We start from the raw sequence: 57671 nt of genomic DNA on the forward strand, positions 1-57671 counted from the left end.
GAGGATGGGTTCCAGGACACCCTTGTCGCGGATCGACTGGATCAACTCGTCCAGCTCCCCCATCGACTTACGCGGCTGGAGGGGATCCGGCTCGATCATCGAAAGCTGGATCATGCGACCGACGGGGGTCTCATGCCGGGTCGCCAGCTCTTCCACGAAATGTTGGGTATGTCGCAGTTTGACGCGTCCTGGCAACCCTCGCTTCGGCTCGGCCATCGTTCCTCCTGAGATTCGTAAGGTCTAAACGCGGCTGACCACTTCTTCCGATAGACGGTAGTACTCGTAGGCGCCGCTGGAGCGTGGCGAGAAGGTGAAGATCGACTGACGGTGAGCTGGACTCTCTTCGAGGCGAACGCTCTTGGTGATGATGGTGTCGAAGACCCGGTCGCCAAAGACCTCCCTCACTTGCTCTTGGATGTCCCGCGAGAGCACCGTGCGCTTGTCGTAGAGGGTGATCAGCGCCCCCAGGATCTGGAGCTCAGGATTCGCCCGCACCTTGATCTTGTCCATCGTGTCGAGCAGATCCTGGGTGCCTTCCAGGGCAAAGTAGCTCGCCTGCACGGGGATCAGAATGTGCGTTGCCGCCACCAGCGCATTGGCGGTGATGATGCCGAGGGTGGGAGGCGTGTCGAAGATGATGAAGTCGAAGCGGTCTCGAAGGGACTGGATCTCGTCCTTCAGCCGGTAGTGACTGTCCAGTTCGCCGATCAGCTTGGCTTCGATCTTTGCCAGCGAGATGCCGGACGGTGCCACCCACAGATTCTCCTGCGATTCCACCGAACGGAGAACGTCCGACAGGTGGATGTCGTCTTCCGTCAGGGCCTCGTAGACGTTGGAGGCATTCATCTTCGGTTCGAGGAACGACATCGTGCTGTTGGCCTGGGGATCGAGGTCCACCAGGAGGGTTTTCAAGCCCTTCTGAGCCAGCGCTGCGGAGAGATTGATGGCGGTGGTGGTCTTGCCCACGCCGCCTTTTTGGTTGGTGATTGCGATGATCATGGGCAGGGCGGGAGTGTAAGCGATGGGCTGCGGAGGGTCAAGGCGAAGAAAACGATTGTCGGCGCGCCGACAATGATCCTAATTGTTTGATTCTGAACGGCTTAGATTGATGTTCGTAAATCTACATCTCGTATTTCCCGAGATCTTCCGGATCCAAGTCTTCGAGCCACTTGCGAAGCTTCTCTTCGTCGGACTCCGGCGTAGCCAGGTCTAGAGCCTTGGCCTTCTCGAGTACCTCGCGGAGCACAAAGATCGGAGCTTCGGCTCGAACCGCCAGGGCAATCGCGTCGCTCGGTCTCGAATCGACTTCGGAGCCCTCAGTGCCCGGTTCCGCGGATCCCCTGAGGTGGATCCGGGCGAAGAACGTGTTGTCCTGGAGATCGGAGATGACGACCTTCTCCACCACCGTTTCGAGGTGGGAGAGTACATTGGCGAGAAGGTCGTGGGTCATCGGTCGAGGCGTCTCGGCCTTTTCGATGCGCTGGGCGATGGCGTTGGCTTCGAAGAGTCCGATGCAAATCGGAAGAAACACCTGACTGTCCTCATCGCGCAAAACTACGATGGGACTGTTGGACGAGGGATCCAGGATGAGCCCGCGGATCTCCATTCGGATCTCCGTGGAGTCGCCGTTCCTTGGCCTCACCATGTCGGGAGAGTCGGTCATCGATCTATTGTGGAGGTACCCTTCTCCACCGTCAAGGGAAAAGGGAGGCGGGAATGTCGGCGCGCCGACAGGATAGGTCGATTTCTGGGATTGACGACCGTTGGTTCTCGCGGCAGTCCGTAGCGAGAAAGTGGAGATCGTAGAGTTTTAGGCCGCGACGCGAGACCGACCCACTAGGCTGTGTGGAAGGGCCTGCTCGATGGTGACTTCGGTGAGCGATCCGAGGGCAGCCGGCTGGGAACCGGCCTGGAAATGCACGATGCGGTGGCAGGGGGTGCGGCCGGTCTGGAATCCGGGCTCTTTGCCCCAGCCGGTCACCAGAACCTCGAAGGTCTGCCCGACCAGTTCGTCGTTGAGGCCGCGCTGGATCTCCGCCTGGAGGTCGAACAGTTCCTGAAGTCGGCGGGAGGCGACTTCGGGATCGACGTGTTGATCCAACTTCGGCGCGGCGGTCTTCGGCCGCACGGAGTACTTGAAGGCATAGAGTGAGCCGAAGCGCACGTCTTCCACGAGCTGCATCGTCTGCTGAAAGTCCTCTTCCGTCTCGCCCGGAAAGCCGATGATCAGGTCCGTTGACAGAGCGAGGTCCGGCCGGGCCGCGCGGAGCTGGTTCACGAGGTCGCGGTAGGCCTCCACCGTGTAGCCGCGGCCCATTCGCCGCAGTACCGGATTGGAGCCGGACTGCACCGGCAGGTGCAGGTAGTTGCAGATGTTCGGGTGGCGCCCCATCTGCTCCACCATGCGGGGGGTGAAGTCCCTCGGGTAGGAAGTGAGGAAGCGAAGGCGCTCCAGGCCGGGAGTCGAGGCCACGGCGTCAAGCAGGTCCGCGAAGTCGGCGCCTTCGTGCTCTCCGCCTGGCGGCTCGCGCCAGTGGTTTACCGTTTGGCCGAGCAATTCGATCTCGATGAAACCGAAGTCCAGCAGGTGGCGAACTTCGGCGAGGATCTCTTTCATCGGCCGGCTGCGTTCCGGACCGCGGGTGCTCGGCACGATGCAGAAGGTGCATTTCTTGTTGCAGCCTTCGATGATGGTGACCATGCCCTTGTACTCGCCGGAGCGCGAGATCGAGTCGAAAGCGTACGCGCGTTCGTCCGGGAAGCCGGTGGCGACCACCCGCTCGCCGGCGCGGCGCCGGGCCAGAATGGTGGACAGCTCCCCCACCCTCGCCGGTCCGAGCACGAAGTCCAGCTCCGGCACCTTCTTGAGGGCCCGCTCGCCCACCTGTTGCGCCACGCAGCCGCACAGACCGATCAGCAGGTTCTGCTTCTCGTCCTTGAACTTGCGGTACACGCCGAGGCGGGAGAAGACCTTCTGCTCCGCCTTCTCCCGCACGCTGCAGGAGTTGAGCAGAATAATGTCGGCCTCCGCCACCTGGCGGGTGGGCAGGATGCCCTCCTGCATGAGCTGGCCGGCCATGCGCTGGGTGTCCAGCTCGTTCATCTGGCAGCCCCAAGTTTCGATGAAGTACCGCCGCGGAGGGGCCGCCGGCGAGCCGGTTGTGGGCAACGAGGGGGGTCGAGATTCGGTCATGGTTCTGGGTCCTGGCTTCCCCGGGACTAGAAATCGAGGCCGTCGGGATCGTAGATCGGGGGCGGAATCGGGTCCTGCCGGCGCGGCTGCGAGTCGTCCTCTGCCTCGCGCTGCGGCTCCAACTCTATCCCTTCCCTCAGCCAGCCCGGAAGGGCCCCGGCACGGCGGCCCCCTTCGAGGACCTCTTCCAGCCGCTCTTCGTGCTCGCGGGCGTCCTGCCGGGCCTGCCGGAGTGCATCGAGGGTGCGATCCCACTCGGGCTTGATCCGCTCGTCTCGGAAATAGCCGTCGTCCTCGGCATAGAAACGCCAGCGGAGCGACGCGGCTTCTTCTTCGAGAATTCCGATCTGCTCGTGGGCGTCGGCCCAGGCGGTGCGGATCTCGCGCACTTTCCTCCGCCAAAAGGCTTCCCGGGAATCTTCGGCGGCGCCCGCGGGGTCGGTGGTGCCTCCGGCGGAGGTGCTGTCGGGCGAAAAGGTGACCTGGCCCTCGGCCGCGAATTCCGAAAGATTCTCGTTGGTGATCACCGGTCCGGAAGGCAGCCGTTCCAGGCCGCGCCGGCGGCGCTCTTCGAGGGCACGGGCCGAAGCTTCCGCCAGGGTCAACGGCCGCTTCGCGCGCTCCGGCTGGCCCAGGGTGATCAGGGTGGGGTCGTCCTGCCGTGCGCTCGCCGTCTGTTCACCGTCGGTGGTTTCGGTGGCCCCCGTTTCCTCGGGTAGTGGGCCGGAGGTCGGAGCGATGGACTGATCCTGCGCAGGCGCGGCATCCGGCTGCGTGGACGGCTTCTCAACGGAGGAGCTGGAGCAACCCGTCAGCAGCAGAAGAAGGAGCGGAACAGCGAAGAATCGGGGGTACATGACCCGGAGCCTATCGCAACGTGGGGCGCCCGGGGATCGCGGCTAGGACGACGCGGCAACCCGGGAGCGCCGGACGAAGGCGTTCAGTATTTCTTCCGCCTCCTCGGCGGTGGCCTGGTCGATGCACCGCTCGGCCAGGGCGCAAAGTTCCTGGAGGTCGACTTCGCGGATCAGGGTCTTGATGGTCGGCACCACCCGGGCGTTCATCGACAGGCGCCGCAAGCCCATGCCGATCAGCAGCAGAGCGTAGCGTGGGTCGCTCGCCATTTCGCCGCACAGGGAGAGCTCGATGTCGGCCTCGCGAGCCGCCTCGATCACCCGTCGCAGCATGCGCAGGATGGCCGGATGGAGGGGCTGGTAGAGGTGGCTGACGTGCTCGTTGTTGCGGTCGACGGCAAGGGAATATTGGATCAGGTCGTTGGTGCCAATGGAGAAGAAATCCACCTCGCGGGCGATCACATCGGCACTCAAGGCCGCGGACGGTACTTCGATCATCGCGCCCAGACGGTAGGTTGCCGGCAGCTCGTGTCCCTCGGCAATCAGCTCCGCGCGCACCTCCTCAGCGAAAGCGCGAAACCGGCGGATCTCATCGACGTTCGAAATCAGCGGCAGCAAAATCCACAGGTCGCCGTAGGCGGTGGCCCGGAAGAGCGACCGTAGCTGCACCCGGAACACCTCCGGTAACCCGAGGGTCAGGCGGATGCCGCGCAGCCCGAGTACCGGATTCTCCTCGCGGGTGTCCATCATCTCGCGCGCCAGCTTACGGCCGCCGAGATCGTAGGTGCGGAGGATCGCTGGATGTGGCGCCGCTGTTTCGACCACCTGGCGGTAGAGGGCGAGGTGTTCTTCTTCCGTCGGCTGAGCGGGACTCTTCTCGATGTAGAGGAATTCCGAGCGGTAGAGGCCGACACCGGCGGCACCGAAGCGGATGACGTCGTCCAGTTCCTCGGGCAGGTCGATATTCGCCATCAAATGGACCGCCTGCCCGTCTTGGGTACGCGCTTCGAGGGCGCGGGTGGCCAGCATCGCCTCCTCGTGGCGTACCGCCGCCCGCCGCCGCTCGCGGTAGTGGGACAGCGCCTCCTTCGACGGATGGAGGATCACAACCCCCTCGCCGCCGTCCACCACCAGCGGATCCTGGTCCGTCAGCAGGTCGTGAATGCCGTGCAGGCCGGCGACCAGAGGAATGTTCAGGGAGCGGGCGATGATGGTGGTGTGGGAGGTGCGGCTACCGGTTTCGATGACGAAGGCCACCACTCCCTCGCGGCCCAAACGCACGGTGTCCGCCGGGGTGAGGTCGTCCGCCACCACGATCACATCGCCCTCGATCTCCGATAGCTCATGGTGGGAAACCCCATCGAGCACCCGGATCAGGTGGCGCCCCACATCGCGGATGTCCTGGTGGCGCTCACGCAGGTACTCGTCCTCGATCTGCTGAAAGCGCTCCTCCAATTCCCCCGCCACCTGGTACACGGCCCATTCGGCGTTCACCCGGTTGCGGCGAATCTCGTCCTCCACCCGGCCGGTGAAAGAGGTATCCCTGAGCATCAGCAGGTGGGCGTCGAAGATGGTCGCCATCTCTTCACCGAGGTCGCCGTCAACGTTGCTCTGGATGCGTTCGATCTCCGCTGATGTGCGCAGCAGGGCCTCCTCGAAGCGGGCGACCTCGGCGTCCACCGCCTCCTCATCCAGGGAGAAGCGATAGACCTCGCCAATGCGATTGGTGATCGACACCGCCTGGCCGATGGCGACGCCGCCGGAGACTCCCATGCCGTTCAGGATCTGCATCTCGCTCGCATCTGCGCCCCTGCTGTTTCCGCTCACTTCTCTTCTCCGAAGCGGCTGGCGATCAGCGCCGCCAGGCCCTCAACCGCCGCGGACTCGTCCTCCCCCTCCGCCCGCAGCACCACTTGTGTGCCCTGGGCGGCGGCCAGGAGGAGGATGCCCAGGATGCTCTTGGCGTCGACCGTCTGGCCGTCCTTGGCCAGGGTGATGCGGCTGTCGAAGGTGTTGGCGAAGTGCACCAACTTGGCCGCCGCCCGGGCGTGGAGACCCAGGCGATTGACGATTTCGACCTGCCGTTCGATCACGCCTTCTTCCCTGCCTCTCCGTGTTCCTTTACCTGTGCGCGGTCATCGTCCGTCTGCGGACAGGGTGGCGGGGCGCAGGCCGCTTCTCGGTCGCTGCCGACGCAGATGCTCTGTTGCCCCTTCTCCGCCAGCCAGTGGGCCGCTTCGTCGAGGGTCTCCTCCCGCAGATTGCCGAGGCATGCCAGGCGCATGACCATCGGCAGGTTGACGCCTCCGATCACTTCGACCACGCCGGGAGCGCGAAAGGACATGGCAATGTTGCACGGAGTGCCGCCGAAGGCATCGGTGAGGATCAAAACGCCCTCGCCGGTGTTCAGGCGGTCGAGGGACTCCTCCACCCGCCGCCGGGCGTCATCCATGGTGGCGCTCCAGGACAAAGAGATCGCTTCGAACTGAGCCAAGGAGCCATTGATCTTGCGAGCCGCTTCGAGCAGCTCGCGAGCCATGCCGCCGTGGGTGAGAATGAGGGTTCCGATCATTTCGAAGGGCCTTTCGCTTGGACCCCAAAGGTCAAAGCGAGTACGGGGTTGAGAAGATTTACGCCTATTTACCGCCCTACTCTACCGTTCGATGTCGCGGTGCGCAACGCGGGTGGTCCAGTCCGCCTGTTCGAGGCGCCGGGCGAGGGCCTCGGTCACCGCTACGGAGCGGTGACGGCCGCCGGTGCAGCCAATGCCGACGGAAAGATAGCTGCGGTGCTCTTGGCGGTAACGCGGCAGCAAAAAGATCAGAAGGTTCGTCAGGCGCTCCACTAGCTCATGAAAGTCGTCGTCGCCGTGCAGGAATTCCCGCACCGGCTCTTCGAGGCCGGTTTTTTCCCGCAGGCCGGTAACGAAGTAGGGATTCGGCAGAAAGCGAACGTCGAACAGCAAATCCGTCCCGTAGGGAATGCCGTGCTTGAACCCGAAGCTGGTCACTGACACCAGCATGGCGATGCGCGACGACCGCTCGCCGCGGAAGTCTTCGGCCACCTGGCGCCGGGCGTCGTGCACGGACCACTCGGTTGAGTCGTAGACGCGGTCCGCCATCGCCCTCAGCTCCCCCATCAGCTCCCGCTCTCGGAGGATGCCTTCGATCACCGCCCGGTCGGTGGCCAGGGGGTGCGGCCGGCGGGTCTCCGAGAAGCGGCGGACCAGCGCTTCATCCGATGCCTCGAGAAACAACAACGTCGGCTCGACCACTTGGCGGTCGATGTCGCGCACCAGGCCGGGAAACTCCTCGGCGAAGCCGGGGGCGCGCACATCCGCCACCACCGCGATGCGCCGATGTCCCTGCACCAGCTCCAACGGCCGGCTCAAGAACTGCCGCAGCAGCGGCAAGGGCAAATTGTCGACGGTGTAGAAGCCCAGATCCTCGAAGGATTTCGCCACCGAACTCTTGCCAGAGCCGGATAGGCCGGTGATCAGCACCAAGCGGGCGCGGTTGTCGGCGCGGGGACTCGTTTCCGAGCCGTTCATCGCGGCGGCTTCCGGGCCGCTTCGAGCTGGCGGCGATTCTGTTCGATCTCGTAGTTGAGGGTGCGGGCGAACTCACGGGCAGAGTCGTGCCCCTGCAGTTTCAGCACATGGTTGCGGGCGGCGATCTCCACCAGCACGGAGATGTTGCGGCCAAGGGCCACCGGCATCAGCAAGTATGGAATCGGGATACCGAGGATGTCGTAGAGGGATTCGTCGAGGCCGTGGCGATCGTAGGCCTTGCCCTCGACCCAAGCCTCCAGCTCGACCACCAGGTCGACGGTTTTGCGTTCCCGCACGGCGGCCAGGCCGAAAAGGTCCTGCACGTTGATGATGCCCACCCCGCGCAGCTCCATGTGATGGTGCAGCGGCCCGACGCTCGATCCCACCACTTCGCCGCTCGGAAAGCGCTTGACGGTCACCTGGTCATCGGCCACCAAACTGTGGCCGCGGGTGATCAGGTCAAGGGCCGATTCGCTCTTGCCGACGCCGCTGTTGCCGATCAGCAGCACCCCCAGGCCGAAAATCTCCATCAGCACCCCATGCAGGGCGCTGGTGGGAGCCAGGCGCTCTTCGAGGAACCAACTGATCTCTTTGATCACCGTCGACGACATGGCCGACGAGCCGAGCACCGGCACCTCGCGCTCGATGCACAGATCGAGGAACCCCGGCAGTGGCTCGATGCCTTTGGTGATCACGAAGACTGGAACATCAAGGGCGGTGATGCGGTCGAAGCGGTCGTGCCGTGTGATGCGGTCTAGGGTTTCGAGGTAGGCCGTTTCGCTGGCCCCGATGATCTGCACCCGGCCGGTTTTGATGTAATCGTAGTAGCCGGCGAAGGCGAGGCCGGGCTTCTGCACCCGGGGGTGAATGATCTCGTTGTCGAGGTGACTCCCGCCGGCCAGGATCTCCAGCCGCAGCTCGTCCAGGGCGGCGCCGAGGAGATCCTGCACCGGCACACGGGTGGTGCCCGCCTCCGGCGGATTCTTTTGCGGCGGCTCCGTCAAGGCACCGGCTCCGGTTCTTCGGTTCTCTCCCGCCGCAGGAGCTCGAAGATCTCGCTCCGGTCGTTGGCGTCGATCAGCGCCTGGAGATTCTCCTCATGACGCACCCAACGGGAGATGGCCGCCAGCACCTGCAGGTGCTGCACCGGGTCCTTCTCCGGCGAAGCGAGCACGAACAGCACCTGCACGACCTCGCCGTCGACGGCGAAGAAATCGATCCCGCGGCGGGTCACCGCCACCGCCAGCACCGGTTCGCCAACCCCCTTGAGCTTGCAGTGCGGCACGGCGACGCCGTTTCCGATGCCGGTGGAGCCTAGGCCTTCCCGTTCGAGGAGAGCGTCGAAGAACGACTGCGCATCCGGCACTCGGCCGGCGACGGCCACATGGTCCGCCACCGAGCGAAGCACCGCCTCCCGGTCCTTGCCGTGCAGACCGGGGAAGATCAGGTCGGGGTCGAGCAACGCCGCTAAATCCATATCTAGCCGTTCTTTCGCAGGTTTGAGCTGGTCGTTACTGGGCCGCCTTCAGAGTTCCGGGGCAATCAAACCGTAATTGCCGTCCCGCCGCTTGTAGAGCACCTGAAGGCGCTGGGATTCCGCGTCGCGAAACACCAGAAAGTCATTCTTGCTGCTTTCGAGCTGCAGCGCCGCCTCCTCCACCGCCATCGGTTTGATGCGGAGGTGACTGGAGCGGATGATGCGCGGCCCTTCGTCGGCCTTCATCTCCAGCACGTCCACCGGCCAGGCGCCGTGGGGAATGGGCTCCGAGCCGCGCCGCCGGTGGTCCTTCAAACGCTCGGCGCCGCGCCGGGCCTGGGTCTCCACCTTGTCCACGACAAGCTGGACCGCCTCCTCCATCGTGCGAGACTCTTCCCGTGCTTTGAGCAGGCCCATCTTGTGGGTGATGAAGAGTTCGGCGATCTGCCGGTCCTTGTCGATTGCCAAGGTGACCCGTGCATCTACCGGATCCTGCAAGAACTTCTCGACCTTCTCGAGCTTGCCGTGGTGAATTCTCGAATGCGTTCACTGAGGTGGAAGTGGCGCCCTACGAATTCGACGTTCATCGGCTCCTTTCGCCTATTACGGTGGATCGACTACCTCCGGCGGGAAAAAGGACTGCCCCTGCCTGGGACCGAGCCCGGAGGGCTCGGCGGCGGCTTGGCCGCCGTGGACGGGGTGAGCCCGAAAAACTTTCTTTTCGGGCGACGGGCGGACCGCGTGCGGGCGCCTAGCCCCCTCAAAGAGAGAATCTAGCAGGCGTGCTGAATTCATTTTCATCGTCCTTTCAGCCGCCTGCTAGAAAATCTTCTTTCGCTCGGTGGAAGAGGGGATCGACAGCTCGTCGCGGTATTTGGCGACGGTCCGCCGGGCGATCTGGATTCCTTCCCGGTTGAGAACCCGCATCAACTCGCTGTCGGACAGCGGTTTCTTTGGGTCTTCCGCGTCAATCATGTGCTGGATCTTGCGCTTGACAGTGAGCGACGAAATGTTTTCGCCGTACTCCCGGTCAATGCCGCTGTGGAAGAAGAACTTCATCGGGAAGACGCCTCGCGGCGTGTGGATGTACTTGTTCGATACCACTCGGCTGACGGTGGATTCGTGCATGCCGATGTCTTCGGCCACGTCCCGCAAGACCATCGGACGCAGGTGATCGATGCCGTGCTCCAGAAACTCCCGCTGCTGGGCGACGATCGAGTTGGCGACCTTGTAGATGGTGCGCTGTCTCTGGTCGAGGCTCTTGATCAGCCACAGGGCGGAGCGCATCTTCTCCTTGATGTACTGCTTGGCCTCGGTCTGCGAGGAATCGTGCTTCATCTTTTGGAGCATCGAGCGGTAGGCCCGGCTCACCCGCAGCCGCGGCAGGCCGTCATCGTTGATCTGGATGACGTACTCGCCGCTGACCCGGTGCACATGGACGTCCGGCTCGATGTAGTGGGCTCGCTCATTGCCGAAGCGCCGGCCCGGCCGGGTTTCCAGGCTCTTGATGCGGTCGACCGCCGGCTTGAGCTCCTGGAGAGCCACCCCGAGGGTCTTGGCGATGGCCGGGAACTGGCGCTTGAGGAAAGCCTGCCAGTGATCGCGCACCATTTGGTAGGCCAGCGAATCTTCGCCTTCCTCCTGCCGCTGGAGCTGAAGCAGCAAGCTCTCCCGCAGATCCCGACAGGCGATGCCGGGCGGGTCGAAGGAGCGTACTCGATCGAGGGCCGCCAGCACATCTTCTTCCCGGTAACCCTCGTCGTCCCGTTCGAAGCCGGAGTCGCAGAGCTCCTCGAGGGTGGCGACCAGAAAGCCCTCAGGATTGAGATTGCCGATAATCACCTCGGCGATTTCCCGTTCGATGGGTTCCGTCTCGGCCATGTGGAGCTGCCACAGGAGGTGATCGTAGAGGTCCGGCTCGACGGTGAGGTTGTTTTCCGGCCGGAAGTCCTCGCGGTGCTCTCGCATCGAGGGATAGCCGCCGCTCTCCCAGGTTTCGCCGAAGAAGGCATCGAGATCGATGTTTTCGATCGAGTCGCCCTCTTCGACCTGCCCCTCCTTGGCCTCTTCGGCCTCGGCCTCTTTCTTGTCCTCGGCTTCCTGGCGGATCTCCATATCTTCGAGGACCGGATTCTCCACCAGCTCCTGGGTGACCAGGGTCTCCAGCTCCATGCGCGTCATCTGCAGAAGCTTGATCGCCTGCTGGAGCGACGGCGTCATCACCAGCTTTTGCGACAGCTTGAGCGATAGCTTTTGCTCTAGCGCCATGGGAAGGGACTCTTGTCGCGGTACCAATCCACCGAACCATGACCTGAAGAGGTCGTGATCCAGCCGGCCGAGGAGGCTCCGGGAGGGGTCGCCTGCAGCGGCTCGGGATTCATACGGGTTGTCGGACGGAGGGTCAGAGCTGGAACTCCTCACCCAGGTAGATCTTGCGCACTTGGGGGTCCCGGGAGAGGTCGTCGGGGGCTCCGGAACGCAGGATGCCACCGCTGTTGATGATATAAGCGCGATCAGTTATTTTCAATGTTTCCCGCACGTTATGGTCCGTGATCAAGATTCCGATGCCCATCGTTTTCAGGTGCCGAATAATACCCTGGATGTCGAGCACGGCGATGGGGTCGATGCCGGCGAAGGGTTCGTCCAGCAGGATGTACCAGGGGTTGATCACCAGCGCCCGGGCAATCTCCACCCGCCGCCGCTCACCGCCGGAGAGGGCATAGCCGGGGCTCTTGCGAACCTTGGCGAGTCCGAACTCTTGGATCAACTGGTCGATACGGCGCTCCTGCTCGGCATGCGCCAGGTCGAGGGTCTCGAAGATGCAGCGCAGATTGTCCTCGACGCTCATCTTGCGAAAAATCGACGGCTCCTGTGGCAGGTAGCTGATGCCGCGCTGGGCGCGCAAGTACATCGGCAGGTCGGTGATCTCGTCGTCGCCCAGAAACACCTGGCCGGCGTCCGGCGGGGTCAGGCCTACCACCATGTAGAAGGTGGTGGTCTTGCCGGCGCCGTTGGGCCCCAGCAGGCCGACGATCTCGCCGGGACCCACCTCGATAGAGACGTCCTCGACCACCGCCCGGGCGCGGTAGACCTTGCGCAGGCTCTCCGTCCGCAGCACCTTGGTCGGCCGCTCACCGCTCATCGCTCCCCTTCTCCGCCGGTTCCATCGGCTACTGCATCCGTCGGCACGACCGGCGCCGTGGGCTGCGATTCGTCCGTCGCCATCACCCGTCCGCGACCGCCCTCGATGTCATAGACCACCCGCCTGCCTTCGACCTCCGCGCCGTCTCCCTTGATCAGCTTCGCCGGATCGCCGCGCAAGTCGATGGTCTTCGCCACCAGATCATAGTAGGCCCGGGAGCCCTCGGCGCGGTGATCGCTCGCCGGGTCGACCAGCCGCACGTTGTCCACACAGGTCATCGATTCCGCTTCGCCGGACTCCGTCAGGGCCAGGTCGAGGGCGCGGCAGGCCAGGGTGCGGCCGCCTTGCTGGGTTCGCACCTGGCCGCGGTAGCGCAACTCGCCCGCAGCTTGCCGGTACTCGACCTGGCGCGAGGTCACTTCCACCGGCGCCTGCCCAGAGGCGGAGTCCACCCACAAGGTCTTGACGGAACCGCGGCCGGTCAGCACGTCGCCGCCGCCCTGCGGCTCCGCATCCACCCGCAACTCGTCGGCGAGCAATAAGCTGCTGCCCCGCCAGGCGCGGGCCTTGCCGCGGAACATCGCCGCCCGGGGCTCGTCGCGGAAGAAGGCTTCGGCGGACTCCACCCGCACCGGCCCCTCCTCTTCGCCGCCGCCGAGAGGCGTGTCCCCAAAACCCAGTTCCTCGGAATTCTCGAACTCGCAGACCACGCCGCCATCGGCGTGCAGCAGACCGTTGGTGCGGTTGTAGGTCAAACGCGGCGCTTCGAGCCGACCGCGTTCGGAAAGGGCGACCGCCGGCTCACCGAAGAGTTCCGCCGCGGCGCCTTCCTCGCTGTAGACCAGCCGGTCGCCGGTGGCCTCGGTGGTGGGGTCTTTGAGCACCACGTCCGGGCCGGCGGTCAACTCGCGCAGCTCGCCCTCGACGTCGAAGGTGGCCCGCAACCGGTCTCCGTCGATCTGCCGTAGCGGGGTGTTGTCGTCGCCGACGAGGGTTTCCACCAGATGCGGGCGGCCGAAGGCTTCCACGTAGCGTCCAGCGGGTCCCTGGAAACGCGCCACCAGGTACGAGGCGTCGAGGGTCTGGATGGTACCGGCGGTGCTGCGGGAGATGAGGGTGGCGCGCTCCACCGGAGTGCCTTCCAGCTCGATGCTCGCCGGCTCGGTGCCGGCTTCGTTCATCACTACCGACACGCTGCGGCCGGTGAAGCGAAGGTCCGTCGGCAGTTCGCCGGAGGCGACGGCGGGGGTGCTGGCCGGCAGCCAGTGACCGGAGACGTCCCAGCGGGCGCGCAGGAAGGTCAGGCGCGATTCGTCTTCCGAGAGAAAGGCGTTCACCCGACCGCCGCGCAGCAGATTGGGTCCCTGCTTGAGAATCACGTTGCCGGTGGCTCGAATCTGCTGCCGGGGCCGCTCCAGGTACAGGTTCTGCGCGGTGAGAATGATCGGCGCCACTTCCTGCTGGCCGGTCAGGCGGACGTTGCCGGAGAGGGTCAGGAGGTCCTGTGGGAACAGCACCCGCAGGCGGTCGCCCCGGCCCTGGTAGACGCCGCCGAGGGTGAACACCACGGGGCTGATGCTCTCCGCCAGACGACCGCGGTTCTTGAGCAGTAGGCCGTCGCAGGTGAGGGTCATGCCCTCCGGGCCGCTCAGGCGCACATTGCCTGTGAGACGCGCATCGCGGGTGCCGTAGTCGAAGTTCGCCTCGTCGGCGAACACGTGGTAGGCCACCTGATCCTCATCGAAAAAGGTCAGATGGACCCCGTCCAGCAATACTTTCTGGCCGTCTCGCACCCGCACCGACTCGCCGGCGATGTGGAAGACCTTGCGGTCCTTCTCGCTCTGGGTGAACTCGAAGCCTTCGCCGAGGAGGGTGGTGTCGCCGGAGGGTCCCGCCGTGGCCTCTTCCGTCGGTGAAGCGACGGGCAGCTCATCGCTGCTGCGGCCCGCTGCGAAGAGCCAAACCAGGGCGGCCAGCAACACCAGTCCCAGAAGGAGGACCAAGCGGCGCAAGCGCGAAAAATAGCTGGAGGTAGGGGACGCCATGGAGGGCCTATTCTATGGCCTGAGAGTGCGCTTCCGGCCGGTCCTGACTCTAGCACCCTGCAAGGGTTGCACCAACCTGCCCGTCAGCCGTGGAAGGCCGCCGGGCGCACGTCGATCAACCGCAGGACCGGACCGTTGCGATAGCGGTCGCGCTCCAGATAGCCCAGCGCCTCGAAGGCGGTCTCCAGCTCCCCCTTGCGGTCGCGCCACCGCCAGCCGATCAGCTCGAGCCGTCCGCCGTCCTCGCCGCGGGCGACGGCGGACAGGTGATCGTTCTCCTTGCCGAAGATGCGTGGCGCGCCGACCAGCTCCATCGGGCCGACCCGCAACAGGGGCCGCGAATTGCTCTGGCCGAAAGGCTCCAGCGCTTCGAGGCGAGCGAGGAACGATCCGTCCACCGCCTCCGTAGGGAGTTCCAGCTCGTAGCGATGGCGCGGCCGCAGCAGGTCCTCCGGCCAGTCCTCTTCGGCCTTCGCTTCCCACTCCGCGCGCAGGTCTGCGAGGGCGGCGAGGGGTACCGTCATGCCCACCGCCTGGGCGTGGCCGCCGAAACGGGTCAGGCGCTCCTGCCAGGCGGAGAGGAAGCGGTGGATCTCGATGCCCGGCACGCTGCGGCCGGACCCCACCGCGCGATCTTCCTCTTCCGCCAGCAGCAGCGTCGGCCGGTGCAGTTCCCGGGCGATGCGGCCGGCGGCGATGCCGAGCACCCCCTTGTGCCAGGTGGCGTCCCAGGCCACGGCGATGGCCGGCAGGGGATCGCGCTGCCGCAGGCGCTCCAGGGCCTCTTCGAAGACCCGCCGCTCCTCTGCCTGGCGGGAGCGATTCCAGCGGTCCAGTTCTTCGGCCAACTGCTGGGCACGACGGCGGTCGCGGGCAAGCAATAGCTCCAGGGCGCTGGCGGCGTCGTCCAGGCGACCGGCGGCGTTGAGCCGGGGACCGATGCGGAAGCCGACGTCCGAGGCGTCGAAGGGCGGCTTGATCCCCGCCACCTTGAACAAGGCCTGGAGCCCCGGCGACGGCGTGCGTCCCAGCTCCGCCAGTCCGAGGGCGGCGATCACCCGGTTTTCGCCGGTGAGGGGCACCAGATCCGCGATGGTGCCGAGGCAGGCGATGCGCAGCAGCGCCTCGATGGGAACCTGCCGCCCGCAACGCTCCGCCACGCCCAGGGCCAGCTTGAAGGCCAAACCCACCCCGGCGAGGTCCGGAAACGGGTACTCACAGCCCTCCTGCCGGGGATTGACCAGCACCGCCGACGGCGGCAGTTCCTCGCCGGGCAGGTGATGGTCGGTGATGATCACGTCGACCTCCCGCTCGCTGGCGGCGTCGATGGCGTCCGTCGACGATACCCCGCAGTCCACCGTCACGATCACCGAGCAGCCCAGCTCCACCGCCTTTTCGACGTGCACCGGCTGGAAGCCATAGCCCTCCTTCAGCCGGTGCGGCAGGATCTCGTGGGCGGTCAGGCCGCAAGCCCGCAGCACCGCCAGCAAGAGCGCCGTGGCGGACACGCCGTCGACGTCGTAGTCGCCGACGATGGCGACCGCTTCGCCGGCATCCCGCGCCAGCACCAGCCGGTCCGCCGCCTCATCGAGGCCGGCGAGGAGAAAGGGATCGTGTAGATGATCGAGGGAGGGATTGAGAAAGCGTGCGGCCTCGGCGGCGTCCGCCACCCCGCGCCGTGCCAGCAGCTCCGCCATCCAGGCAGGGATTCCCGGAGATTCCAGCGCCGAGGCGTGCTCCGGTGTGGAAGCCGGCAGCCACTCCGCGCGGTCAGTCATGGAATCCAGGCGCCGTTAGTCTTCGGTGAAATGACCTAGCTTACGGAAGCGCTGGTAGCGCTGGTCGAGCCTTTCATCGACGGACAGGGCCGACACCTCGTCGAGGGATCGCTCCAGCATGTCCCCCACCCGCCGGCAGGCATCCGCCGGATCCGTGTGGGCGCCGCCGATGGGTTCTTCGACCACCTCGTCCACCACCCCCAGGGCCAGCAGATCCGGCGCCGTCACCTTCAGGGCCTCGGCGGCCTCGGGCTTCTTGTTTTGGTCCTTCCACAGGATGGCGGCGCAGCCTTCCGGCGAGATCACCGAATAGATGGCGTATTCGAGCATCGCCACCCGATCGCCCACCCCGAGGGCCAGGGCACCGCCGCTGCCGCCCTCGCCGGTGATGGTGGCGAGGATGGGCACCTTGAGGCTGGCCATCTCGATCAGGTTGCGGGCGATGGCTTCCGCCTGGCCGCGCTCCTCGGCGCCGATGCCCGGGTAGGCGCCGGCGGTGTCGATCAGGGTCAGCACCGGCAGGCCGAACTTTTCCGCCAGGCGCATCACCCGCAGCGCCTTGCGGTAGCCCTCCGGCCGCGGCTGGCCGAAATTGCGCCGGATGCGCTCCTTGGTGTCGCGCCCTTTCTCGTGCCCGACCACCGCCACGGAGCGTCCCCGGAAGGTGCCGAAGCCGGCGACGATGGCCGCGTCGTCGGAGAACGCGCGGTCGCCGTGGACTTCCATCCAGTCGGTCAGCAGATGTTCGACGTAGTCGAGGGTATACGGCCGGTCCGGATGCCGCGCCACCTGCGTCTTCTGCCAGCGATTGAGCTTGCCGTAGACGTCCTTGGTCGCCTTCTTGAGCTGGTTTCGCAGGCGGTCCAGTTCCTTGTCGTGGCCGGGCATGGCCTCGAGTTCGTCGATCCGCTGACGCAGATCGAGCAAGGGGTCTTCGAAGGAAGCGGCGAGGGGCTGCATGAGGGAGAGCAAGGTAGCAGACTGCTACCCGAGGCGCAAGCAAGTCGCACCGCTGTCCGAGGCACGGAAGAGCCGGTCCAGAGGGAGGTCAGAGCGCGCCCCGCCACCGCGCCCGGCGCGCCGGGCGCAGGGCCACCGAAGAGGGAAACTCCGCGGCGGCCCACGGTGGCTCCAGCCTCGCCGCTAGCGGCTGACGTGGATGCTGGTGTGCCCGGAGACTCCCACTACGCCGTTGTCGTCCACGGCTCCGATCTGGAACATGTACATTCCCGGCTGCTTCGGGGTGAAGCGGAAGGTCTGGGGACCTCCGCCCTCGACGCTGGCGATCGGGTCGTAGGCCTTCGAGGCCACCAGGTTGAGACCGGTGACAAAGGCGTCATCCTGTTTGACGTAGAGCGACACGGTCCGCACTTCTCGGCCGAAGGCGGGCTCCGTATCGACCTCGATCTCGACGGTCTCCCCGAGTCGCACGTGGGTGGCGACCCCGGGGCTCAAGATCACCGCATTGGGTGGGATGCTTTCGCTCACCAGCACCCGCGAGCGGGCCACCACCACTTCCCCGCTCTTGTCGATCTCGCGGGTGACGATGGTGTGCACGCCGGGCTCGTCGAAGACCAGGACTTCGTTGATCTCACCGGTCCGCTCGGTGACCTGCTTGCCGTCGACTTCGAGACGCAGCTTACCGCTCGGCCGGGCATCGAGATGCTGCCCGCGGACATCGACCCGGACGGGCTCTCCGACGGAAAGGTGCTGGATCTTCTCTGCGACCTCGGCGGCGAGCAGCCGGCGTTCGGCGGGTACGAGCCGCATCCGCAGGCCGACGGGCTCGACGTGCCCGGTGTTCAGGTCCCGCTGGATCTTGGCGAAATCGAAGGTGAATCTCACCCCGCCGATCTCCGGCCGGCTATCGCTCCCGGGTTTGACCAGATGCTGTTCGAGATCGAAGTGAAAGAGCTCCTTCTGTAGCTCTTCGGCTATGTCATCGCCGGTCAGGTCAACCGAGAACTCGGCGGTAAAGAACTCGTTCGGCTTTAGCGGGACGGTAAGCCGGGGTTCCTGTCCGACGACTCGCAGAACGTCGGTGCCCTCGCGGTTCGGGGACACTCGCAGGTCTCGCAGATCGCGCTGGTCAATGCGGGACAGGACATCGGCCGGCAGGATCAGGTCCAGGTCCGCGACCTGCGGCAGGTACGACCGCCGCTTTTCCGTGCGGTCGATGAGCAGCAGCTCGAAAACGGCATCCTGTTTGAGGAAGTTGCGTACCGTGGTGCCGGAAGTCAGGCGCAGCGCCGCCGGATCGTCGAGGTCGTCGACAATGGTCAGGTTCTTCCAGGCGACGTTGTTGTTGTTGACGGTATTGGTTCCGACGCTGGTGCCTTCGGCCACGGTCATGCCGAAGGGAAAGGTGGTCGACGTTTCAATCCGCGCCAGCAGGCAGAAGTGCCCCGCCTGACCGGCGCAGTCGAAGTCATTGACGTTGGGCGGATACCAGGGGATCTCCAGGATCACCGACTCGTCCGGCTGCAGGACCGGGATGTTGAGGGGCGCGTCGTCGTAGATCGGCGGGTACACCACGGAGCTGTGCTTCGACGTCTTGCTGTAGGCGGCAGCGCCGGTCCAGGGGGGCATGCCGGTGTCGCCGTCCCACGGGCTCATGTCTGCGTTGATTCGGACATTCGACGAGTCCGAGCCGTACACCGCCACCGGATCGAGCCTTGCCGGCAGAGCACCTTCGCGCTGCCACTTCGCCCACAGCCGGTCCACATTGCCGTGCAGAAAGAAAAAGAACGGGTCGTGCACCGCGGTGTTCAGGAAGCTGATCTGTCCTCCCCCGGTGAAACCGCCGATGTAGCCGTGGGCGCAGTCGTGGTTCGGCACTTGCTCAATGTCGTCCGCGAGGTTCGGATAGTTGCCGTTGCTCAGAATCGAAGTGTCGCTGTCGAATCCCGGGCAGAAGAAGCTGGTGGTACCCGCGACGTTGCGGGTCAGGGTCGGCGGCTGGAGGGGCGTCAACGGGTCGCCCACGGTACCGTTTGCCTCGCCCATGAAGCCGGTCAGGCCGGTGGTGAAAATGTTGTTGCCGGTGCGGGGGTCTTCCTGCCAGTCCCAGTACATCAGGGTGACCAGCGGGTTCGCCTCGCGCATTCGCTCCTCGTAGCGCGACAGCAGTTCGCGGTGCCACGGCAGGAACGCCGGGTTGCCGTGCTCGGGATTGCCCATGCCGGCGTGGATCGGGTTCTGCTTCTGCCAGTACTGAACGCCGTCGGAGTACTGGAACTGACTATCCGTGGCGATGTCGATGAGAGCGTCGCGGTAGGCGTCGCGCTCCGCGGAACTGGCGGCTTTGGCGTTGATGCGGGGCTTGGTGACCTCGATCCCCATCAGCCGATCCGCGCCGCAGGCAAACTGCACGTTGTCGACCCACTGCGCCGGCCAGGAGAGGCCCGTGCTGGCCTTCGACTGGTAGAGGCGCAGCCGCTCCGTCCCGAGGGACGGCTGGTCGCCGCGGTTGTGGATGCGGACGTAAACGTAGTTCGGTCGCCCGGTCTTGCTGTCCCGGTACTCGGGATTCTGGTGCCCGGCCGGTGTCCACGGTGGTGACGCCGTCGGGAAGGGGTAGGGGTCGTGGTTGGGGTCGGGCTCATGGCGCACCCAGATATCGGGGCTGAGGTAGATCGGCCCCGGGCCCGAGTATGGCTCCATGCCGTTGTCCGTCGGGGTGTCTCGGATGAAGAGATCCGACACCGCCAGGGCCTGGCCCGAGAAGAAGGTGGCGCCTATCGCGAAGCCGCAGATGACGCGGCGGAGAGTGGCTTTGAACCGCATATCGAACTCCTCTCGCTGTATGCCGCGCCCTCGCGACGCGGCACAATGAAATTTAAAAAATTGTGCTTAATTCAATATTAGTACAATTATTACTCAGCTAGGGGGGAAGGTCGGGGATTGGATCGGTTACAGCAGGTGCAGGGGATCTACATCGACGGCGAGGTCCACTGCTGGGGCATCTTCCAGCGCGGTTTTCAGCACCTCTCGGAGCAGCCGTCCGTTCGCGCCCCGCAGCAGGAGCTGGAAGCGCCAGCGATCCTTCAGCCGCTCGAGGGGTGCCGGGGCCGGGCCGGTCATGCGGAAGGTGCGGGAGCGGGAGTCGGCGATCACCCGCTCCGCGATCCGGCGCAGAGCGCCTTCGGCACGGCCGCGGTCGCGGTCTTTCGACAGCACCTGGATCATGCGGGTGAAGGGCGGATAGTGGAACTCCCGCCGGAAACGCATTTCCTCTCGGGCGAAGGCCGCGTCGTCGTGCTCGAGGGCGGCGCGGATGGCGTAGTGCTCCGGATGGAAGGTCTGGATCACCACCCGCCCCGGCCGCTCGCCGCGGCCGGCGCGGCCGGCGAGCTGCACCAGCAGGTTGTAGGTCTTCTCCACCGCCCGAAAGTCCGGAAAGCTGAGGTAAGTATCCGCCGACAGCACCACCGCCAGGCCGACGTTCGGGAAATGGTGGCCCTTGGAGATCATCTGGGTGCCGATCAGCACCCGAGCCTCGCCGCGGGCGAAGCGCTCCAGCACCGCCGCCGCGCCTCCCGGCCGCCGGGCAGAGTCGCGATCCAGCACTCCCACCGGCTGGTCCGGGAAGATTCTCTTGAAGTCCTCCTCCACCCGCTCGGTGCCGGCGCCGATCGGCTCCAGGGCCTCTTCGTCGCACTCCGGGCAACGCTCCGGCGCGCGCTGGCGGCCGCCGCAGTAGTGGCACTGGAGAGATCCTTCGCGGCGGTGGAAGGTGCGCGGCAAGCCGCACTGTTCGCAGCGCAGGTCCTCGCCGCAGGCGCGGCACAGCAGCATCGGCGAGTAGCCCCGGCGATTGCGCAGCAGCACCACCTGTTCGCCGGCGGTGAAGGACGCCTCCAATTCCGCCAACAGGCGGTCCGAAAAGACGATCTCGCCGGGTTTGCGGCGCGAACCGGGACCGTTCCTCGCCTCCTTGCGCAGGTCCACCAGGATGCCCCGCGGCAGAGTACCTTGCCCCGCCCGGGCGGTCAGCTCCACCCGCCGGGCCTTCCCCACCTCGGCGTTGTAGCGACTTTCCATGCTCGGCGTGGCGGAGGCAAGAACCGCCGCCGCGCCGGCGCGCCGGGCGCGCACCAGGGCGAGGTCGCGGCCGTGGTAGCGCGGCACGGAGTCCTGCTTGTAGGCCGGGTCTTGCTCCTCGTCGATCACCACCAGGCCAAGGCCAGCGAGGGGCGCGAAGAGAGCCGAGCGCGGGCCGAGGACCACCCGAGCGCGGCCGTCGCGGATGCGCTCCCACTCCTGGTGACGTTCCGACGAGCCGAGGTTCGAGTGGAGGATCGCCAGACGCTCGCCGTAGCGCTCGCGCACCGTCTGGCCGAGGGCCGGTACCAGAGCGATCTCCGGCACCAGCAACAGCACCGACCGGCCCTGTTCCAGCACCGCATCCGCCGCCCGTAGGTAGACCTCCGTCTTGCCGGAACCGGTCATGCCGGCAAGGAGAAACGGCGAGTAGGTCCGCGACTCCACCGCCGCCACCAAGGCGTCGGCGGCTTGCCGCTGGTCCGGTCGTAGGACGATCGTCGGCCGCTCCGAGGCGCCTTCTAGGAAATGCCGCTCCAGGTCCATGCGGTCCACCTGGGTGAACTTGCGCAGGATGCCGAGCTTGACCAGCCGCCGCACCACTCCGGCGCGGCAGCCGACGGCGGTGGTGACCTCCTCCACCGTTGCCGGGCGACCGATGGTGGCGAGGTGTTCGATCACCGCTTGGCCGGGCTTCGAGGCGCCGGCCGCCGCGAGCTGTTCGGCGAGATCCCCCGGCGGCAACTCCACGGCGGAGACATAGCGGGTGCTGCCGGCGGCCCGGCGCTCCTCCAGGCCCACTCGGCCTTGATCCCGCAACCGTTCGAGGAGGGCCGCCAGATTCGAAACCGGGGCCCGGGCGCGCAATTCCGAAAAGGCAATCCTCCCGACCTCCCGCAGGGCCTCGATCACCCGCCGTTCGTCGTCGTCCTTTGGCGCGCTTAGGGCGCCGCCGTCGGTCAACCACACCCGGCGGTTGCCCCACGGCGGCAGGTCCCCCACCACCATCGACCGCACCACCTCGCCGATCGGCTCCAGATAGTAGCCGGCGATGAACGTGGCGAGATCGAGCAATTCGGTGGTCAGCACCGGTTCGCGATCGAGCACCTGTGCGATGTCCCGCAGGCGCACCCCGGCCGGACCCTTCTCCGGCAGGCGGAGCACTACGCCCCGCAAGTTCCGTCGGCCGAGGGGCACCTTCACCCGCATGCCCGGGCGCAGCCAGCCCCGGGCGTCTTGCGGCACGGAATAGGTCAGCGCTGAAGGCACCGGTGCCATCACCGCGACCTCGGCAAAAGAGGCGGGAGCGCCGGAGTGGGCGCTCAAGGGATCGTCGGAGGGGGGCATCTCAATGCCCGGTGGAGCCGGCGCCGCAGTCCTGAGAGCAGTAGACCCGCCCCCCCTGGCGCACCATCCGGCCGGCGGGAATTCGCACGCCGCACCGGTTGCAGGCGACGAGCTGGTCGCTGACCTCCGTGAAGGGGCCCGGCGATGCGCCGTCGCGCGGCATGCGGTGACGCTGGGAGGTGTCCAGGGCCAAACTGCGCAGCCCGCGCCACACCAGGTAGAGCAGCAATGCGAGAAAGAGGAATCGGAGCAGCATCGGCTAACCGGTGGAGAAAACGACACCCATGGCGTGGGTCAGCTCGCCGTTTTGCGTTCTTCGATGCCCGTGGCCAGCCGCTCGACTTCCGGGCTGTCCGGGCGCAGGGTGCGGAGCCGATCCATCATCTCCTCGGCGTCGTCCCAGCGAGCCATGCCGAAGGCCAGCACCACGGTGCGGTTGAAGAGCGACTCCCAGTGATCCGGCGATAGCTCCTGGGCGCGATCGAAGCGCGCCAGGGACTCCTCGAAGCGCCCCTGGTTATAAAGGGTGACCCCCAACTCCGTCAGCACGTCCGGATCGTCCGGCCGCAGCTGCAGGTAGCGGACATAGCCCTGCTCGGCGAAGTCCCAGGCCTGGGCGTCGAAGTAGAGGTTGGAGAGTTCGTGCACCGCGTCGGCGTCGTCGGGGTTGGCACGCAGGCGCTCTTCGAGGCGGCGAACCTGCGCCATGAAGGGACCCTCCACCGGTTGGCCGTCGGGGGCGCCTCCGGCCTGCCCACCCGCCTGGGCCGACACCGCGGCCTCCATCGGAATGCGCGCCGGCTGGCGCTCGGCGATGGACTCGAAGAGGAAATAGGCGGCGACGAAACCGATCAGAACGCCGGCGAGCAGGGAGAGGGCGCTCTCGCGATGGAAAATGTTCACGGTGTCGAATCCTCAAGCGTTTCTTCGATCGGCCGGGCCGCTGTCCAGGTGCCGCCGCCGGGACCGCCGTCGCTCAGGATGGTCGGCTGCCAGGTGCCCTCCAGCGAATCGCCGGAGTTGGACATTTCGGCCTGGAAGATTCTGTCGAATCCGCGCACGCTGTCAACCCGCTCCAGCCGCAGCTTGCGATCGACGAAGGTGCCCTCCAGGGAGCCGGAGGTGCCGTTGCCGAAGGTGTAGGTGCCGGTGATCTCGGTGCCCCGCTGGCGCAGCAGGAAGGTGCCGTTGAGGGTAGCCCCCTGGTCCGATGGCGAGCCCGATCGCATGGTCACCCGCCAGCGGCCCTGGAGCGGCAGGTTTTCGCGCACCCGCTCTGCTCCCCGCTCCACCTGGTCCTGCAGGCGTTCGATTCGGCGCAGCCGTTCGTCGATCCGCCACCATAGACGGTCGAGGGTGTCCGTCGCCACTCCCAGCTCGTTGCGCGCCGTATCCACCGCCTCGCGCAGGGCCGGCAGGGTGTCCAACTGGATGGAGTCTGCCCCCAGTGCCGCCACCAGGCGCCGCTCCCGTGAGTCCGTCGCCGACCGGGCGGCGGCGACGTCCCGCTGGGCCTGGGCAAACTCCGTCAGATCCTCCGCTAGCAGCTCGTTCTCCAGCCGCAGCAGGCTGGCATCCATCGCCCGAACCTGGGCGACAGCGGGTACCGCCAAGGGCAGCAGGATCAGCAGGGCGAAGGCACGAAAAAAAGGCCGCCCGCAGCAGCGAGCGGCCTTCTCTCCGGATGTGGTGCGCACCACGGTCGTCAGCTCGCCTTTTTGGCTTCGGCCTTGGCTTCGGCCCGTTCGCGCTTCTCCAGGCTGGTGGTCAACGCGTCTTCGACCTGCTCCTCGGCCCGGCGCTCGGCGATGTCGCGCACGTGGGCGACCTCGCTGACGATGAAGTACTTGGCCCGCTCGAACATCTTCTTCTCGCGAAAGGACAGGCTTTTGCGCTGGCTCACCAGGCGCAGGTTTTTGAGCACCTCTGCCACCTCCGTGAGATGGCCGGTCTTCATTTTGTCCAGGTTCTGCTTGTACCGCCCCTTCCAGTCCTTGTAGGTGTCGATATCGCCGTCCTCGAGAATCCCCAGGAGCTTGTCGATCTCCTCGACGGAGCACAGGGGCCGCAGCCCCACCAGCTCCAGATTCTCCTCCGGCACCATCACCTTCGAGTTATTGGAAAGGAGACGCAGGAAGTAGTAGGTCTGTTCCTGCCCGTCGATGACGCTGGGCTCGATCTTCTCCACCACCCCCACGCCGTGATTCGGGTAGACCACTTTCTGTCCGGGCTTGAATTCCACGTTTCCCTGACTCCCCTCTTGCGCTTCAACTGTATTTTGGCGCAGCTTAAGTATCGGTAGGCTCGGTAAGTCCTCAAGTACGGTAAGCTCCTGAGACACTTACACTTAGTGGGGAAACTATACGCCATTTTGGCCGATTTGTCAACCTCCCGGAGGCGCCCTTCTTGACACCGCCCGTGCCCGCGCCTATGCTGCGGAGTCCTTCCGTTGTCCATTGCCGGAGTGGCGGAATTGGTAGACGCAGGGGACTCAAAATCCCCCGCCCGCGAGGGTGTGCCGGTTCGAGTCCGGCCTCCGGTACCACGCCCAATGACGATGTGAGCTGCTGCAAGCGCATCCGGCCTCCCTGAGTAGGCCATCAGGTGCAGGATTCGGCCGCTTGTATTCGGTTCTCGCGGCTGCTTCGTACCTCGATTCTTGTCCTGCAGGTTCGACCATCACGGACGCTCTCTTCAGCTTCGCCATCCGCAACACTGCCCACCTACGTCCTAGCGGGCGCCCCCCCTGCGGGAGGGAGTGTGACAGGAGCAAGGCGAAGGAACGGATTCGGGCAGTTAGAGTAAGGTGACAGTCAGACCTTCCACTCCAGAGGCAGGAGACAGAATGGACATCTTTCACATCGCTCTAACCCTAGCCACGTTTCTGTGCTCTTTGGTGGCGGGATTCCTTTTCGCCTTTGCGGTGGTCGTCATGCCGGGGACCGGCGAGCTGAACGACCGCGAGTTCTTGGCTGCCTTCCAGTCGATGGATCGGGTGATTCAGAACAGCCAGCCGGTCTTCATGCTGGTCTGGGTGGGCTCCGTCGTCGCTCTCGTGGCGTCCGGCGTCGCCGGCTTTCGACGGCTGATCGGACCTGAACTGGTCCTTCTCCTGGCCGCGCTGGTCGCCTATCTCGTCGGCGTGCAGCTCCCGACTCTGGCGGTGAATGTGCCCTTGAACAACCAGTTGCAGACCTTGAACCTTTCCATCCTCGACGAGCCGGCCCTGGTGGACGCCAGAAACGACTTCGAACCACGCTGGAATCGGTGGAACATCGTCCGGACCGTCTTCGCCTCCTTGACCGCGGTGATGCTGATTCTTCTGGTGCTGCACCTCCGATGAGGCGGAGTCGAGGTACGCGTCGTGATGAGACCTATTCCTCACCTTGACACACTACATCTACACTTATACGATTTCGCGCATGAGGTCCCGTGGTGAAGTTCACCGGCTCGCGTTGCGCGCTATCCCGTCGTCGGCGATTCGGGCCGCGAGGGGCTGCACCTGTATGTGCCTTGCCATGGGCAATGCACGCTGCGGGTGAGAGCCTCTCGAACGATCTAGGAACGACTTCCACGAGAACCTTTTTCGACCCGCAACGGCGACGCCGGAGCGGGTTCTTGCTTTTCAGGAATTCTCCCCGTCGCGCGAAGTCCCACTGACTGCGAAGGCGGTTCGCCCGCCGAGGAGAAGAATGATGAGCGATTCCAACCCTCCCGCCGATCCTAAGGCGGGCTACCGCTTCGAAACGCTGCAGGTTCACGCCGGCCAGGAACCGGCGCCAGGCACCAATTCCCGGGCGGTGCCGATCTACCAGACGACGTCCTACACTTTCGACGACTCGGCCCACGGCGCCCGCCTCTTCGCTCTCGAAGAGTTCGGAAACATCTACACCCGGATCATGAACCCGACGACGGATGTCTTCGAGCAGCGCATCGCCGCCCTCGAAGGCGGTGTGGCGGCGCTGGCGACGGCCAGCGGCCAGGCGGCGCAGTTTTTGGCGGTGACGAACATCGCCCAGCAGGGCGACAACATCGTGTCGTCCAGCTCGCTCTACGGCGGCACGTACAACCAGTTCAAGGTGACCCTCCCCCGGCTAGGGATTGACGTGCGTTTCGTCGAGAAGCACGACGACCCGGAAGAATTCGAGCGCCTGGCCGATGACAACACCAAGGCCTTCTTCGTGGAGACCATCGGTAATCCGGGCTTCGATGTGCCGGACTTCGAGGCCCTGGCCGAGGCCGCCCACCGGCGCGGCATTCCGCTGATTGTCGACAACACCTTCGGCGCCGGAGGCTATCTCTGCCGGCCGCTGGAGCACGGGGCGGACATTGTGGTGGCGTCGGCGACCAAGTGGATCGGCGGCCACGGCACTTCGATCGGCGGCTTGATCGTCGACTCCGGGCGTTTCGACTGGGGGAACGGCAACTTCCCGTTCTTCACCGAGCCCTCGCCGGGCTTCCACGGCCTTTCCTTCTGGGACACCTTCGGCTTCGACGGCCCCTTCGGCAACATCGCCTTCATCATTCGGGCGCGGGTCGAGGGACTGCGGGACTTCGGGCCGGCCTTGTCGCCCTTCAACGCCTACAACTTTGTGCTGGGCCTCGAAACTCTTTCCCTGCGGGTCCAGCGCCATGTCGACAACGCCCTGGCCCTCGCTGAGTGGCTGGACGACCACCCGGCGGTGTCCTGGGTGAGCTATCCGGGGCTGCCGCAGCACCCGAGCCACGAGCTGGCAAAGTGCTACCTGAAACACGGATTCGGTGCGGTGCTGTCCTTTGGAGTGCGGGGCGGCGCCGAGGCCGGGCAGCGGTTCATCGACAACGTCAGGTTGGCGAGCCATCTGGCGAATGTCGGCGACGCCAAGACGTTGGTGATTCAGCCGGCCACCACCACCCATCAGCAACTCTCCGTCGAAGAACAGGCGGCGACCGGAGTGACTCCCGATCTGGTTCGGGTGTCCGTGGGCATCGAGCACATCGACGACATTCGGGAGGATTTCGACCAGGCTTTCGAGGCCGCGGCGGGACGGCAGGTGGCATGACCGGGGACCGCGGGAGCGGTCCCGCGGCAGACCTGGCGCCCTTCCCCGTGTCGGCCGCCACCCAGGTCTTTGATCTGCCGCGGGGTCTCGAGCTGGAGTCCGGCGAGCGGTTGGCGCCGCTACGGGTGGCCTACCGCACTTGGGGAAGCCTCGATGCGAGCGGCTCGAACGCGGTGTTGGTCTGCCACGCGCTGACCGGCGGCGCCGACGTCGACACCTGGTGGCCCGAGTTGCTGGGCGAGGGCCGGGCCTTCGATCCGGCGCAGGACTTTGTGATCGCCAGCAATGTCCTCGGCGGCTGCTACGGCACCACCGGGCCGGCGAGCGAGCGCCCGGACGGCGGTCCTTCGCCGGCCGGGCGCTGGGCCAACCGCTGGGGCCGCGACTTTCCGGACGTCACCATTCGCGACATGGTGCGCCTGCAGGCGGAACTGCTGTCCCATCTGGGAGTCGAGCGCCTCGCCCTGGTGATCGGCGGCTCGATGGGCGGCATGCAGGCGCTGGAGTGGGCGGCGATGTTCCCGGAGCGAGTGGCGGCGCTGGCGCCGCTGTGCGTTTCCGCCCGTCACTCGCCCTGGTGCATCGGTCTGTCGCGAGCCCAGCGCCGGGCGATCGAAGCGGATCCCGCCTGGCGCGGCGGGGTCTATCCACCGGAGGATCCGCCGGCCGAGGGCCTGGCCGTGGCGCGGATGATCGCGCAGTGCACCTACCGGAGCTGGGAGAGTTTCGAGCGCTTCGGCCGCGACCAGCGGCGGCCGGGCTACTTCGAGGCCGAGAGTTACCTGGACTACCAGGGAAACAAGCTGGTTGGGCGCTTCGATGCCAACAGCTACCTCACCCTCACCCGCTCGATGGATTCGCACGACCTGGGACGCGGACGGGGCAGCGTGGCGGCGGCCCTGGCGGCCATTCAGCAGCCGGCGCTGGTGGTCTCCGTGGACAGCGATCTGCTCTATCCGCCGCGCGAGCAGGAAGAGCTGGCGGCGGGCATGCCGCGGGCGGAGCTGGCGGTGCTCTCGTCCCTTCACGGGCACGACGGCTTTCTCACCGAAGGAGCGGTTCTGGGCGAGCGTTTGCGGCGTTTCCGCGCTCGCCTGCGGGACCGGTCGGCGGCATGACCGGGCCGTCCCCTCGGGTGCTGAAGTTCGGCGGCTCGTCCCTCGCCTCGACGGAGGGTCGCCGCAACGCCCTGGCGATCATCGAACGGTCCTACCGCCGCGGACCCGTCGCAGTGGTGGTCTCCGCTCTGGGCGGGGTGACGGATCACCTCGCCGCCGCCGTCGAGATGGGAGGCCGCGGCCTCGACGAGGCCCTGCGGGCAGTGCATCTGCGGGCGTTGACCGAATCCCTCGGCGCGGCCCCATCCGACGCCGTCGCGCAGCCGCTAGGCGAGCTGTTCGAGGAACTGAAGGAAGTGCTGCGGCGAGAGCCCGAAGACCTGCGCAGGCGCGAGTCTCGAGATCGGGTGTTGTCCATCGGCGAGCGCGCCTCGGTGACCGTGATGGCTGCCCTGCTGGATACCGCCGGCATCACGGTGACGACCTCTGACGAGGCGCCGATCCGCACCGACTCGACCTTTGGCAACGCCCGGCCCCTCGCTATGCCCACCCGAGAGTTTCTCTTGCCCCTGGCGGCACAAAGCTTCAGCTCCGGCTCGGTCCTGCTTCTGCCGGGTTTCCTCGGGGTCGACCGGCGAGGCCGCCGGACGACCCTTGGCCGCGGTGGCTCGGACTACTCCGGGGCACTGGTGGCGGCCGCCTTGGGGGCGGAGCGGCTGGAAATCTGGAGCGATGTCGACGGCCTGTTGGCGGCGGACCCGCGCTGGGTGCCGCGGGCCGCGACGCTGCCGGCGGTGTCCTACCGGGAGGCGGAGCAACTGGCGCGCTTCGGGGCCAAAGTCCTGGACCGGAGGACGCCGCGGCCGCTCAAGAACCTCGCAATCCCGATCCACCTGCGCAACACCTTTCGGCCGGCCGCTCCGGGCACGCGGGTGCTGGACGGTCCCGACCGCATCCAGGGCCTCGCCTTGGCGACCTGTCGAGCCTACTTCCAGAGCGATGGGCCGGACGACGGCGCTCTCGTCCTCTTCCGCCCGAATGGCGAGGCGGTGCGGGTGCGCACCCTCGAAGTGCAGGCGGCTAGGAGCGGACCCCGGACGGCGGTGCCGGTGTCTCTCCTCGCCGCCCTCAGCTCGCCTTTCGGAGGACCGGAGCTGAACGAAATTCTGGCGCGGGTGGGGGTGACGCCGCTCGCCGAGAAAGGCGGCGGCGTCCACCTGATGCTGCTGCCGGAAAACGATCTGCCGCGCGCGATGGTCGCCCTGCACCAGGGCGCGGGTGCCTACTTTCGCAGAAGGAAGGCTTCCTAGGACTGTGACTCGCTCCAGCCCGCGGCGGGCGCACTACTCGTAGCGCAGCGCTTCGATCGGATCGAGGGCGGCGGCCTTGCCGGCCGGGTAGATGCCGAAGAACACCCCGACGACCGCCGAGAAGCCGAAGGCCAGGGCGACGGCCCAAAACGGGACGTGGGCCGGCGGCAGGTCGATCGGCACCAGGGCGGTCACCGCCGCGCCCAGGCCGAAGCCGAGGGCCACCCCCAGGGCCCCGCCGACGAAGGAAAGGGCGATCGCCTCGATCAAGAACTGCATCATGATGTCCTGCTTGCGGGCGCCCACCGCCTTGCGCAGACCGATCTCCCGGGTGCGTTCGGTGACGGACACCAGCATGATGTTCATGATGCCGATGCCGCCGACCACCAGGGCCACGCTCACCACGCCGGCCACCACCGCCGTGACGCCGCCGAGGATCGAGGTGAAGAGGTCGAGAATGTCGTCCTGGGTCTGGATCTGGAAGTCGTCGGCGTCCTCGTCGCCGAGCTCGTGGCGCTGGCGGAGCAACCGGCGGATGCGGTCCCGCACCCCCTCGATGGCTCCCGTATCGCTCACCCGCACGTGCACCTGCACCTGGTCGGCGGCGCGCCGGCCAAACAGGGTCAAAGAGGTTTGGAAGGGCACAATCACCATGTCGTCGCCATCCTGGCCGAGGGTCTGGCCGGTTTCCTCCATCACCCCGATCACCGTCACCGGCACGGAGCCGATGTAGATCTCCTTGCCCACCGGGTCGTCGCCGAGTTCGAGTTCTTCCACCACCGTCTGCCCTACCACCGCCACCTTGCGGCGCCGCTGCACGTCGACGGTAGAGAAGAACCGCCCGCGGGCGACGTACTGATTGACCACCTCCTGCCAGCTCTCATCGGTGCCGGCGACGAAGGTGGGCCGGTACTGGAGCTCCTTGTACTTGAGGGTTTCGTTGCCGAAGACAAGGGGTGAGATGGCGTCGATGTCCGGCACCTGCCGGGCGATGGCCTCGACGTCTTCATTGGTCAGCAGCACCGGCCGGCTGACCTGCCCTGGCGCGACGAAGGCGATCCGGGGCAGCACCCGCAGGTAGGTGGCGCCGACGTCCTGGAGCTGCCCCACCACCAGGAACTGAAGGCCCTGGACGATGGACACCACGGCGATCACCGCCGCTACGCCGATCACGATGCCCAAGGTGGTGAGCACGGCGCGCATCTTATTGGCCCGCAGCGCGCCAAAGGCGACGACGAAGTTTTCTAACCAGAGCACTCAGGACACTCCACAGGGTCGTCAAGGCAGCCAACAACCGAGCCCGGCAGGGCTCGGCGGCGGGGCGGCGATAGGCCCGCCGAGGACGGGGGTGAGGCGCGAAAAACCGCGCTTTTTCGCGTCGAGGGGGGCGCCCAGCCCCCCTGAATATCCGGGGCCCGCAGCGCGCCAAAGGCGAGGACGAAGTTTTCTAGCCAGAGCATGGATGACTAGCTCATCCGCCGGCCGGCGCGCCCGCCGGTTGCAGCGCATGGTCGGTGAGGATTCTGCCGTCCCGCAGCACCACCTGGCGGTGGGTGTGCTCGGCAATGTCGTCCTCGTGGGTGACCAGGATGACGGTGTTGCCGGCCTGGTGGAGGGCGTCGAATAGGATCATGATCTCTTCCGAGGTGCGGGTGTCGAGGTTCCCGGTCGGCTCGTCGGCGAGCAGGATGGAGGGGCCGTTGACCAGCGCCCGGGCGATGGCGACGCGCTGCCGCTGGCCGCCGGAGAGTTCGTTCGGCTGGTGGTCCACGCGATCCCCCAGGCCCACCCGCTCCAGGGCGTCGAGGGCCCGCTGGCGGCGCTCCTTGCGCGAGGAGCCGGCATAGATCAGCGGCAGCTCGACGTTGGCCAGGGCGCTGGTGCGGGCCAGCAGATTGAAGGTCTGAAAGACGAAGCCGATCTCCTGGTTGCGGATCGCCGCCAGGTCCTCATCCTCCAGTTCCTCCACCGCCACGCCGTTGAGGCGATAGCTGCCGGAGGTCGGCGTGTCGAGGCAGCCGAGGAGGTTCATCAGGGTGGACTTGCCGCTGCCCGAAGCGCCCATGATCGCCAGGTACTCGCCGCGCTCGATGGTCAAGTCGATGCCGTCCAGGGCACGCACTTCGACCTCGCCCATCTGGTAGACCTTGTGGACGTCGCTGATCTCGATCAGGCTCACGAGTCGTCCGTCTCTTCTTCCGCCGGCGAGTCTTCCGGTGCGGCCTTCTCGGCGTCGTCTTCGCCGTCGTTCCGCGCCAAACGCACCACATCGCCGTCCTCGAGATCCTTGAGGGTGCGGTAGGGACCGACGATCACCGACTCGCCGCCGGAGAGGCCGGCGGTGATCTCGACCTGGGTGGTATTGGCGATGCCGGTGGAAACAGGGACTTCGACGGCGGCCCCCTCGTCGAAGGAGTACACCACCTTGCGCCCTTCCCCGTCGCGCTCCGGGTCATCGCGCTCGACCACCGCTTCGATCGGTACGATCGGCACATCCGAATGCACTTTGGCGACCACGTCCGCCCGGGCGGACATGCCCGGGCGGAGCCGTTCGTCGGCGTCTTCGAGCAGGATCTTGACGCGGAAATAGATCACGTCCTGGCCGCGATGGGGGGTGAAGCCGGAACTGCCGATCTCGACCACTCGACCGTGGTATTCGTGGTCCGGCACCGCGTCCACCTCGATGGTCACGTCCTGGCCGAGGGCGACGTCGACAATCTCTGTTTCGTCCACTTCCACCACCGCCAGAATCTCCGACAGGTCGGCGATGGTGCCGATCACCGACGCCGGATTGTTCATCGTGCCGGAGACCACCACCTCTCCCTCCTCCGCGTTGAGTTCGATCACCCGGCCGGAAAGCGGCGCGAAGATGGTGGTCTTGGTGAGGTCGTCCTGGGCCTTGGTGAGGTTGGCCTGGGCCTGGCGCACGGCGTCCCGCGCCTGATCGAGGGCGAGGGCGGCCGAAGCGGCCGACAGCGCCGAAGCCTCCCGCTGTTCGGCGCTGACAATGCCCTCGGTACCCAGGCGGTCGAAGCGCCTTTCCTTGAGCCGCGCGTCCTCCAGCTCGATCTCCGACCGGCGCACCGCCGTTTGCGCGCTGCGGAGCTGCGCCCGCCACTGATCGCGGGCGGCCAGGAAGGCCTCGCGCTCGAGTTCGAGGAAGGGTTCCCCGGCCTCGATGACGTCGCCCTCCTCCACGTGCAGTTTCTCGATCCGGCCGATCACCGGCGCCGAGATCTTCACCTGCACCCGCGGATCGATTTCACCGCTGGCCTTCACTCGCAAAGCGATATCTTCGACCTCGACGGTCTCCGTGCGCACTTCTTTGCCGCTCGGCTCCTTGCCCCGCAGGCTGGCGATGACGATGACCACCAGAACGGCGAAGATCCCTGCCCCGATCAGAACTTTCTTCATGGAGAGCGACCCAGGCTAGGCGAACAGCACGCGCACGGCGATGCCGAGGGCGGTCAGCAGCAGCACGGCGCCCCAGGCGGCGCCCTTCGACACCTTGGCCACCACCTGGAAGCCGATGGCGGTGAGGATCACCGACCAGATGGTGAAGAACTCGACGCTCGCCAGCAAGGCGACCAGCTTCGAACTCGCCCCTTCCGGCGCGAGAAAGGCGAGGCTTGAACTCATGAACGATCGGGTGGTGATCTGCTCCGTCGTCAGTTCGCCTCCGAACCACACGATGGGCGCCGCGATCAGCATTCCGAGGACCGCCGGCACGGCGCCGTAGAGATGGGTCGCCAAACTCTGCGGGTAGGTCATTTCGCTACCGGCGAGTTTCAAAATCACCCAGTACAGGAGGCCGATGATCAGCATCACGATGGCGGCGAAGATGGCGCCGATGAAGGCGAAGGCGGCGCCGAACTTCTCTTGGATTTCCGCCGCCGTCTCGATCTGCTGTTCGGTCATGGAGGCGGAGCTTTGCTTCGCCATCTGGTCTTCCATCACCTGTCGGTAGTCCGTCTGGTGATGGACGGCGACCTGCAGCACGACGGCCGCGATCATCAGGAACAGCAGCGGCACCCACCAGCGCGGCTTGGCGGCCACCTTGCGGAAGGTCTCCGTGGGCGAGGTCAGGACGGTGATCAGGCGCGATCCGATGGCGTCTCCACCAGAACTCGGTTCGGCAACGTTCATAGGCTTCCCTCCAGCAGTTCGACGCCGGTCTCCTCCAGCAGTTGACCAGTCGCCCGGTAGAGTTCGGTCAAAGCGTTACGGTACTCGGTGATGGCGCTCACCTCGCGGCTGCGGGCAAGGGTGAGATCCTCCTGGATCTCGGTGACCTGGTAGCTGGTGGACATACCGTTCTCGTAGCGTTTTTGTTCCGCTTCGAGGTTGCGTTCCTGGGCGCTGCGCGAAGCGCGGGCCGTTTCGATTCGCTGCACGGCGCTCTCCAGTCGGCGCGCGGCGGCGCGCACTTCGGTGCGAATCTGCAGCCGCAGGCGATCCTGATCGGTGCGGGCGCGCTCCAGGTCGAGGTCCGCGGTGGCGCTGTTGGCGCGCGCCGCTCGGTTCTGGAGCGGGTACGAAACGTCCAGACGCATTCCGATCGAGTCGAAGTCCCGGCTCACCGCTTCGTCGAGGGCATCGATAAGGTCTTCGTCCACCACCCGCAGGTCCCCGGTTTCCGGATCCTGCACGCTGCTCCGGCCACCGAGGCCGACGGTTCCATAGGTCACGGTAACGTCCAACGAAGGCAGCCTCTCGCGCCGAAAGAAGGCCGATTCGATTTCCAAAGATTCGATGTCGAGATCGGAAATCCGCATCTCCGGCCGGTTTTGGTAGGCCGCTTCGAGGGCGGCGTCCACGTCCACCTCGACATCCACGACTTCCGGTTCCGTTTGCGGCACCAGATCCATGTCCCAGAGAGCGCCGGGATCGATGTTCAAAAGCTGGAGGAGCTGGTCTTCGGCGTCGCCGACGGCGGTGCGGGCGGTGATGATGCCCTCCTGGCGGGTGGCCACCGTCGCCTCGCTCTGCACCAGCTCGATGGGCGCCAGGGTACCGACGTCCACCTGCACCCGGTTGCGCTCGTCGAGCTCGATGGCCAGGGCCAGACCCTCCTCGGCCACGGTGAGCTGCTCTCGCGCATCGACCAGCGCCCAGTAGGCCTGCTGCACCTGCTGGATGACCGAGGTCACCTCCTGCTCGAACAGCTTGCCGCTGCGATCGCTGGTGATCCGCGCCTGCAGGATCGAGCGCTTGGTCGAGAGGGCGCCGAAGCCGCGCAGCAGCGGCTGGCGGTAGGAAATCGAGGTCGAAGCGGAGAGGCTCGGATCGATCAACGAAAAGGTACTGTTCGACGAGTTGCGGTTGGTGAACAGGCCGAAGGAGCCGACGCCGCCGTAAGGCGTGAGCTGGTTGAGCTGGATGGAGAGATCGCGATCGTCCCGATCGAGCACCGCGGCACCGTCGAGCTGCGACGAAGACGGGTTCTTGCTGCTCTGAAATCCGGCGGAGAGGGAGGTGCCGAGGTCGAAAACTCCCTTGGCGCCTTCGATCCGCCAGAGAGCGGAGGTGCGGTCGTAGCGCTGCAGCTCCAGGCTGAGGTTTTGCTCCAGGGCGATCTCGATGGCGTCGTCCAGGGTGAGCAGCGCCTGGTCACCGTCGATCACGATCTGAGGCACCTCGGAAGCCTCGCCGAGGACCGTGCGCAGGGGGCGCAATGGGGAGCTAGCGGCGGCCGCCGAGCCGACACAGAGTACTGTCGCGAGAATCAGAGCCGTTCTCCAACGCCGGTGGCTCTCGAGCTGAGTCATAGGAATCCCCTTATCGATCAAGGTCGCGCGTTCTATCGGTTTCTTTTGATTCGGGTGCGGCATTCTCCACCGCATTCTCCACCGCTCGTTCCATCCTACGATGGTCAGGGTGTAAATGTTCCTGGGGAGCCCGCTGCGACCGTCCTGCGGGGCCGCGTTGGGAGCGCCTTGCCTTCGTTGGCAAGGCGTCGAAGCGCAGGCGATGCGGTGTCCATCGTTGAGCTTCGACAACGCAGCCAGCGGGGCAAGCCGCCCCAACCCGAAGGGCGCATGGGGGTTATGGCGCTGCGGCGGCGTTGCTCCTCGTCAACGAGGGCTCAGCATCGCCTCCTCGTCGCGTCTTGCCGGAGCGCCATAAGACCCATGCGCGCGGCCCACAGGACGGTCGCAACGGGCTCCTAGAGACAGGTGTCCGGCGATGCCGTTACCGGGGCAGGGTGCGGGTGGCAGGGCACTGCCGGCAGGCGGATTCGGTGGATCGGGGATCTCACTGCACAGGGTCAGGGTCCGTCCGCTGGCGGTCTCCGTCGGCCAGCCCGGCAGAGGCCCGATACAAACGGGGCGCCGATTCGAGGAGGGCCGCCGTGTAGGGATGCTGCGGAGACCGAAAGACGGTGGCCGTGGGTCCTCGCTCGACCACCCGGCCGAGATACATCACGACCACATCCTGCGAGGCACTCTCCACCAGGCCCAGATCGTGGGCGATCAACACCAGAGCCAGCCCCCGGCGCCGCTGCAGGTCGACGAGCAGATCGATGATCTGGGACTGCCGGGAGACGTCGAGGCCGGACACCGGTTCGTCGGCCACCAGGAGGCGTGGTTCGCAGGCCAGGGCACGGGCTATGGCGACGCGCTGGCGCTGGCCGCCGGAGAGCTGATGGGGAAATCGGTCGACGATCTCCGCCGGCAATCCGACCTCGGCAAGCAAGTCGCGCAGGCGCGACGGTCGCTCCGCCTTCGAGGCCAGCCGATGGATCCGCAACGGCTCTTCGAGTGAGGAACCGATGCGCATGCGTGGGTCGAGGGACCCGCCGGGATCCTGGAAGACGAGCTGGAAGTCGCGCCGCCTGCGGCGTAGCTCGGCGCCATCCAGGGCGAGGAGATCCTCGCCGTCCAGGGCGATCGAGCCCGCATCCGGAGAGTCCAAGCGGACCAGGCAGCGAGCGAGGGTGGACTTGCCGCAACCGGACTCCCCCACCACCGCCAGAGTGCGTCCGGCGAAAACGTCGAGATCTACGCCGCGCAGTGCCCGTACCCGGTCTCCGCCGGGTGGACGGTAGGTCTTGGCTAGGCCCCGGGCGCGCAGCAGAGGCTTCTCGGCGTCCGCCTTGCGTCGCGCTGCCGAAGCGACCGGGTCCGACGTTCCTCGACCGAGTTCCGGATAGGCCGCCACTAGGCTCCGGGTGTACGGGTGCTGGGGCCGGTCCAGGAGAGACCGCACCGGTCCCTCCTCCACGACTTCGCCGGCATGGAGCACCAAGGCCCGGTCGCAACTCTCGGCCACCACCGCTAAGTCGTGGGTCACCAGCAGCACCGCCAGGCCTAAACGGGCGCGCAGGATCTGCAGCAGATCCAGGATTTGTGCCTGCACGGTGACGTCGAGGGCGGTGGTCGGCTCGTCGGCGAGCAAGACCTCGGGTTTGCCGGCCAGCGCCATCGCCAGGGTGACCCGCTGCACCTGGCCGCCGGAGAGCTGATGGGGATAGAGGCGCAGGCGTTGCCTGGGTGCGGGCATGGCGACCTGCTCCAACAACTGCACCGCCTCGTCCGCCGCCTCGGTCCTGGAGAGGGCGCGGTGGATCCGCACCGCCTCGACGAGCTGAAACCCGATGGTCAACGACGGATTGAGCGCCGACGCGGGTTCCTGGAAGACCATGCCGATGCGCCGGCCGAGCAGGCGCCGCCGCGCTGCTGGCGGCAGAGATTGGATTTCCTCGTCGCCGACCAGAATGCGCCCGCCGGTGACTTCGATACCCGGCGGCAGCAGGCCGGCGAGGGCCAGTACGCTCATGGTCTTGCCGCAACCGGACTCCCCTACCAGACCGACCATCTCGCCGGCGGCCAGGGAGAGCGAGACATTCCGCACCACCGGTTTCGGCCCTCTTTCCGAGGGCACGGCGACGGACAGGCCCTCCACCCGCAGCACCGAGGCGGCCGGCGTCGGCGATCCGGGGGTTAGCCCGGGATCGAGGCGCGAATCCATTCCGTGGCCAGCGACACGCCGTAGCCGGTCGCGCCGGGATGCTCCTCCTGGTCGTGGCCGACGTGAGCGACGCCGGCGATGTCCAGATGGGCCCAGCGCTTCAAGTCGCCGACGAACTGCGACAGGAAGGCGGCGGCGGTATTGGCCCCGCCCCAGCGCGGGCCGGCGTTTTTGAGGTCGGCGTGCACGCCCTTCATCTGTTCGACGTGCTCCGGCCACAGGGGAAGGCGCCAGAGGCGTTCTCCGCTGGCGATGGAGGCGGCCTGTAGCTCTGCCGCCAAGGCGTCGTCGGGGGTGTAGAGGCCGGCCGCTTCGTAGCCGAGGGCGATCACGCAGGCGCCGGTGAGGGTGGACATTTCGAGCAGGGCGTCGGGCTTCTCGTCGACCGCCCAGGCCAGGGCATCGGCCAAGATCATCCGGCCCTCGGCATCGGTGTCGATGATCTCGACGGTCTTGCCGTTATAGCAGCGCACGATGTCGCCGGGCCGATAGGAGCGCCCGTCGGGCATGTTCTCGGCCAGCGGCGCGTAGACCTTGAGGTGAATCGGCAGATCGAGCGAGGCGACGGTGTGAGCCAGGGCGATGGCGGCGCAGGCGCCGCACTTGTCGAACTTCATCTCGTCCATACCCGTCGGCGGCTTGAGGGAGATGCCGCCGGTGTCAAAGGTCACTCCCTTGCCCACCACCGCCAGCGTCGGCGTGTCCTCGCCGGCGGCCGGCGCCTTCCAGTCGAGCCGCACCAGCCGCGGGGGGTGCGGCGAACCCCTGCCCACCGCCAGCAGCCCGCCCATGCCGCGTTCGGCGAGTTCGTCACCCTCGAGGACGGTGATCTCCAGGCCGGCGTCGGCGGCCAGGGCGCGGGCGCGGTCCTCGATCCAACCCGGATGGGCGTCGCTGGCCGGCGTGTTGCCGAGGTCGCGGGCTAGGGCGACCCCTTCGGCGACGGCGATGGCGGTCGATGCTTCACGCCGGTAGGCGTCTTCCTCGCCCCGCGGAGGAATCACCGATATCTCGCCGAGGCGACCCCGGCCGCGCGGTGTCTTGCCGTCGCGGCCGGGGCTGCGGTAGTGATCGAAGCGATAGGCGGCCAGGGGAACTGCTCGCAGCACTCGTGAAATCGCTGCGCGGCCGAGGGTTTGGGGGTGATGCGGCAGCAGGATGGAGAGATGTTCGGCGCCGTTCGTCCGCGCCAGATCCACCGTCTCGGTGAGCCAACGGACGAGGCGCTGGGGCGTCAGATCGCCGGCCTTGCCGAGGCCCCCGAGGGAAACCGCCAGGTTCCCGTGTAGGGTGGCGAGGCGCTGGTCCTCACGCCCCTTCCAGCCGGCTCGTTGGTGCAGTCCGGAGAGGCTTCCGGCCAGCCCTCGGTCCAGTCCTCTGAGGTCGAGTTCTCGATCCTCGAAACATCCCGCGGCCAGAGAATCACCCGGCGCGCGATCCCGTGCGGCGATCGTAAGGCGCGGTAGCCCGCTCATTCAGTCATCTCTCCAAGAACTGTCAAGGTCCGACGCGGGAGTCTACCAGGCGCCGGCAAGGTTCCGGCCGCCTGGTTCTACGACGGTTCCGGCGCGCAATTCCGTTTCCCTTCATACCCTCGCCTGCTCGCCGATGGTGTACGCTAGCCATCTCTTCTCGGTCCAATTCCATGACTCCCGACGACCTTCTCGAGCTGTATCCGGGCCCCTTCAATTTCCTGCGCCCGGAGGCCGAGGAGATCGGCGATCTGATGCCCGATCTGCGGACCTTCCTGCCGCGGCCGCAGCACATTTTCCTGGAAGACGAAGAAGCCACTCCCATCCTCGGCTTCCCGGTGCTCCTGTCCCCCGCCATGCGGCGGTTGACGGAGGCCCTTGGAGAGTTCCTCGCCGCCGAAGAAAAGGTTCAGGTGGCGGTCTACCAGCGGCGTTCCTTCGATCGCAAAGTCCACGGCGCGGCCTGGGAACGCTACCGGGCGCTCCTCGCCCGGGTGGTGGAAAACGTTTCCCTTTCGAGCTACGGGCGCAGCTTTCCTTCGATCTTCTGGCTGCACCATTCGGTGGAGATCGCCCGGCTGCTCAAGGACTCTCCACGCCGTTTGCTGCGCCTCGACACGGAAATCGGCCGGCGCTATGGCGACAGCATCAAGTTTCGGGTGCTCGATCGCTACCTGGATTTTGTCTTTGCGGAAACCTACGAACTGGCCCACCGCCTGGCTGGACGCACCGATTCCGATGAGCTGGACTTGTTTCCCCGGTTGCTCAATCGATTCCGGGACAACGTGCTGCTGTTGACCGAAGACCACATCGGACCGGGACTCGAAGAACTCGCCAGCTACTTTCACGGCTGCCTGCGGATCGATGGACGGGACCTCTTGCGGCGACTGCGGGACCTCGCCGGCTGGAACGAAGGACGCCTGCAGAACGATGCGAACCTGCAGAGCGTGGTCCGCAATCTGCTCCGCCGTTCGCCCTTGCCGAGCAATACCGGCGAGCCGGACCCGGCCGATCGCGGCCGAGAATTGCTGATCACGCCGGGCTACGTGCGTTTTCTGTCGGAACGTTCCGACTACCCGAGCCGGCGACTGCTCGACGATCCGGGGGTGGCGCTGTGGGAATCCCTCCTCCTCAAGCTCAAAGAGTTCGAGGTCATCCACACCCTACGGCGTTTTCTGGTGCCGGTGGTGGAAGATCAGGGACGCTTGGTCCACCGCGCCGAGGGCGGCGCCGGCGCCCTGCCCGGCCGGCGCCACCTGGTGCTGTCGTCGGCCACCCGGCCGCTCGACTTTCTGGCTCCTTGGGTGGTCGAGCCACTGGTGCAGCGCTTCGGCTTGATCTACGACCTGACGGACTTCTCCGAGGTGGTGGCGGTCATTCGCCGGGCCGGTAGCGGCCTGCAGGACGAGTCCTTCCGCAAGATCTTCACCTTCCAGCGGCAGATCAACGCGCTCGCGCGCTCCCACCGGCTGCAGCTCGAAAAGTACCTGGGCGACGGCGCCTTCTATTCCGGCCGCCACTGCCTGTCGGTGCTCGCCGGTGCGGTGTTGATCCAGCGCGCCTACGGCGAGGCGGTGGACAAGGGCCTGCCTTTCGATCGCGGGGTGCGGATCGCTCTCAACTTCGGTTCCTACCGCCTGCTGCCGATCGGCTTCGGGGCCAGCGGCAAGGATCGCTATGAATTCTTCGGCCACGGAGTGGTGGAGTTGACCCGCCTGATCTCCGGCAAGTCGACCAAAGAGATCGACGAGATCCAGAACATGCTGGTGAGCCAGGGGTACCCGGAGGCGACGGTTCACCGCTTCTTCTCCCCCCTCCTGAAGCGCGATGTCGGCGAGGCCGAGCGCCATGAGAAGAAGCGCCGCTTCTACTCCTACATCAACTCCAGCGGCCACCTGGTCAACGAGGGCATTGTGGCGACGGACGCCTACGTCGAGCAGATCGATTCCGCCCTCTCCCAGGCCGGCGTGGTCAAGGTGCTGCGCGCCGAGGACGGACGCCGCCGGTACGTGGTGGTCGACCTGGAAGGCGAGCCGGCCCAGCGGATCGGCATCCGACACCTCGGCCGGGCGCACCTCAAGGGCCTGGGTGAAGAGCCGGTCTACGAGGTGGTCGACGGCGCCCGCTGGGAAGGGGTGGAACTGGAGGAGACCGGCCACCGCTCCTTGCGGGACGCCGCGCGTTTCATGACGCCGGGAGCGTGAAACCCCGTTGCCAAAACGCCTTGCGAACGACCGCGGGCAAAGAGGAATCCCCATGAGCCGTGCGATTCTGACCACCGACCTCCCCGGCCTGCCGTCGCCTCGGCGCGGCAAGGTACGCGACATCTACGACCTGGGTGACCGGCTGCTGCTGGTGGCGACGGATCGCATCTCGGCCTACGATTGGGTGCTCTCGCCGGGCATTCCGGACAAGGGCAAGATCCTGCATCAGATCTCCACCTTCTGGTTCCGCCGCCTCGCCGACGTGGTGCCGAACCACCTGCTGGACGAAGCGGAGAACGACCTGCCGGCGGAGGTGGCGCGGGCCGTCAGCGGCCGGGCCGCGTGGGTCCAGAAGACAGAGGTCATCCCCTTCGAATGCGTCGCCCGCGGCTATCTGGCCGGCAGCGGCTACCGGGAGTACGTGGCCGGCGGCACCGTTTGCGGCCTGCCGCTGCCGCCGGGCCTACGCCGCGCAGATCGCTTGCCGCAGCCCATCTTCACCCCGGCCACCAAGGCCGAGGAGGGGCACGACGAGAACGTCTCCTTCGCGGTGATGGCCGACGCCCTTGGCTCCGATCTCTCCACCCGCCTGCGCAATCTCACCCTGGACCTTTATCGCCAAGGTGCCGAGCATGCGGCGAAGCAGGGCATCCTGCTGGCGGACACCAAATTCGAGTTCGGGCTGCTCGATGGCGAAATCCTCCTGATCGACGAAGTGCTCACCCCGGACTCCTCCCGCTACTGGGAAGCGGACCGCTGGACCCCCGGCGAAGAGCCCACCTCTTTTGACAAGCAGTTCGTCCGCAACTGGCTCGATACCACCGACTGGGACAAAGCCTCTGCCCCGCCGAAACTGCCACCGGAGGTGTTGGCGGGGACCCGGGAGCGGTATCTGGAGGCGTTCCGGCGGATTACGGGTAAGGAACCGCACTTGTCACCGGCGGGCTAGAACCCCGAAGGTACGCTGCCCAGCAGGTACTTCAAGTTGTCGTCGTTCCAGCGCACGCCGCCGCCCAAGAAAAAGCTGTCGCGGTCGCTCTCCAGAGGATCGTCGTAGCCGCCCATCAGGTACAGGTTGTCGTTGACGAAGAAGCGGGTGGTGAGGCGCAGGTGGGGGTCGCGGTCCTCGTCGCGGTTGAAGTCGAAGGCCTGGAAGTCGAGCCACAGGCGGCGGTTGAGGCGCGGCACCGGAACCTCGAGGGCGACGCCGAATTCGTCCTCGATCAGCCCAGCCCACAGGCGGGATTCGTTGCGCAGCCGCAGGCCCAGGAGGGCCGAGAACACCGCTTCGTCCTCGGTGGTGATGGTCTCGATGGTGCGTCGCTCGACGGTGCCGTCGGGCAGCGTTTCGGTGATCTCCTGGGTCTTCTTGAAGCGGTCGCCGGTGCGGGTGTCGATCAGCGCCACTTTGTACAGGCGATTGGATTCCCGGCCCGGATCCAGTTCGATGGCGAGGCCGCCTTGGGTTTCGCCCGGATCCGTCAGGTAGTAGCCGCCGGCGTCGAGGTCGAGCTTCAGGTCCCCCACCCGGCCAAGGGTGTCCGACAGGGTCGCCACCCCGCCCTCGATGGACCCCAGGGTGGAGGTGATGTCGTCGTGCATCTCGTCGCTGGTTAGGAGCTTGCCGAGGGTGCCCTCGCCGCGCTCCAGGCGGCCGGTGATGACGCCCAAGTTGTCGGCGGACGTTTGCAGGCTGGCGCTCAGGGTTTCGATGTTTTGGAGGCTGCCGGCGAGCTGATCGCGGTTCTCCGCGACGACCTGATTGAGAGAGTCCACCAACGTGGCGATCTTGTCCGACAGGCGCGGCAGCTCCGTCGCCAGGGTGCCGCTGGCGCTCTCGAAGTTCTCGATGGTGCCGCGGATCTGGGCCCGGTTGTCGGCCACCAGCAGGCGGATCTCCGCGGTGGTCGCTTCCAAGTTGTCGAGCAGACGATTCAAAGACCCGCTGCCGCCGGGACCGGCGAGGGAATCGGTGACGTTCTGGATCGAATCGCCGATTTCGCCAAGCTTTGCCATGGCGTCGTCGAAGGACGGCGGCGTGACCCCCGGCAGGGTCTCTCCCGCCGGTAGCGACGGCGCGCCGAGGGGGCCGAGCACCAGCTCGACGTACTTGTCCCCCAGCAGTCCGAGGCTCGAGATGTGCGCTTCGGTGCCCACCGTCAAGTCCACCGGCTGATCGAGGAGCAGGTGGACCCGGGCCTTGCGTCCTTCGAGGTTGATGCCGTCGATCCTTCCAACCCGTACGCCGGCGATGCGCACGGCGGCCTTGTCGTCGAGGCCGGCGACGGAGTCGAACAGGGCGTCGACCTCCTGTCCTTCCGGCCCGAAGACGTTCCAGTCTTCGATCTTGAGGACGAAATAGCCGAGAACGATCAGTGCGAGGGTGGCGAAGATGCCGACCTTGAGTGCCTGGGACATCGATTTCCCCTTTTCGGGTGTTCCTTCCTTCTCCGCTAGCGCTGCGGAGAGGCGGCGAAGGCTTCGTCGACCTCGCCGTGAATAAACTGCTGAACGCGTGGGTCCGGATGCCGGCGAAACGCCTCGGGCTCGTCCAGGGCGACGATTTCCCCCCGGTGCAGCAGCCCGATGCGGTCGGCGATGCGGAAGGCGCTGGTCATGTCGTGCGTGATGGTGACGGCGGTCGAGCCGAGGCGATCGAGCATGGCGAGGATCACCTCGTCGATCAACGCCGTGGTGATCGGGTCGAGGCCGGTGGTGGGCTCGTCGAACAGCACGATCTGAGGCTCCAGGGCGATGGCCCGGGCGAAGCCGACCCGCCGGCGCATCCCGCCGGATAGCTGGCCGGGCATCTTGTCGTCCACCCCTTCGAGGCGCACCAGGTCGAGGCAGCGGGACACTCGCCGGTCGATCTCCTGCCGCGGCAGTTCGCGCCGTCGGCGCAGCGGAAAGGCGACATTCTCGAACACCGTCATGGAGTCGAACAGGGCGCCCTCCTGGAAGGCCATGCCGTAGCGTTGGCGGAACTGCGTCAAGTCGCGTCCGTCGAGGGTTGCGAGGTCCACGCCGTCCACCACCACCGTGCCGTCGTCCGGCTGGAGGAGGCCGATGATGTGCTTGAGCAACACGCTTTTGCCGCTGCCGGAGCCGCCGATGATCACCAGCGATTCGCCCTCTCGGATGTCCAGGTCGAGTCCCTTCAACACCTGCTTGTCGCCGAAAGACTTGCGCAGGCCGGAGAGCCGGATCTTGACCGGGGCGTCGGCAGCGGTGATGTCCTGGGAGGTTTCCGTCGTCATCGCAAGAGCGGCATCAGAACAGGAGCTTGGTGAGCAGCAGGTCGGCGAACAGGATGGCGATGGAGGCCATCACCACCGCCTGGGTGGTCGCCCGGCCGACGCCCTCGGCGCCGCCGGTGGTGTAGTACCCCTTCTGGCAGCCGATGAGCGCGATCAGCAACCCGAAGACCGCTGCCTTCAACAGGCCGGAGAGAAGGTCGTTCAGTTCCAGGAACCGGAAGGTGTTCTCCAGGTAGGTCACCGGATTGGCGCCCAGCAGCACCACCGCGATCAGGTAGCCGCCCCAGATTCCGACAGCGTTGCCCATCGCCACCAGCATCGGCAGGGTCAGGGTGGTGGCCCACACCCGCGGCACCACCAGGTAGTGGACCGGGTTGGTGGCCATCACCTCCAGAGCGTCGATCTGCTCCGTCACCCGCATGGTGCCCAGCTCCGCGCCCATCGCCGAGCCACAGCGGCCGGCGACGATCAGGCCACCGATCACCGGCGACAGCTCGCGCACCATCGACAACGCCACCAGCGAGCCCACGAAGCCCTCGGCGTTGAAGCGCTGTAGGGTGTTGAAGGTCTGGAGGGCCAACACCATGCCGGTAAACATGGCGGTCAACAGCACCACCGGAATCGAGTCCACCCCCACCTTGACCATCTGGCGCAGTAGCTCCCGCACCTCCCAGGGGCGCCGCGGCGTCCAGCGCAGCACCTGACCGAGCATCAAGAACATGCGCCCGATCTCGGTGACGGCGTGAGTCACCACAGGCCCTGTCCCCGGCTGCCGGAAAAGCGGGCGGAGAGTTCTTCGCAACGCCCTCTGGAGCGGTAGCGCCGCGGCATCCGGAGGCCGAGGAGGCAGAGCAGCTCCCAGGGGATGGTGCCGGCGGCGTCTGCCAGGTCCCAGGCGGTGATCGCCTGGTCGCCGCGGCGACCGAGGAGCACCACCTCGTCGCCGAGGGCGGCGTCCGTGTCGGTGAGGTCGATCATCGACATGTCCATGGTGACGGAACCCACCACCGGTACCCGGTGCACCTTCCCGCCGCTGGTTGGCAGCAGGGCGGTGGCTCCGGGGTCCCGGGAGATGCCGTCGGTCAGTCGCCAGGCGTAGCCGTCGGCGTAGCCCACCGGCACCACCCCGATGCGGCAGGGACGCTCCGCCCGCCAGCGCCCACCGTAGCCGACGGCCCCGCCGGCCGGGACCGTTCGCACCTGAACCACCCGTGTGACCACGGACATCACCGGCTCCAGCTCCCTCGCCGTCCGGTGAGCCGGATCGAGGCCGAAGAGACTCAGGCCGAAGCGCACCAGATCGCGCCGGGTGGACGGCCGGTGGAGGCCGGCGGCACTGTTCGCCAGGTGGATCTCCAGGCGCACCCGCTCGTCCCCCGTCAGATGGCCGAGGACGCGCTCGAAAGCTTGCTCCTGGGCGTCGTTCCGTAGGCTGCCGGGCTGGTCGGCCTCGGCAAAGTGGGTCATCAGGCCGGTGAGCCGGAGGGTCCGGTCGGCGCGCAGCCGGTCGAAGGCCGTCGGCAATTCGTCGAGGCTCAGGCCCAAACGGTTCATGCCGGTGTCGACTTTGAGGTGAAGGGGCTGGCGGCGCCCTCGAGCGGTGCGCGCTGCGGACCACAGATCGAGCTGGTCAAGGCTCGACACGGTCGGCGTCAAACCATAGCGCCGGTAGAGCGGGAGCTGGCTCGGCTGGGCCGTGCCGAGCACCAGGATCGGGCAAGAGACGCCGGCTCGCCGCAGTTCGGCCCCTTCTTCCAGCAGGGCAACGGCAATCCACTCGACGCCTTGCGCTTCGAGCAGCTGCCCAACCCGCGCCGCGCCGTGGCCATAGGCGTCAGCTTTGAGCACCGCCATCACCCGCGCCGGTGCGATGCGGCGGCGCAGGGCGGCGAGATTGGCGGCCAGGGCATCGAGATCCACCTCCACCCAGGCCGGCCGCAAGGCGGCGGTAAGAGAGCTACCGGTGGGTTCGGGCTCGGTCTCCGGATCGGCCACGGCCGGTGCCTCAGGGGGGTGGAACCTGGGAGTCGAAACCATGCCGGTCCATGTTGTGGAAGGTGGTGGTCTCCCCCTGGAACACCATTTCGACGACGCCCGTCTCGCCGTTACGATGCTTGGAGATGATCAGCTCGGCGAGGCCTTTGACCTCTTCGTCTTCGGGGTTGTAAACCTCGTCGCGGTAGACGAAGGCGACGATGTCCGCATCCTGCTCGATCGAGCCGCTCTCGCGCAGATCGGCGAGCTGCGGCCGGTGGTCGCCGCCGCGCCGCTCCGGCTGTCGGGAGAGCTGCGATAGGGCGATGACCGGAATCTCCAGCTCCTTGGCGAGCTGCTTCATGCCGCGGCTGATGGCGGCGATCTCGAGGTTGCGATTCTCGTAGCGTCCGCCGGCCTGCATGAGCTGCAGGTAGTCGAGGATCACCAGGTCCAGGCCCTTCTCGGCTTTCAGGCGCCGGGCTTTGGAGGACAGCTCCAACAGCGAGGGATTCGGCGAGTCGTCGATGTAGAGCGGAGCGCCGCCGGTCTCCCGCACCGTCTTGATGATGCGGCTCCACTGGTTCTGCGATAGGTGCCCCCGGCGCAGGCTGGAGAAGGCGACGTCCGCCAGGGAGCAGAGCACGCGCAGGGCGAGTTCTTGCTGCGACATCTCGAGGCTAAACACCGCCACCCCGCGCCTCTCCCGCACGGCGACGTGCTGCGCCACATTGAGGGCGAAGCTGGTCTTGCCCATGCCCGGCCGGCCGGCGATGATGATCAGGTTGCCGCGGTTCAGGCCGTGGGTGATGCGATCGAGGTCGACGAAACCCGTCGGTAGGCCGATCAGGGTGCTGCCGGGCCGCTCCTCCAGGTCTTCGAGGGTCTGATGGAAGATCTCGCCGATCGACGCGAAGCCCCGCTGGATCGCCTCCTCGCCCAACCCGAGCACCGCCTGCTCCGCTTTGCCGAGGGCCTCCCGCGCCTCGAGGCCGCCGTCCAGGCAGTCACGGATGATCTCGCCGGAGGCCTGGATCAGCCGCCGCCGGATGGAGCGCTCCTTGACGATCTCGACATAGGTTTCGGTGCGCCCGAGGTCCGGTAGGTCGAGGTCGAGGCTGGAGAGGTAGGCCAGCCCGCCGACCCGCTCCAGCTCCGCCCGCTGCTCCAGACGGGCCTGCAGAGTGCGCAAATCGACCGTCGTCTGCTCGTCCGTCAGGTCCACCATCGCCTGGAAGATGAACTGATTGCGCTCGAAATAGAAGTCCTCCGCCCGCAGCCGCCCGGAGATCGTCGGCAGGATGCGGGGATCGATCAAAACCGCCGCCAGTACCGCGCGTTCGGACTCTTCGCTGTGAGGGAGGCTCTTGGGAGCCTGCATGGTGTCGAGCATCGCCGGGATTGTACCCCCTCCGGGAATGCAGGCGGGGCCTGTCCACTGGTTTGCCACCGGAACACCCTAATTCCGACACGGAATTCTCGAATGTGGACCGGACCACTTGAAAAAGAGATTTTGATCGGTCAAAATATATGAAGTGTTGAGTCAAAACCACTGATCCGAGGACAACCAAAATGAAGTGGCTGACATACATTCTTTCGATCTTGTCGCTGCTGGCGCTGCCCTGCGTAGCCCATGGACAGTGTGCCTTTGAGGCCACCGTGGTCGATGGCGATCGGGAGCCCGTTCCGGGAGCCATCGTGCATCTGTTGGGCGACGGCCAGCAACTCACCGCTGACGGCAGCGGTCGGGTCTGCGCGCAGGACGTTTCCATCGGCCGGCAGACCTTGCTGGTGGTGGCTGACGGTTTCTCCGTTCTCGACGCGCTCGTCACCAAGCGAGATGAGCCGTTGCTGATGACGCTACAACTGACTCCGGCCTTCGGCGAAGAGCTGGTGGTCACCGGTACACGCACCGCCAAGCGTCTGGCGGATACACCGGTTCATGTCCAGCAGATCGACCGGGAAGCCATCGAGCGGTCCGCCTCCCGAACCCTTGCCGACGCCATCGAACTGACGCCGGGCGTGCGGATCGAGAGCAACTGCCAGAACTGTAATTTCTCGCAGGTGCGCATGCTCGGCCTGGAGGGGCCCTACTCTCAGATCTTGGTCGACGGCCAGCCCACGGTCTCGTCTCTCGCCTTGGTGTACGGCGTCGAGCAGTTCCCAGCCAGTGCCCTCGAATCCATTGAGGTGGTCAAAGGCGGCGGTGCCGCCATCTATGGAGCCGGTGCGGTTGGCGGAGTCATCAACCTGATTCCCCACTCACCTTTGGATACCCACTTGACCGTCGAGGGGCGAAGTCTTCGAACCGGCGGTGAGGCCGGCTACAGCTTTTCGGCCATCGGCGACTACAGTCCGCGCGGCAAACGCACGGGGATATCGTTGATCGCGCAACGCGACCAAGTCGACCCTGCAGACCGAGACGGCGACGGTTTCAGCGAGGTGACGAGCCGCGAGCTGACGACCCTTGGCCTGCGCGCCGAGCACTATCTATTCGCCGATCAAGCGCGCGTCTCCGGTGAGTTCAACTGGACGGAAGCAAATCGCAGGGGCGGCGATCTGCTGCGCTTCGGCCTGCGGCCTGACGAAACCGCCCTCACCGAAGCGATCGACACCGAGCGCCTAGGTCTGTCGATTGGCCTTCTGCACACGGTCTCGTCGCGCTTCGACTACCGAATGGCGGCATCCTTCGCAGACACTTCCCGGGACTCCTACTACGGAGCGGGCTTCGATCCCAACGCCTACGGCACGACCGAAAACCCGCTGTGGATCACGGATTCACAGGCCAATCTCTATCATCCGCGGGGCACCTACAGCTTCGGCGCCAGTTTCAGCCGGGACGAGACCGACGACCGCCAGCCGGGATACGACCGCATTCTGCGGGAAACCCACACCAACCTCGGAGTCTTCCTCCAGGACGACCGCACGATCGGCGACAAGGTCACCGTGGTATACGGGGTGCGAGCCGACGACCACTCGGCGCTACCGGATCCGGTGGTGCTACCGCGGGTCGCCGCGATGATCGCGCCGCGAGACGACGTGACCGTCCGCTTCTCGTTCGCCCAGGGCTTTCGGGCTCCGGTCACCTTCGACGAGGACCTGCACATCGAGCTGGCGGGCGGCGCGGCGCGGGTGATCCGCCAAGGCGAAGGGTTGGTCGAAGAGCGTTCGAACGCCTTTCTGGGTTCTCTCGAATGGCGTCCGACCTTTGGCCGGAAGGGCAGCGCTTCGATCGAACTCGCGGCCTTTCGCACCGATCTCGACGATCTTTTCGACGTCATCGACGCCGACGACCCGGCGACCGAGCAGCGCGAGTTCCTGCGGGTCAACGCGGAGGGCGCGACAGTCGAAGGGATGGAGCTGACGGTCGCGCTGCGCTGGGGGTCGAACCTGGCGCTGCAGGCGGGATACGCCACGCAGAGTTCGCGCTTCGATGTTCCTGAACCGGACTTCGGTAGCCGCGAGTTTTTCCGGTCGCCGGATCACTACGGCACCTTCAGCCTCCAGACCGGTTTGCCGGCGGCGATCGATCTGTTCTTCGCCGCCCGCTACACCGGTGAAATGGTGGCGCCGCACTATGCGGGCTTCATCGACGAGGACCGCCTCGAGAGGACCCCGTCATTCCTCGAGCTCGACGTCAACCTGTCGCGCGACTTCGAGATCGCCGGCCGCACCCTCACCCTCACCGCCGGGGCCAAGAATCTGACCGATGAGTACCAGGAGGATCTGGATCGGGGACCGGACCGCGACTCCAATTACGTTTACGGTCCGCGTCTGCCTCGGACCTACCAGGTGGGCTTGCGGTGGAAGCTCTGACCCATGCCGTGGTCCTCGCCGTTGCCGGCTTGTTGGGCACACCGGCGGCGATGGGTGCGTCGGAGGCGACGGATCCCTCGATCTGGCAGGCCGAAGAATGGACCGACCTCGAAGGCTACTCGTGGACGGCGAGTGAGCTGGAAGGCCGGGTCGTTCTGCTCGATTTTTGGGCCACCTGGTGCCCTCCCTGCTTGGCGGAGCTGCCGCAACTGCGGGCACTGCACGAAGATCGTCAGGACGACGGTCTGTTGATCGTGGGAATCGCTCTCGATGCGATCGATCGGCGCGGACTGCGCTCGTTCCTGTTGCGCCACGGCATCGAATGGCCGCAGGTTCATCGCCCGGACGGCCTTCGATCCGAGGTGGCAAGGCGCTTCGGCGTCGATGCCCTACCGGTGACCGTCCTGGTCGACCGCCGCGGCCGGGTCGTGGCTCGCAACCTGCGCGGCGAAGCGCTCGCCCGGGTCGTCGATTCCTTGATCCAATTCGAGCGGTAGGAGAATTAGGAGTCCCTCTCAGGGCTCCGGGTCATCGATCCGGTGGCGAGACGCCTAGCTCTTCGAGGAGAGCCGCGGCGCCCTCCCCGGCCACTGACTCGAGCATCCACAGCATGTAGCGGACATCGGCACTGACGTTCCTGGCGATCTCCGGGTTGTAGCCGAAGTCGTTGGCGATGTTCTCCCACACCCGGTCGAAGTTCACGCCCACCAGCCGGCCCCGGCCGTCGAGCACCGGGCTGCCGGAGCTGCCGCCGGTGGTGTCGCCGGTGGCGAGGAAGCCCACCGGCACGTCCTTCAGGAAGGGCGCCGCCCAGCGACTGGCGGGAGATTCCGGCGCGGCCTCGCGCACCGATTTCGGAGCGTCGAAGGGATCCTCGCCGGTGTGCTTCTGGATCAATCCCGCGAGGGTGGTGAACGGCTCCATCCACACCGCGTCGCGCGGCGAGTAGCCCTTTACGTGGGCGAGACTGACCCGCAGGGTGCCGTTGGCGTCCGGGTCCAGCGGCCGGCCGAGGAAACGCTCCAGAGAGCGGCGCCAGGCGGGCCGCAAGCGCAACTCCGCCCCGGCGCGGCGGTTTTCCCGCTCTTCGAGTTCTTTGAGATCGCCGGTCAGGGCGAAGGCGAAGGCGAGGAGCGGGTCCGACTTCGCCCGCTCCTCAAGCGCCCCAAGGTCGAGATCGAACAGCTCCAGACGGGTCTCCAGGTCCATCAGACCGGTGTCGGCGTAGAGCGTCTCGACGGCCGCGGCGACCGAAGCGTCGTTCGTCTCGTCCCCTTTCACCAGAGCGTCGATCGAGGCGAGGCGCTGGTCCGCGGGCAGCGCCGCCGCCCGCGTCAGCCAGTCGAGCATCAAGGCCCGCTCGGTGGGCGGGTGGATGCGTTTCTGGTTGCGTTCATGGGACGTGCGGCGGCGGGGGCGATCGCGCTCTTGGTAGCCGGCTCGCCGTTCGATATCCGGCTTTTCCGCTTCCTGCGCGCCGCGCACCATTCCCAGGGTCAGGGCGAAGGCGAGGGGGCCGCTGCGCACCTGGCCGAGGAGAAAGTCCCTCTGCCAGCCGGCGGCCTGGTTGGCCTCCGCCGCTTCGGTGAGGGCGCCGAGGGCCGCTAGGCCCTCCTGCTCTTCGGTGCGACTTTCCGCCCAGGCGGTGTACCTCTCTTCGAGGGATCGCTTCTTGTCGAGGATCTGGCCGCGCTCCAGGCCGGCCACCTGACCGCGGCCGTTCTTCTCGGCGTTCTCCAGGCTCTTGATGCGATCCGCCAGGGCGATACGGGCCTCCTCGCCCTCCTCCGAGGCGGCCTTCATCAGGGCGATGCGGTCGCGGAAAAGGGCGCTCCGGCGCGGGAAGTAGAGGGTCCCGGTCTCCTCCATCTCCGCCGCCACCTGCGAGCGGAAGGTGCGGCCGGGATAGCCCACCACCATCACGAAGTCGTCCCGAGCGAGATCGCCCGGTGCCACCTCCAGCGAACGACGGGGACGATAAGGCACGTTGCTGGCCGCCTTCTCCGCCGGTGCGTTGTTCTCGCCGGCATAGATCCGCACCAGGGCGAAGTCGCCCGCGTGGCGCGGCCAGGACCAGTTGTCCACTTCGCCGCCGAATTCCCCCACCCAGCGCGGCGGTGCGTAGACCAGCCGCGCGTCGCGCAATTCGATGGCCTCGATCCGCACGATCCGCACGCCGCCGTCGTAGGTGGCGACGCGGCAGCGGCGGAAGTTCTCGGTCTCGCACTCGGCGACCAATTCCTTGCGCCGCCGCTCCACCGCCTCGAAGCGCTCACCGTCGTCGGCTCCGGCGGGCACCGCCGCCATCACCGCCTCGGTCACGTCCTCGAAGCGCACCGGCACCTGTGCCCGCATCCCCGTCGCCGGCAGCTCGTCGGACCGGTCCACCGCCAGGAAGCCCTGATCGATCAGGTCTCGCTCCGGCGTCGAATGCTCCTGGAGGATGGAGAAAATGCAGTGGTGGTTGGTGATCAACAGTCCTTCGTCGGAGACGAAGCCGGCGCTACAGCCGTTGATCTGGACGATCGCTTCGAGCAATCCCCCACCCGCCGCCTTCCACAACTCCTGTGGCGCGATCTCCAGGCCCAGTTCGGCGAGCCAAGCGGGGTCGTGGGCCAGGATCTGCTCCGGCGTCCACTTGCCCTCGACGGCGGAAAGGGGCGCGGCGGAGACCGCGAAAACGAGAATGACGGCGAGGAAAACGGCGGTGGACGTTCGCTGGGGTGCTTGCATTCCTCGATCATACCGTCCCTCACGGTAGAAACCGCCGTGCTGGGACCGCGGCCGGCGGCCAACAGATCGAGCCTCGACGGGGCCGCCTGCCGATCGAATTGAGGCGGTAGACTCTCCGGTGTATGGCATCCCAAGAGCCGGTTTTTTCGCTCGAAGAGTTCGCCAAGGAACTCGCCCTCGGTTGGCGCAAGCTGGTGTTCTATCCGGCCGGCCATCCGGAGCGGCAGGGTGCCCTGGAGCCGGCGTTGGGCCAGCTCCGCGGCTTGCTGGCGCCGGCCGGAGAAATTCGCCTGGGGGTGGCGCGAGACACTCTGATGGCCGGACCGGACGTGATCGGCGGGGTCGGCGTCGAGAAGCTCGCCGACGCCCTCTACGTGCGCAATGTCGCTTTCCTGATCTTCAAGGAAGGGGTGGCGCTGAGCGACCTCCTGACGCTCCTCCAGTTGCTGAGCGATGATCCGCCCGAGGACGGCCAGCGGATCGATTTTGGGCAGGAACTCCAGCGTCGGGGATTGACTACCATCGGCGCCGAGGCGGTGGACTACTCCGAACTGCTGACGGTTGAAGACTTGGCCGGAAGTGACCGCGCCTATTCCCTGTGGAACCGGATCCTCTCCGGCGAGCTCGGCGAGGAGGTCGGCGACGGAACCATGGAAGCGGTGATGCTGCTGGTGCGCCGCCTGCTTCCCTCCGGCCTGGAGGAGTCCGGTGCCGCCGGTACCGTCGCCTTGCCGGAAGAGGCTAGGAAGCTCACCGCGCGGCTGGCCGAATCGATCGGACAGCACCTCCGGCAGGCTTCAGACCAGGCCGCCTCGCGGCTCCTGGTGCGGCAGGTTCTGGAACTGCTCGACGCCCTGCCGTCGGTGGTTCGCATCCCGGTACTGGAGGCGGCGTTGAGCCGTTTGGCCTCTCCAGAGGGCGACGAGATGGCCTTGGAGACCCTGTTCGAAGCGACCGCGGCGCCGGATCTGATCGCCGCCATTCGCTCGATGCGGGAGAGCGGCAGCGGCTTCTCAGCTCACTTGATGGGTTTGATCGAGGGCTTGGTGGTGGCGGCTCCAGCGCTCAATCGCCCGTCCGGACCGGCCGGCGGCGAATCCGAGGCGACGGCGCTGGTCGATCTGCTGCGCCAGGATCTCGATCAGGCGGGCGCCGGCGACGAGCAGGATGAAGGGGAATTCGCGGTGCGCCTGCCGGTGGTGGACCCTCGCCTGGAAGTGCCGGCGGATTTCGATGCTTCCCTCGACACCCTGCAGCCGGGGGCGTTGCGCCAAAGTCTGCTGCGCACCATCCTCGTCCTGCTGCAAGATCCTTTTCTGGACGACGAGGGCGCCGACCAGCTCTTTACCCGGCTGGAAGAGGTCTTTGGATCCCTGGTCAGCAGCGGGCGGATCGCGGCGGCGACAGCGCTGGTGCAGCAGGTGCGAAGCCTGACGGATCCCGACGGCGGCCAAGGTGCAGGAGTGTCCCAGGCGGCCGCCCGCTGCCTACATCGGCTTGCCGGACCGCGCACCGTCGAATGGCTCCTCGATGCCCTGCGTTCCACCGGACCGGAAGCGGCGGATCCGTTGGTCGAAGCCCTTGGCCTCGGCCTGCTCGAGCAGCTTATCGAGGCCTTGAACGAGACGAAGGACCGCGCCGACCGGCGCCTGCTGCTGGCGGTGCTGCAACGTTTCTCGGCCTATGTCGCGCCCCTCGCCGCCCAACGCCTGCAGGATCCCCGTTGGTTCGTCGTGCGCAACATGCTGACCCTGCTGGCGCAGGTCGACGATCCCGGGGCGCTCGCCTGGATCCACCACTGCGCCGACCACGAGGACTCGCGGGTTCGCCTGGAGGCGATCAAGAGCCTGCTGCGCCGCGATCCGGACCTGCCGTCGGCGCGCATCGCATCCGCCCTGAACGACCCGGACGAGCGCATTCGGATGCGTATGGCGCACGGCGTCGGCGCCTTTCAGCGTGGGCAAGCGGTTGGGCCGCTGCTCGCCCTGCTTGCGAGCCGCGGTCCCCTCGCCCGGGACCGGCCGCTGCGGGTGCAGGCGCTCACCAGCCTCGGCCACATCGGGGATCCCGCCGCCCTTCCCCAACTCGCTCGCTTCTTCGGGGGTCTCGGACTGGTTCCGCTGGAGGAGCGCCGTGCCGCCTATGCCTCCCTCGCCGGCTACCCGCCGGCGGCGCGGCAGATGTGGGTCCAGAAGGGCCTCAAGGTGCGCGACCACGAGATCCGCAGGGTGTGCCAGAGGCTCGCCCGCGAAGGAGGCCCATGACCGACACCGGCAACCTGGCTCCTGCCGAGGCGGCGGGCGCCACCCGCGGCTTCTTGATGGGGCTGTCTCACGCCGCTTCCACCTTCGGCCTGTACCCGGCCGAACACCCGCGGGCACGACAGGCCTTAGGCAAGCTCCAAGAGGCCTTCGCCGTGGCCCTCACGGCGCGGCAGACCGAAGAGGTGACGTTGCTGCTGGTGGATGACGACCTGGCGGTCGATCACGAACCCTGGCAGCGCGGCAGCGTCTACGCTGCCGCGCTGCGCAAGGCGATGACCCGTGCCCGGGTCGAGCGGCTGACCCTGCAACTGGGGGTGACCGGCGAAGAGCTGGCGGACCTGCTCCAGGCCCTCGCCGGCGCCTACCCGGCGACCTCCGGGGAACACATTCAGATCGGTCGGCTGGCGATCGGCGATTCGTCGGACGATGGCTTCGGAGCCGGCCTCGAAGGCCGCATTGACGCGCTGCGCGACGGTTTGGATCTGCTGGCCGAGGATCTCACCAAGGGTTTCGCTCAGCTCGAACGCACCCTCTGGCAGGTGCTCGAAACGACCGCCCAGCAGGACCGCACCTTCGCCCTGCTGGCGGGTTTCCGGGAGGATGGGCAGAACGAGCGCCTATGGCGCCATTCGATCAATGTCGGATTGCTGGCGATTCACCACGGCCGCGCCCTCGGCCTGGCCGGCGAGGCGCTCCACGGCCTGGGCGTGGGGGCCCTGCTGCACGACATCGGATACCTGGACTTCGAGGGCCGGATGCCGTCGCCGGCGCTGCGCCGGCGCCACCCGGAGTTGGGAGCGAGGCGCCTGGCGGCGATCGAAGGGATGGCGGAGGTGCCGATTTTGGTGGCCTTCGAACATCACCTGGCGTGGGACGGACGCGGTGGCTATCCGGAATCCGCCGCCCGCCGGCCGGGGCTGGCGGCCCAGATTACCGCCGTGGCGGACTGTTGGGACATGGTGCTTCAGGCGGGGGCGACGCTGCCCTATCCGGCGCGTCACGACCTCGCCGTAGCCGAACTCCAGCGGCGCGCCGGGGCGATGCTCGACCCCTTCCTGGTGGCGAGTTTCGTCGAGCGGACCTCGGCTACGGAATGAGCAGCGATGCGATGGCGTCAAGGCGCGGGTTGCCGAGGTTCAGGTCCGCCCCCTTTGCCACCCCTTCGACCGTCGCGTCCCCCTTTGACTGCCACAGGTGCCATTGCTCCCAGCCCTTCGGCAGTACCGGCGCCGCCACGTCGTACTCGGCGATCCACAGCGGGTAGTCGCCGAAATCGGCGGTTAGGTGCCGGTTCCAGAAGTGCGGTGAGGTGTAGATCATGGGCTTCACCCCGACGCGCTTTTCGATGTGATCGAGAAAGGTCCGAAGTCGTTCGGCCAGGCCCGGCGGGGTGTTGTGGCCGATCAACTCGACATCGACCACCGGCACCAGATCCCCGGAGGAGAAAGGGACGGTGCGGAGAAAAAACTCCGCCTGTTCGACAGGATCGTCTTCGGTGACATAAAAGTGGTAGGCGCCGCGCCGCAGACCGACCTTCCGAATCGCCGGCCAGTGGCCCTGGAAGGCCGAGTCCTCGAGGTCCACCCCTTCCGTCGCCTTGACCACTGCGAAGGTGAAGCCCTGATCGGCGATCACCTGCCAGTCGACGGCTCCGCTGTGCCGAGAGACGTCCACTCCGTGATGGATCGCCACGACCGCCGCTGGCCCTGCCTCAGCGAGAGCGGCAGCCAGGGAATCGCCCGCCGCCGGGTGAGGCGCCGCCGAGTCTTCCGAAGAGGCGGCGATCGGTGTCAACCCGGCGGTCGCTTCGCCCTGAATTCCCGTCGGACCCGGCCCGCCGACGACCCAGCCGACCGCCATCGTCAGCAGCAGTAGGCTACGGGTGCTCTCAATAGCGATTCTCACCTTTTACCTCGACAATTCCGGCGACGTCAGTCTTGGCAGCGAACGATCACTTCTTGCGCGACTGTACCGCCTGTGCCAGCAGAAACTATCGCCCCGTTTGCCAGGCCGCGAGGCGAGCCGCCTCGACTTGCAGCGGGAAGAGCGTCTGGAGCAACAGATCCGTTCGCTGGCTCCAACTCCCAAAGTCGGTGCTGTCCCATACTTCGCCGCCGGCCGGCTGCCAGCCGCGGTCCCGC

At 66.6% G+C, this 57671-nt stretch carries 48 protein-coding genes and 1 tRNA gene (2 of these 49 running past the window's edge); 11 read left to right on the top strand and 38 right to left on the bottom strand.

Going from position 1 to position 57671, the window contains the following annotated elements; all coding sequences use genetic code 11:
* The 23 genes from AAF481_04095 to AAF481_04205 all read right to left on the bottom strand — a co-directional run.
* A protein-coding gene (locus AAF481_04095; protein ID MEM7480332.1) for a ParB/RepB/Spo0J family partition protein crosses the window boundary here: on the bottom strand, nucleotides 1-216 show its 5' portion. Its footprint begins 660 nt before the window's first position; the window shows 216 of its 876 coding nt (coding positions 1-216); the start codon lies at nucleotides 214-216; its stop codon lies off the left edge, out of view.
* A gap of 24 nt (nucleotides 217-240) precedes the next feature.
* Nucleotides 241-999, bottom strand: coding sequence for a ParA family protein (locus tag AAF481_04100; protein ID MEM7480333.1), 759 nt, complete (start codon nucleotides 997-999; stop codon nucleotides 241-243).
* Nucleotides 1000-1120: 121 nt separating this feature from the next.
* Nucleotides 1121-1663, bottom strand: a complete 543-nt coding sequence (locus AAF481_04105) for a bifunctional nuclease family protein (protein MEM7480334.1) — start codon at nucleotides 1661-1663, stop codon at nucleotides 1121-1123.
* Nucleotides 1664-1810: 147 nt separating this feature from the next.
* Nucleotides 1811-3193 carry a tRNA (N6-isopentenyl adenosine(37)-C2)-methylthiotransferase MiaB gene (miaB, locus tag AAF481_04110; GenBank protein ID MEM7480335.1) on the bottom strand — a complete coding sequence of 461 codons (1383 nt, stop codon included), beginning with the start codon at nucleotides 3191-3193 and terminating at the stop codon, nucleotides 1811-1813.
* A 26-nt stretch (nucleotides 3194-3219) separates the two neighbouring features.
* Complete coding sequence (locus AAF481_04115; protein ID MEM7480336.1) at nucleotides 3220-4050, bottom strand: hypothetical protein; 831 nt, start codon at nucleotides 4048-4050, stop codon at nucleotides 3220-3222.
* Nucleotides 4051-4092: 42 nt separating this feature from the next.
* Nucleotides 4093-5838, bottom strand: a complete 1746-nt coding sequence (gene ptsP / locus AAF481_04120) for a phosphoenolpyruvate--protein phosphotransferase (GenBank protein MEM7480337.1) — start codon at nucleotides 5836-5838, stop codon at nucleotides 4093-4095.
* A 32-nt stretch (nucleotides 5839-5870) separates the two neighbouring features.
* Entirely contained in the window at nucleotides 5871-6140 is a 270-nt protein-coding gene (locus tag AAF481_04125) for an HPr family phosphocarrier protein (GenBank protein ID MEM7480338.1), read from the bottom strand.
* Nucleotides 6137-6619: a PTS sugar transporter subunit IIA gene (locus AAF481_04130; GenBank protein MEM7480339.1), complete on the bottom strand. Its 483-nt coding sequence runs from the start codon at nucleotides 6617-6619 to the stop codon at nucleotides 6137-6139. Before AAF481_04130 ends, AAF481_04125 begins: the two co-directional genes overlap by 4 nt.
* Nucleotides 6620-6700: 81 nt before the next feature.
* On the bottom strand, nucleotides 6701-7597 hold the full coding sequence (gene rapZ, locus AAF481_04135; GenBank protein MEM7480340.1) for an RNase adapter RapZ: 897 nt from the start codon (nucleotides 7595-7597) through the stop codon (nucleotides 6701-6703).
* Nucleotides 7594-8601, bottom strand: a complete 1008-nt coding sequence (hprK, locus tag AAF481_04140) for an HPr(Ser) kinase/phosphatase (protein MEM7480341.1) — start codon at nucleotides 8599-8601, stop codon at nucleotides 7594-7596. The genes rapZ and hprK overlap by 4 nt, the downstream gene beginning before the upstream one ends.
* Entirely contained in the window at nucleotides 8598-9074 is a 477-nt protein-coding gene (locus AAF481_04145; protein MEM7480342.1) for a PTS sugar transporter subunit IIA, read from the bottom strand. Before AAF481_04145 ends, hprK begins: the two co-directional genes overlap by 4 nt.
* Nucleotides 9075-9122: 48 nt before the next feature.
* A complete protein-coding gene (locus AAF481_04150; protein MEM7480343.1) occupies nucleotides 9123-9608 on the bottom strand; it encodes an HPF/RaiA family ribosome-associated protein in 486 nt (161 codons plus the stop codon).
* A 285-nt stretch (nucleotides 9609-9893) separates the two neighbouring features.
* Nucleotides 9894-11342, bottom strand: a complete 1449-nt coding sequence (rpoN, locus tag AAF481_04155) for an RNA polymerase factor sigma-54 (GenBank protein MEM7480344.1) — start codon at nucleotides 11340-11342, stop codon at nucleotides 9894-9896.
* A 133-nt stretch (nucleotides 11343-11475) separates the two neighbouring features.
* A complete protein-coding gene (lptB, locus tag AAF481_04160; protein MEM7480345.1) occupies nucleotides 11476-12216 on the bottom strand; it encodes an LPS export ABC transporter ATP-binding protein in 741 nt (246 codons plus the stop codon).
* Entirely contained in the window at nucleotides 12213-14261 is a 2049-nt protein-coding gene (locus tag AAF481_04165; GenBank protein ID MEM7480346.1) for an LptA/OstA family protein, read from the bottom strand. Before AAF481_04165 ends, lptB begins: the two co-directional genes overlap by 4 nt.
* An 83-nt stretch (nucleotides 14262-14344) precedes the next feature.
* Nucleotides 14345-16039 (bottom strand): single-stranded-DNA-specific exonuclease RecJ, encoded by a 1695-nt coding sequence (gene recJ, locus AAF481_04170; GenBank protein ID MEM7480347.1) that lies wholly within the window; start codon nucleotides 16037-16039, stop codon nucleotides 14345-14347.
* Between the two features lie 15 nt (nucleotides 16040-16054).
* Nucleotides 16055-16999: an acetyl-CoA carboxylase carboxyltransferase subunit alpha gene (locus tag AAF481_04175; protein ID MEM7480348.1), complete on the bottom strand. Its 945-nt coding sequence runs from the start codon at nucleotides 16997-16999 to the stop codon at nucleotides 16055-16057.
* Between the two features lie 183 nt (nucleotides 17000-17182).
* The gene (locus AAF481_04180; protein ID MEM7480349.1) at nucleotides 17183-19825 is read right to left on the bottom strand and encodes a tyrosinase family protein; all 2643 of its coding nucleotides are present in this window, start codon (nucleotides 19823-19825) and stop codon (nucleotides 17183-17185) included.
* A 126-nt stretch (nucleotides 19826-19951) separates the two neighbouring features.
* Entirely contained in the window at nucleotides 19952-22429 is a 2478-nt protein-coding gene (gene priA / locus AAF481_04185) for a primosomal protein N' (protein ID MEM7480350.1), read from the bottom strand.
* A 1-nt stretch (nucleotide 22430) separates the two neighbouring features.
* Nucleotides 22431-22685, bottom strand: a complete 255-nt coding sequence (locus AAF481_04190; protein MEM7480351.1) for a PP0621 family protein — start codon at nucleotides 22683-22685, stop codon at nucleotides 22431-22433.
* A 38-nt stretch (nucleotides 22686-22723) separates the two neighbouring features.
* Nucleotides 22724-23332, bottom strand: coding sequence for a tetratricopeptide repeat protein (locus tag AAF481_04195; protein ID MEM7480352.1), 609 nt, complete (start codon nucleotides 23330-23332; stop codon nucleotides 22724-22726).
* Nucleotides 23329-24129: a hypothetical protein gene (locus tag AAF481_04200; GenBank protein MEM7480353.1), complete on the bottom strand. Its 801-nt coding sequence runs from the start codon at nucleotides 24127-24129 to the stop codon at nucleotides 23329-23331. Before AAF481_04200 ends, AAF481_04195 begins: the two co-directional genes overlap by 4 nt.
* Before the next feature lie 5 nt (nucleotides 24130-24134).
* Nucleotides 24135-24671 carry a CarD family transcriptional regulator gene (locus AAF481_04205; GenBank protein ID MEM7480354.1) on the bottom strand — a complete coding sequence of 179 codons (537 nt, stop codon included), beginning with the start codon at nucleotides 24669-24671 and terminating at the stop codon, nucleotides 24135-24137.
* Nucleotides 24672-24887: 216 nt separating this feature from the next.
* On the opposite strand from AAF481_04205, the gene AAF481_04210 reads away from it, so the two are divergent.
* The 5 genes from AAF481_04210 to AAF481_04230 all read left to right on the top strand — a co-directional run bounded on the left by AAF481_04210 (nucleotide 24888) and on the right by AAF481_04230 (nucleotide 29839).
* A tRNA-Leu gene (locus AAF481_04210) sits at nucleotides 24888-24974 on the top strand.
* Nucleotides 24975-25274: 300 nt separating this feature from the next.
* The gene (locus tag AAF481_04215) at nucleotides 25275-25772 is read left to right on the top strand and encodes a DUF1772 domain-containing protein (protein MEM7480355.1); all 498 of its coding nucleotides are present in this window, start codon (nucleotides 25275-25277) and stop codon (nucleotides 25770-25772) included.
* Between the two features lie 352 nt (nucleotides 25773-26124).
* Nucleotides 26125-27471, top strand: coding sequence for an O-acetylhomoserine aminocarboxypropyltransferase/cysteine synthase (locus AAF481_04220; GenBank protein ID MEM7480356.1), 1347 nt, complete (start codon nucleotides 26125-26127; stop codon nucleotides 27469-27471).
* Entirely contained in the window at nucleotides 27468-28589 is a 1122-nt protein-coding gene (metX, locus tag AAF481_04225; GenBank protein MEM7480357.1) for a homoserine O-acetyltransferase, read from the top strand. Before AAF481_04220 ends, metX begins: the two co-directional genes overlap by 4 nt.
* Nucleotides 28586-29839: an aspartate kinase gene (locus AAF481_04230; protein ID MEM7480358.1), complete on the top strand. Its 1254-nt coding sequence runs from the start codon at nucleotides 28586-28588 to the stop codon at nucleotides 29837-29839. Before metX ends, AAF481_04230 begins: the two co-directional genes overlap by 4 nt.
* Before the next feature lie 33 nt (nucleotides 29840-29872).
* Here AAF481_04230 and AAF481_04235 read toward each other — a convergent pair whose 3' ends face one another.
* From AAF481_04235 to AAF481_04265, 7 genes are all read right to left on the bottom strand, one after another.
* Nucleotides 29873-31096: an ABC transporter permease gene (locus tag AAF481_04235; GenBank protein ID MEM7480359.1), complete on the bottom strand. Its 1224-nt coding sequence runs from the start codon at nucleotides 31094-31096 to the stop codon at nucleotides 29873-29875.
* Between the two features lie 214 nt (nucleotides 31097-31310).
* Nucleotides 31311-31976, bottom strand: a complete 666-nt coding sequence (locus AAF481_04240; GenBank protein MEM7480360.1) for an ABC transporter ATP-binding protein — start codon at nucleotides 31974-31976, stop codon at nucleotides 31311-31313.
* Nucleotides 31977-32014: 38 nt separating this feature from the next.
* On the bottom strand, nucleotides 32015-33253 hold the full coding sequence (locus AAF481_04245; protein ID MEM7480361.1) for an efflux RND transporter periplasmic adaptor subunit: 1239 nt from the start codon (nucleotides 33251-33253) through the stop codon (nucleotides 32015-32017).
* A gap of 15 nt (nucleotides 33254-33268) precedes the next feature.
* On the bottom strand, nucleotides 33269-33985 hold the full coding sequence (locus tag AAF481_04250; protein MEM7480362.1) for a YIP1 family protein: 717 nt from the start codon (nucleotides 33983-33985) through the stop codon (nucleotides 33269-33271).
* Complete coding sequence (locus tag AAF481_04255) at nucleotides 33982-35607, bottom strand: TolC family protein (GenBank protein MEM7480363.1); 1626 nt, start codon at nucleotides 35605-35607, stop codon at nucleotides 33982-33984. The genes AAF481_04250 and AAF481_04255 overlap by 4 nt, the downstream gene beginning before the upstream one ends.
* A 487-nt stretch (nucleotides 35608-36094) precedes the next feature.
* Complete coding sequence (locus tag AAF481_04260) at nucleotides 36095-37810, bottom strand: ABC transporter ATP-binding protein (GenBank protein MEM7480364.1); 1716 nt, start codon at nucleotides 37808-37810, stop codon at nucleotides 36095-36097.
* Nucleotides 37783-39285 (bottom strand): leucyl aminopeptidase family protein, encoded by a 1503-nt coding sequence (locus AAF481_04265; protein ID MEM7480365.1) that lies wholly within the window; start codon nucleotides 39283-39285, stop codon nucleotides 37783-37785. The genes AAF481_04260 and AAF481_04265 overlap by 28 nt, the downstream gene beginning before the upstream one ends.
* A gap of 170 nt (nucleotides 39286-39455) precedes the next feature.
* On the opposite strand from AAF481_04265, the gene AAF481_04270 reads away from it, so the two are divergent.
* Together AAF481_04270 and AAF481_04275 are read left to right on the top strand one after the other, a co-directional pair.
* Nucleotides 39456-41486 carry a hypothetical protein gene (locus AAF481_04270; protein ID MEM7480366.1) on the top strand — a complete coding sequence of 677 codons (2031 nt, stop codon included), beginning with the start codon at nucleotides 39456-39458 and terminating at the stop codon, nucleotides 41484-41486.
* A gap of 52 nt (nucleotides 41487-41538) precedes the next feature.
* Entirely contained in the window at nucleotides 41539-42435 is an 897-nt protein-coding gene (locus tag AAF481_04275) for a phosphoribosylaminoimidazolesuccinocarboxamide synthase (protein MEM7480367.1), read from the top strand.
* Here AAF481_04275 and AAF481_04280 read toward each other — a convergent pair.
* The 5 genes from AAF481_04280 to dnaB are packed head-to-tail and all read right to left on the bottom strand — an operon-like array spanning nucleotide 42432 to nucleotide 48110.
* Nucleotides 42432-43904, bottom strand: a complete 1473-nt coding sequence (locus AAF481_04280; protein MEM7480368.1) for an MlaD family protein — start codon at nucleotides 43902-43904, stop codon at nucleotides 42432-42434. The genes AAF481_04275 and AAF481_04280 overlap by 4 nt on opposite strands.
* A gap of 35 nt (nucleotides 43905-43939) precedes the next feature.
* On the bottom strand, nucleotides 43940-44743 hold the full coding sequence (locus AAF481_04285; protein MEM7480369.1) for an ABC transporter ATP-binding protein: 804 nt from the start codon (nucleotides 44741-44743) through the stop codon (nucleotides 43940-43942).
* A gap of 13 nt (nucleotides 44744-44756) precedes the next feature.
* A complete protein-coding gene (locus tag AAF481_04290) occupies nucleotides 44757-45497 on the bottom strand; it encodes an ABC transporter permease (protein ID MEM7480370.1) in 741 nt (246 codons plus the stop codon).
* Nucleotides 45491-46738: an alanine racemase gene (gene alr, locus AAF481_04295; protein ID MEM7480371.1), complete on the bottom strand. Its 1248-nt coding sequence runs from the start codon at nucleotides 46736-46738 to the stop codon at nucleotides 45491-45493. The genes AAF481_04290 and alr overlap by 7 nt, the downstream gene beginning before the upstream one ends.
* 10 nt (nucleotides 46739-46748) lie before the next feature.
* Nucleotides 46749-48110, bottom strand: a complete 1362-nt coding sequence (gene dnaB / locus AAF481_04300) for a replicative DNA helicase (protein ID MEM7480372.1) — start codon at nucleotides 48108-48110, stop codon at nucleotides 46749-46751.
* A 179-nt stretch (nucleotides 48111-48289) separates the two neighbouring features.
* On the opposite strand from dnaB, the gene AAF481_04305 reads away from it, so the two are divergent.
* Together AAF481_04305 and AAF481_04310 are read left to right on the top strand one after the other, a co-directional pair.
* Nucleotides 48290-50533, top strand: a complete 2244-nt coding sequence (locus tag AAF481_04305) for a TonB-dependent receptor (protein ID MEM7480373.1) — start codon at nucleotides 48290-48292, stop codon at nucleotides 50531-50533.
* The gene (locus AAF481_04310) at nucleotides 50521-51030 is read left to right on the top strand and encodes a TlpA disulfide reductase family protein (protein MEM7480374.1); all 510 of its coding nucleotides are present in this window, start codon (nucleotides 50521-50523) and stop codon (nucleotides 51028-51030) included. Before AAF481_04305 ends, AAF481_04310 begins: the two co-directional genes overlap by 13 nt.
* 31 nt (nucleotides 51031-51061) lie before the next feature.
* On the opposite strand, the gene AAF481_04315 is transcribed toward AAF481_04310, so the two are convergent.
* Nucleotides 51062-53266, bottom strand: coding sequence for a S46 family peptidase (locus tag AAF481_04315; GenBank protein ID MEM7480375.1), 2205 nt, complete (start codon nucleotides 53264-53266; stop codon nucleotides 51062-51064).
* Nucleotides 53267-53388: 122 nt separating this feature from the next.
* Between AAF481_04315 and AAF481_04320 the strand changes: the two genes are divergently transcribed.
* Nucleotides 53389-55530 carry a HEAT repeat domain-containing protein gene (locus AAF481_04320; protein ID MEM7480376.1) on the top strand — a complete coding sequence of 714 codons (2142 nt, stop codon included), beginning with the start codon at nucleotides 53389-53391 and terminating at the stop codon, nucleotides 55528-55530.
* Nucleotides 55527-56627, top strand: coding sequence for an HD domain-containing protein (locus AAF481_04325; protein MEM7480377.1), 1101 nt, complete (start codon nucleotides 55527-55529; stop codon nucleotides 56625-56627). Before AAF481_04320 ends, AAF481_04325 begins: the two co-directional genes overlap by 4 nt.
* Here AAF481_04325 and AAF481_04330 read toward each other — a convergent pair.
* Complete coding sequence (locus AAF481_04330; protein MEM7480378.1) at nucleotides 56617-57435, bottom strand: GH25 family lysozyme; 819 nt, start codon at nucleotides 57433-57435, stop codon at nucleotides 56617-56619. The genes AAF481_04325 and AAF481_04330 overlap by 11 nt on opposite strands.
* An 85-nt stretch (nucleotides 57436-57520) precedes the next feature.
* A protein-coding gene (locus tag AAF481_04335) for a PQQ-binding-like beta-propeller repeat protein (protein ID MEM7480379.1) crosses the window boundary here: on the bottom strand, nucleotides 57521-57671 show its end. Its footprint extends 2309 nt past the window's final position; 151 of the gene's 2460 nt are visible here — the last part of the coding sequence; the start codon falls outside the window, past its right edge; the stop codon is at nucleotides 57521-57523.

The organism is Acidobacteriota bacterium (assembly GCA_039030395.1).
Classification (GTDB): Bacteria; Acidobacteriota; Thermoanaerobaculia; order Multivoradales; family JBCCEF01; genus JBCCEF01.

Excerpts from the sequence above, each read along its gene's own strand:
- priA (MEM7480350.1), bottom strand. The coding sequence starts at position 22,429 with ATGCCCCCCTCCGACGATCCCTTGAGCGCCCACTCCGGCGCTCCCGCC.
- AAF481_04260 (MEM7480364.1), bottom strand. The coding sequence starts at position 37,810 with ATGGATTCGCGCCTCGATCCCGGGCTAACCCCCGGATCGCCGACGCCG.
- rpoN (MEM7480344.1), bottom strand. The coding sequence starts at position 11,342 with ATGGCGCTAGAGCAAAAGCTATCGCTCAAGCTGTCGCAAAAGCTGGTG.
- AAF481_04130 (MEM7480339.1), bottom strand. The coding sequence starts at position 6,619 with ATGATCGGAACCCTCATTCTCACCCACGGCGGCATGGCTCGCGAGCTG.
- AAF481_04280 (MEM7480368.1), bottom strand. The coding sequence starts at position 43,904 with ATGTCCCAGGCACTCAAGGTCGGCATCTTCGCCACCCTCGCACTGATC.
- AAF481_04215 (MEM7480355.1), top strand. The coding sequence starts at position 25,275 with ATGGACATCTTTCACATCGCTCTAACCCTAGCCACGTTTCTGTGCTCT.
- AAF481_04285 (MEM7480369.1), bottom strand. The coding sequence starts at position 44,743 with ATGACGACGGAAACCTCCCAGGACATCACCGCTGCCGACGCCCCGGTC.
- AAF481_04255 (MEM7480363.1), bottom strand. The coding sequence starts at position 35,607 with ATGACTCAGCTCGAGAGCCACCGGCGTTGGAGAACGGCTCTGATTCTC.
- AAF481_04230 (MEM7480358.1), top strand. The coding sequence starts at position 28,586 with ATGACCGGGCCGTCCCCTCGGGTGCTGAAGTTCGGCGGCTCGTCCCTC.
- AAF481_04315 (MEM7480375.1), bottom strand. The coding sequence starts at position 53,266 with ATGCAAGCACCCCAGCGAACGTCCACCGCCGTTTTCCTCGCCGTCATT.
- dnaB (MEM7480372.1), bottom strand. The coding sequence starts at position 48,110 with ATGCTCGACACCATGCAGGCTCCCAAGAGCCTCCCTCACAGCGAAGAG.
- AAF481_04180 (MEM7480349.1), bottom strand. The coding sequence starts at position 19,825 with ATGCGGTTCAAAGCCACTCTCCGCCGCGTCATCTGCGGCTTCGCGATA.
- AAF481_04245 (MEM7480361.1), bottom strand. The coding sequence starts at position 33,253 with ATGAAGAAAGTTCTGATCGGGGCAGGGATCTTCGCCGTTCTGGTGGTC.
- miaB (MEM7480335.1), bottom strand. The coding sequence starts at position 3,193 with ATGACCGAATCTCGACCCCCCTCGTTGCCCACAACCGGCTCGCCGGCG.
- AAF481_04305 (MEM7480373.1), top strand. The coding sequence starts at position 48,290 with ATGAAGTGGCTGACATACATTCTTTCGATCTTGTCGCTGCTGGCGCTG.
- AAF481_04325 (MEM7480377.1), top strand. The coding sequence starts at position 55,527 with ATGACCGACACCGGCAACCTGGCTCCTGCCGAGGCGGCGGGCGCCACC.
- AAF481_04165 (MEM7480346.1), bottom strand. The coding sequence starts at position 14,261 with ATGGCGTCCCCTACCTCCAGCTATTTTTCGCGCTTGCGCCGCTTGGTC.
- AAF481_04175 (MEM7480348.1), bottom strand. The coding sequence starts at position 16,999 with ATGCAGCCCCTCGCCGCTTCCTTCGAAGACCCCTTGCTCGATCTGCGT.
- recJ (MEM7480347.1), bottom strand. The coding sequence starts at position 16,039 with ATGACTGACCGCGCGGAGTGGCTGCCGGCTTCCACACCGGAGCACGCC.
- AAF481_04275 (MEM7480367.1), top strand. The coding sequence starts at position 41,539 with ATGAGCCGTGCGATTCTGACCACCGACCTCCCCGGCCTGCCGTCGCCT.
- AAF481_04190 (MEM7480351.1), bottom strand. The coding sequence starts at position 22,685 with ATGCTGCTCCGATTCCTCTTTCTCGCATTGCTGCTCTACCTGGTGTGG.
- AAF481_04320 (MEM7480376.1), top strand. The coding sequence starts at position 53,389 with ATGGCATCCCAAGAGCCGGTTTTTTCGCTCGAAGAGTTCGCCAAGGAA.
- AAF481_04100 (MEM7480333.1), bottom strand. The coding sequence starts at position 999 with ATGATCATCGCAATCACCAACCAAAAAGGCGGCGTGGGCAAGACCACC.
- rapZ (MEM7480340.1), bottom strand. The coding sequence starts at position 7,597 with ATGAACGGCTCGGAAACGAGTCCCCGCGCCGACAACCGCGCCCGCTTG.
- AAF481_04220 (MEM7480356.1), top strand. The coding sequence starts at position 26,125 with ATGAGCGATTCCAACCCTCCCGCCGATCCTAAGGCGGGCTACCGCTTC.
- AAF481_04270 (MEM7480366.1), top strand. The coding sequence starts at position 39,456 with ATGACTCCCGACGACCTTCTCGAGCTGTATCCGGGCCCCTTCAATTTC.
- ptsP (MEM7480337.1), bottom strand. The coding sequence starts at position 5,838 with ATGCAGATCCTGAACGGCATGGGAGTCTCCGGCGGCGTCGCCATCGGC.
- AAF481_04240 (MEM7480360.1), bottom strand. The coding sequence starts at position 31,976 with ATGGGCGAGGTCGAAGTGCGTGCCCTGGACGGCATCGACTTGACCATC.
- AAF481_04145 (MEM7480342.1), bottom strand. The coding sequence starts at position 9,074 with ATGGATTTAGCGGCGTTGCTCGACCCCGACCTGATCTTCCCCGGTCTG.
- AAF481_04250 (MEM7480362.1), bottom strand. The coding sequence starts at position 33,985 with ATGAACGTTGCCGAACCGAGTTCTGGTGGAGACGCCATCGGATCGCGC.
- metX (MEM7480357.1), top strand. The coding sequence starts at position 27,468 with ATGACCGGGGACCGCGGGAGCGGTCCCGCGGCAGACCTGGCGCCCTTC.
- AAF481_04265 (MEM7480365.1), bottom strand. The coding sequence starts at position 39,285 with ATGAGCGGGCTACCGCGCCTTACGATCGCCGCACGGGATCGCGCGCCG.
- AAF481_04115 (MEM7480336.1), bottom strand. The coding sequence starts at position 4,050 with ATGTACCCCCGATTCTTCGCTGTTCCGCTCCTTCTTCTGCTGCTGACG.
- lptB (MEM7480345.1), bottom strand. The coding sequence starts at position 12,216 with ATGAGCGGTGAGCGGCCGACCAAGGTGCTGCGGACGGAGAGCCTGCGC.
- AAF481_04105 (MEM7480334.1), bottom strand. The coding sequence starts at position 1,663 with ATGACCGACTCTCCCGACATGGTGAGGCCAAGGAACGGCGACTCCACG.